The organism is Aeromonas sp. 19NY04SH05-1 (genome assembly GCF_040581895.1).
Classification (GTDB): domain Bacteria; phylum Pseudomonadota; class Gammaproteobacteria; order Enterobacterales; family Aeromonadaceae; genus Aeromonas; species Aeromonas enteropelogenes.
Window position 1 is genome coordinate 4527501 of sequence record NZ_CP095328.1, and the last position, 56503, is coordinate 4584003.

Genomic DNA, 56503 nt, shown 5'->3' on the forward strand with positions numbered 1-56503 from the left:
CCTTTTTTGCTTTCATTTACAAAAGGTCTTTTAAGATGAATTTATCCAAATTTCCCGTCTATGTGCAGGCCGCCATCCTTGCACTGGTATTGGCAGTTATCGGTTATCTGGTTGCTCAAGCCCTGCAGTTTTCTTTGAAGGCGGAAGTTATTTTTGCCGTGGGCCTGGCTATCGGCGGTTTTATCGTCCCGCTCTGCCTGAAGCGTTCCCCGGCCAATGCCGCTGAAGCGGTCGCCAATCAGGAGACATGCACCTTATATGTAGGCAACCTGCCATATCGGGCCAACGAGATCGCCGTGCGCGAATTGTTTGCCGAGCAAGGCCAGGTGATTTCCGTTCGCTTGATGAAAGACAAGGCGACCGGCAAGCGCAGAGGATTTGGCTTTGTGGAGATGCCCGCCGCCGATGCTGCCAAGGCGATTGCAGCCTTGAATGACAAGGAGTATCAACAGCGCACCCTGAAGGTACGCGAAGCCAACGACAAGCGGGATAAAGAAGAGAAGGAAGGTGGCGAGGCTGACGCCTGATCTGAGTGTCGGAATACCTCAGTAACGCACCTCTTCCAACGATGACAGCCCCCATGCTTGCAAGGGGGCTGTCAGTTTTTGAGCCTCCCCATCCAGCCGGGTGCAATAAGCCCGAGCAATCACCTCATTGCAGTGAATCTGGCCGGAAGCGGCATGGCCCCCGTTGGCCAGCAACCAGGCCACCCGTTTGGCCACCGCGCAACCCGAATCGACGAGCCGGCACCCTGGCATCAGTTGCTGGATCTCCTCATTCAATAACGGGAAGTGGGTACAACCCAGCACCAGCGTATCCGGCGTGCACTCCCCTTCCAGCCACTCAGCCAGGACTTCGCGCAGCAGCGGCATGTTGACCGGCAGTCCGGCCAGCTTGTGCTCGGCCTCGATAACCAGCTCTGTCGTGCCTTTGAGCAGCACCCGCTTGCCGGGGGCAAACTGGGCGATCAACTCCTGGGTATAGTGGCGGCTGACCGTGCCGGGCGTTGCCAGAAGACCGATGCAACCATTGCGGGTCAGGGCGGCTGCCGGCTTGATGGCGGGCACGACTCCCACGACCGGAATGGCCAGTGCGGCACGCAGCGCGGGCAACGCTATGGTGCTCGCTGTGTTGCAGGCGATCACCACCAGGTCGATGGCATGTACTGTCACCATGTGACTGACCAGACCGGTACAGACCGCGATCAGATCGGGTTCGCTCAGTTCGCCATAGGGGAAGTTGGCGTTGTCGAAACAGTAGAAATAGTTGTGGGCCGGCAGGACGCGGCGGATCTCGCGATAGATGGTGAGGCCACCCATACCGGAATCAAACACGAGAATATTGGCCACTTGAGCTCCCCCTTTGGTGCAAGGGGGCGATCATACTCCCGGCCGCGGCCAATAGAAAAGGCCCTGCCAATGGCAGGGCCCCGGTTTTTTTCCGATCAGACGGATAGGGCTTACAGGGAGTAATCCACGGTGATGTAGTAAGCGCGCTCATCAGCCGGATAGCCGACCGCGGTCTGATACTCCTTGTCCAGCAGGTTGTTGATCTTGCCGGAGACCTTCAGCGCCGGCGTCACTTTGTAACCCACCGCCAGATTCCACACGCTGTAACCACCCAGCTCGGTGGTGTTGGCCGCGTTGCCATAGCGCTCGCCCTGGTAAATCCAGCTCAGGGAGCCGTCAAACTGCTGCCACTGCGCCTCTGTCACCCACTTGGCGCCCTTGCGGGAGATCAGCTGCAGCTGTTTGTCGGTGATCCTGTCTTTGGGATCCTTGTATTCGGCAGAGACCCGATGGCTCAACCAGCCGGTAGCGAACTCCCCTTCCAGCTCGACCCCTTCGATCCGTGCCTTGCCCACGTTTTGCGGCGTCCACATCCCCTGGCTATCGGGGGCCCACTGGATCATCTGCTCGAAATCGTTGCGATAGCCGGTCAGGCGCCACTCCACCCCGGCGGTCTGACCATCCAGCATCAATTCGCTGCTCTTCGACTCTTCCGGCTTCAGCTTGCTGTTGCCGGAGCCCGGATAGTAGAGATCGTTGAAAGTCGGTGCACGGAAGCCGGTGCCGTAACGGGCACTGAGACGGTAATCCTCTGCGAAACGCCAGCCCGCTCCAGTCTGCCAGGTATTGTGACGGCCAAACTGCTCGTTGTCGTCGCTGCGTCCGCTCAACTCGGCCTGCCAGGTCTGGTTGTCAAACTGGGCGAGGGCATAGAGGCCGGTGTTGTCACGCTCTTTGGCGTCAGTCGGATAGGTGGCGCCGGAGGAGCGGGAGCGATCATCCAGCATGTCGCGCTGCCAGTCGGCCCCGCCACCCAGGGTCCAGAACTCGTTCACCTTGAAGCTGTTGACCCAGTTCAGGCTGTACTGGCGGGTATAGGTGCGGTTAACGGCCTGATCGCGACCGCTGTTGTCCGGATAGTCGTAGGCGTCCTGCTTGGAAAAGGCGCCGCGCAGCTCGCTCAGGTAACGATCATCGTGATAGCGGGAACCGAGCTGGTAGCTCTGGTTCTCGGTCCAGGTTTCATTGCGCTGATGATTCGCCGGCCCCCAGGCAGAAGCAGCGGACGAACTGTCGTACTGGGCAACGTTGCGGAACCAGCGGGTCGTCCCGAACAGATCCCAGTTGTCAGTGAGCGCCTGCTGATAGTCCAGCATGGCGTTATAACCGCGGTGGCCATGACGATCGCCATCATTGATACCGGGCAGAGGATGTACGTTGTAGCCGGACTCGTCGTCAAAGCCGCCAGCGACCTTGAGCTGACCCGCCTCGCCCACCTGGCTGGCGCTGCTGAACGCCGCCTGGCGCTGTTGATTGGAACCAGCCCCCAGGTTGAACTTGTGCTGGTTGGTACCCTGCTCGGGGCGCGTGATGATGTTGATCACCCCGCCGATGGCATCGGAGCCATAGATGGATGCACGCGGGCCGCGAATATATTCGATCCGCTCGACCTGATTGAGCGGCAGGTTGTTGAGTTCGGTCATGCCGGCGGTCAGAGAGGCGCTGCGCACGCCGTCCACCAGCACCAGCGTCTGGGAAGAGGTACCGCCGCGCACCCGCAGCGAGCTCAGTTGACCGCGGCCACCATTGCTGACCACTTCCACACCGGGCAGGGTCTTGACCACATCGGTCACGGTCTGGGCTTGCAGGCGATCGATCTCGTCCCGGCTGATCACATTGACGGGAGCCAGTACGCTGGAAGCAGGTTGGGCGACGCGAGTGGCGGTCACCACCATGGTGGGATTGACAGGAATGGTCAGCTGCTGGGCAAATGCCGCCGTCGGCAACAGGGCAGCCGCCAATAATTTCTTGGACATGAGAGATCCTTAAGTTCGCGTAAGCATCTACTTCGTGGCCGGTTTCTCTCGGCCCGAAATACGAACTCTGGCAGGTCTTCGGGCTGGGGGGCTGATGACCTACGGCGACGGCTTCCCACCTGACGGCAGTGCCCTGATGTCGCTTCGTTCCCCCTTACCGCTGCGCGCCAGCTCCGGATTTTCACCGGATTCCCTATTAAGCATGATGCGCCAAAGCGGGGGGATTATAGGCAGACGCATATCGGATGTATAGCCATCCAGATTTCTATTTTTTATTTTCCAGCGCAGCCAATCGCTGGCTGGCCCCCTCCATCACAGCCTTCACGCCGGGGTGGGAGAGATGACGACCAGCCGAGACCAGATAGTAGGAGAGGGTGACCTCGGGCAGGGTGGCAATCCGTTCGACACCATAGACGCGGGTTATCTCCTCCCCCATGGCGAGCGGAGCCGGAAAGATCCCCATCCCCGCCTTGCCAAACGACTTCATCAGGGCGGAGTCATCGAACTGGCCGACCAGGTGGGGATGGATACCCTGCTGGTGATACCAGGCCAGCAAGCGATCATGAGTCACCGACTTTTCACCCGGGATCAGCACAGGCAACCCCTCCAGCGCGGCGGGAAACCCCTTGCGGGCCTGCGCCGCCAGCGCCGGGCTGGCAAACAGGGCCAGCGGGCTGCGCCCCAGCTCGTGGTTATAGCCGCGGATGCCGCTGTCGGGGGGCAGCGGGCGGTCGGTCAGCACCATGTCCAATTTGTGTCTGGCCAGCTCGCTGAAGAGCTGGTCTGGCCGTTCCTCATGACAGATCAGCCGAAGCGGGGTCGCCAGTGCCATGGCCGGCGCCAGCAGTTCGAACGCCAGGGTGCGGGGGACTGACGCGGTAATCCCCACCTGCATGGTCAGCTCCTGGCTGGCGTGGCGCAAGGAGTGCTCCAGCTCGGCGCCGAGCGAGAAGATGGCCCCGGCCTGTTCGAGCGCCTGGCGGCCGGCCGCCGTCAGCACGAGCCGCCTGCCCACCCTGTTGAACAGCGCCACGCCGAGGGATTGCTCCAGCTCGGCCACCTGGCCGCTGATGGTCTGCGGGGTCAGATGCAGCTGCTGCGCCGCCCGCGTCACGCCACCGCTGCGGGCCACATGCCAGAAGTAGTAGAGCTGCTTGTAGTTGAGCATCGGACCCCTTATCAGTTTTTACCGAACAACCATCAATCAAAATCTGATTTTATCGAAACATCATGCACTCTAGCATGCAACCACCCTGTGGACTGCTCCCGCGAGTCATCATGTTGGATGTTGTTGTTCTCTTTTTCCTGTTTGGCCTGCTGGCCGGTTTGGTGCGCTCAGAGCTCAAACTACCGCCCGCCCTCTACGATACTCTCTCCCTCTTTTTGCTGCTGGCCATCGGCCTCAAGGGCGGCGTAGGTCTGGCCCTGCAATCCCTGCTCCCCCTGCTGCCCCAGCTGGCGCTGGTGATCCTGCTCGGCGTGGTGCAGACCCTGCTCGGCTTTGCCCTGCTGCGTATCAAGATGAACCGGATCGATGCCGCCGCCACCGCTGCCCACTACGGTTCGGTCAGCGTGGCCACCTTCGCGGTCGGGGTGAACTGGCTCACCGAGCGCGGCATCGACTTCGAATCCCAGCTCTCCATCTTCCTGGCAGTGATGGAGATCCCGGCCATCCTGGTCGGCATAGTGCTGGCGCGTGGTGTGAGTCGCCAGACCCGCTGGCGGATGCTGGCCCACGAGACCTTCCTCGGCAAGGGAGTCACATTGCTGCTCGGCGGCATGGCCATCGGCTATCTGGCCGGACCGGAAGGGGTCGCTCCCCTCAAACCGCTCTTTGTCGACCTGTTCAAGGGGGCACTGGCCCTGTTCCTGCTGGAAATGGGACTCATCGTCGCGCGTCAGTGCCAGGACCTGCGCCGCCATGGCCTGTTCCTGCTCGGCTTCGCCCTGCTGATGCCGCTCGCTTCGGCCGGACTGGGATTGGCCGTCGGCAAGCTGATGGGGCTCTCCCTCGGCGGATTGACCCTGCTTGCCATCCTGGCCGCCAGCGCTTCTTATATTGCCGTACCCGCCACCCTGCGCATCGCCCTGCCCCAGGCCAATCCCGGGCTGTCGCTGAGCGCCGTGCTGGGGGTCACCTTCCCGTTCAACATCATGCTGGGGATCCCGCTTTACCACAGCTGGGCCCGCCACTTCATGGAGTAGCCATATGCAGACCGAGACCCGCACCCTGTTGACCATAGTGACAGAGGCCACCCTGGAGCCCACCCTGCTGCGCACCCTGACCCGTGAAGGGCTGCGCGGCTACACCATCACGGACGCCCGGGGCCGGGGAGACCATGGTGAACGCAACGCCAGCTGGAGCGAAAGCGGCAATATCAGGCTGGAGGCGATCTGCACTCGCGAGCAGGCCGAGCGATTGATGAAACATATTAAGATCCGTTACTACCCCGATTACGCTATGATTGCGTTCCTGCAAACGGTCGAAATAGTGCGACCCGAGAAATTCTGAGCCGGCATGCCGGCTTGTTTTGCCAACCAGAGACAAACGTTTGACTGCAAGGAGTAGTAATGAGCACCCCTCCCCTGATCGGCCTGGTAATGGGCTCTGACTCTGACTGGCCCGTCATGCAAGCGGCCGCCCGCATCCTCAAGGAGCACGGGGTTCCCTACGAAGCGCGCGTGGTATCGGCCCACCGCACCCCGGATCTGCTGTTCGAATACGCCGCCAGCGCCCGCGAACGCGGCCTGCGCGCCATCATCGCCGGTGCCGGCGGTGCCGCCCATCTGCCGGGCATGCTGGCCGCCAAGACCACGATTCCTGTGCTGGGCGTGCCGATCCCGACCCGCCAGCTCAAGGGGATGGACTCCCTGCTCTCCATCGTGCAGATGCCCAAGGGCGTACCGGTCGCCACCTTCGCCATCGGCGAGGCGGGTGCCGCCAACGCCGGCCTGTTTGCAGTCTCCCTGCTCTCCGTCGCTCAGGACGGCGACGCTCCCCGTTATCATCAGCAGCTCGACGACTTTCGCGCCAAGGAGCGCGATCGGGTGCTGGCCCTCACCCTGGAGGAGCCGGCATGATACTGCCTCCCGCTACCCTGGGCATGCTCGGCGGCGGCCAGCTCGGCCGCTACTTCGTGATGTCTGCCCATCGCCTCGGCTATCAGGTCATCGTGCTGGATCCGGATCCCGCCAGCATCGCCGGCGCCGCTGCCGATGATCAGATCATCGCAGCCTATGACGACGCCGATGCCCTGGCCGAACTTGCCCGCCGCTGTGAGGCCATCACCTGCGAGTTCGAGAACGTGCCCGCCGCCTCCCTGGCCCTGCTGGAACAGCACAAGCCGGTGCGTCCGGCCGCCAGCGCGGTGCGCGTCTGTCAGGATCGCCGTGAAGAGAAAGCCTTCCTGGCCCGCGCCGGCGTGCCCGTCGCGCCGAACCTGACCCTGCTGCCCCACGAGCCGCTGCCCGAGCTGCCGGATCACCTCTTCCCCGCCATCCTCAAGACCGCCCGCGAGGGTTATGACGGCAAGGGGCAGTGGACCATTCACCAGGCCAGCGAGCTGCCGGCCGCCCTGGCCGCCAGCGGCGTACCCTGCGTGCTGGAAAAACGCCTGCCACTGGAAGGGGAGTTTGCCCTGACGCTGGCGCGCAGCCCGAGCGGTGCCATCAGCGCCCTGCCCCTGGTGCAGAACTGGCACAGCGGCGGCATCCTGGATCAGACCCGCTCTCCGGCCAACGTGCCTGCCCTGGAGGCCGAGGCTCAGCGCATCGCCGAGCACATCATCGCCGCCCTCGACTACGTGGGCGTGCTGACGGTGGAGTTCTTCCTGGTCGGCGGCCAGCTGCTGGTCAACGAGATGGCGCCCCGCCCCCACAACTCGGGTCATCCCAGCATCGACAACGCCGGCTGCAGCCAGTTTGAGCTGCAGGTACGCGCCCTGTGCGATCTGCCCCTGCCAGCAAAGGCCGAGGTGCAACCCGCCATCCTGCTCAACCTGCTCGGTGATCTGTGGCAAGACGGCACCCCGGACTGGGCCGGCGCCCTGGCCCTGCCCGGGGTGCACCTGCACCTCTACGGCAAGGGCGAGGCCCGTCCCGGTCGCAAGATGGGCCACGTCACCGTCACCGGCCGCGACTGGCCGACGGTCGAAGCCACCGCGCACCAGTTGCGTGCCCTGCTGGGCCTGCCGCCGCGCTAAGCGCCGCTTGCGCCAACGACAAGACCCGGGCCTTGGCCCGGGTCTTTTTTATGGTGCTGCCTTCAGACGAAGAGTCAGGCCCGTTCGGCAGAGACAGTGACGGGAGCCGGCAGGCGGATGGTGAGGGAGAGCACCAGCGCCACCACCAGCAACACCAGGATCAGGTTGAAGGTCGCCATGAAGCCGCCGAACAGGGAGGCCACGATGGAGCCGATGATGCTGCCCAAGCCGAAGCCCAGATAGATGACGCCGTAGTTCTTGGTCAGGTTGTTGAGGCCGAAGAAGTCGCTCACCAGCGAAGGGTAGACGGTGATGGTGCCACCGAAGCTGAACGCTACGCAGGCCACCGCCACGAAGAAGAGGTTGGCATTGAGCGGCACGAACAACAGCAGCGCCATGCCGGCCAGAGTAATCAGCTGGGCGATGGTGATGACACGGATGCGGGACATCTTGTCGGAGAGGACACCCAGCACCAGCCGGCCGCCCAGGTTGGCCATGGCGATGATGGCGACGGCGTTGGCGGCGACTACGGCCGGCAGGCCCACCATCTTCTCGCCGATGTCCTTGGCCACGCCGATGACGTAGAGACCGCTCATGCAGGCGGTGAGGAACATCAGCGCCAGCATCCAGTACTGCGGCTTGCGCATCGCCTCGGCCAGAGTGAAGTCGCGGCTCTCGCTCTGCTGCACGGCGGCCGCCTGCTTGGGCGCATCCTTCATCAGCATGCCACCCACCAGCACCATGGACATGGCGATCAGCCCCCACAGCTGGAAGGTGGTCTCCAGGCCGTTGCTGGAGAGCAGCAACAGGTTGATGTACTTGAAGCCCAGGCTGCCGAGGCCATAGGCACCGATGGAGCAGGCGGAGATGAGCCCCTTGCGCTCCGGGAACCACTTCACGCAGTTGGAGAGGGTCATCAGGTAACCGGTACCGTCGGCAAAACCGACCAGGATGCCGGCGCAGAGGTAGAGCATCGCCAGGTTGCTGGCGTGGGCGGTGAGGAAGAAGCCGATGCCGAGCAGCACGCCGGCCCCCAGGGTGACGTTGCGCACCCCGAACCGCTCCTGCAGCTTGCCCGCCAGGGAGGAGGCGACCGCAAGCGACAGGCTGAGCAGGCCGAAGGCGAAGGCAACCTGGCTGACCGGCTCGTCCAGCTTGTCTGAGAGCTGGGCGTTGAACAGGCTCCAGGTGTAAACGGATCCCAGCGCGAACTGGGTGATGATGGTCCCCAACAGGGTGAGGTAGCGGGTGCGATTCATCTCTTTGGTCATGATGCGTCTCGGTCAATGGCCTTAAGGAAACTGGGGCCACTATAGGCAAGACGCCACTCCCGCCGACCGATTAAGGCATGAAATGCAGATCGGCGGGAATGAATGACAATCAGAGGCGCATCAGCTGACGGAACGCCTTGATGTTGCTGCGGCTGACCGGCACCTCGAACGGCAGGTCATGGAGCCGGATGAGATAGGTGCTGTTGAACCAGGGCACTATCTCGCGGATCTTGTTGATGTTGACGCAGTAGGAGCGGTGGCAGCGGAAGAACCCTTCGGCAGGCAGCCGGCTGACGAACTCGCTGAGGGTCATGGTCATCACGTAACGGTCATCGCGGGTGTAGACATGAGTGAGCTTTTCGTCGGCTTCCGCGTAGTAGATCTGCTCGCAGGGGGTGACTATGATGCGCTCCCCCTTCACCAGGTTGACGGTGCGATTCTGTGGCGCCCTCGGCTCGACCACAAGATCCGCCTGAACCTTGTCAGCCAGCTCGAGCTTTTGCAGCAGGCTGATGAGACGCGGTTCGTTGTAGGGCTTGAGGATGTAGTCAAACGCCTCCAGCTCGAACGCCTCCACCGCAAACTCCTTGTAGGCGGTGACGAAGACGATGTGGGGCGGGTGGCTGGACTTGTGCAGATTCTTGGCCAGCAGCAGGCCATCGATGGCAGGGATCTGGATGTCGAGGAAGACCACGTCCACCTCGTGATCCTGCAGGTACTTGAACGCCTCCAGCCCGTCCTCGAAGCTCGCCACTATCTCGATGGTGCTGTGCTGCCCCACCAGATAGGCCAGCTCCTCGCGGGCGAGGTATTCGTCTTCCACTATGATGGCTTTCAGCATGGCATTGCCCCCTGAGGGAACGCAGGAGAGGCCAGCTCCTCCCGCATCAAATACTCATCCTCGACAATAATGGCTTTCAACATGACAACGCCTCACAAGTCAGACACTTATCTTCCACTATGATGGCCTTCAACATGGCATCGACTCCTGATCCGGCAGATAGAAACTCACTTCGGTACCCGGCTCCAGCCGCTTGAGGTGCAGGCCGTCCCCGTAGAGCAGCTTGACTCGCTGATGCACGTTCATCAGGCCGATGCTGCGGCTCTCCACCCGGCCAGCGGCGACCCCGTCGATCACCGCCTGGCTGATGCCGAACCCCGTGTCCCGCACCGCCACCCGGATGCCACCCGCCAGCTGTTTCACCTCGATGGTGACCCGACCCAGCGCGCTGCGGGGCTGGATGCCGTGCAGGATGGCGTTTTCCACCAGCGGCTGCAACAGCAGGCTCGGCACCTGGATGTGCACGTCGTCCACCTCGAACACCACCTCCAGCTTGTCGCCGAAGCGGGCCTGCTCGATGGCCACGTAGTCGCGCACCTGCTGCAGCTCCTCCTGGATATCGATGAGGGTGTCCCCCTTGTTGAGGTTGTAACGCAGGTAGTCCGCCAGGTTGGCGATGAGCTGGCGCGCCTGCTGGGGACGGATGCGGATCAGCGACGAGATGGCGTTGAGAGCGTTGAACAGGAAGTGCGGGTTGATCTTGCTCTGCAGCGCGGTGAACTCCGCCTTGCGGGTCATCTCTTTGAGTTGCTCGATGCGCGACACCTCCATCTGGGTGGAGATGAGCTGGGAGAGGCCCACCGCCATCTCCTTGAGAGAACTGGTGATGCTGTGGGTGCGGCGATAGTAGATCTTGAGAGTACCGCTGACGGCGCCGTTTTCTCGCAGCGGAATAATGATGACCGAGTGGAAATCGGAGAGGTGATACTGGCGCAGATCGTTGTTGATGATGATCTGGTCGAGCAGCACCGCCTTGCGGGTCATGCCGCTGATGGCGTGATGCTCGTCCAGCGCGTAGTAATCCTTGCCCACCCCCACATAAGCCAGCACGTCATGGGTATCGGTGATGGCCACCGCATCGGCGCTGATCTCGCGCCGGATGACGTCACACACCTGGCTCAGGGAGTGGCGGTCGATGTTCTGGAAAAACGGCAGGGTCTGGTTGGCGATATCCAGCGCCAGCTTGGCCTGCTTGGCGGCGATCAGCTCCTTCTCGTCATCCAGATCCTGCACCAGCTTGATGATGAGGCCGATGCATAGCGTCCCGGCGATCATCGGATAGGCGATGTGGTTGACGATCTCCACCCCCACCGCATGGGGCTCGGTCAGCTGCCAGATGAGCAGCATGGTCAGCCCCTCGCAGGCCATCCCCGCCAGAATGCCGTAGAGCCAGAGCCGCGACTTGCGGCATCTCAGGTGCAGCCAGGTGGCCAGCAGACCTGCGATGATGCTGGCGATAAGGCAGGGGATGGAAGTGTGACCATCCATGTCGATGAGGTAGCGGTGCAACCCCGAGATGACCCCGGCCGGAATGCCGACCCAGGGGCCGAACAGGATGCCGCCCGAAATGATGGCGATGATCCGCACGTTGATGAGCGCCCCCTCTATGGGGATGCCGGTATAGGTGCTGAACACCGCAAACAGGCAGAAGATGGCGGCGACCAGCACCAGTTCGGCCGGAGTGTGATCCCGCTTCTGAAACAGGCGCTGGAATGGCCGGGTACGGGTCAGGAAGAACAGGGTCATCAGCATCAGGGCGGCCCGTTCGAACACCGCCAGCAGCATCATCTGATTTTCAAGCATGGATACCTCAAGACCGCGACAAGTAGGAGCCCACTATAGGGATGGTGAGCTCGGCCACCGCTGACCGGGATCAAGGAGAGAGGGCGAGTCACCGCGCCAGAAACGAAAAAGCCCCGCGCCAGCACGCGGGGCCTGACAAACAATCCTCATCAGGAGAGGGTGGCCAACCTGGCCGCAAACCCCATAAAGAAGAGGCCGATGAGACCGTTGCCCAGCTTGGCGAGGCGCACCTTGCGCGCAAAGAAACGGGCCATCAGGGTACCGCCGAAGATCAGCAGGCTCAGATAGACGAAGCTCATCGCCTCCAGCATGCCCGCCAGCACCAGATAGGAGAGCCAGGTGTGGGCATAATTGAAGTCGATGAACTGCACGAAAAAGGAGACGTAGAACAGGATCGCCTTGGGGTTGGTGAGGCTTAAGGTCAGGGCCTTGCTGAAATAGCGCTCTCCCGCGTCTATCTCGGACTCCTCTCCTTCCCGTCTGGCGATGAAGTTGGCGTGCAGTATCTTCACCCCCAGATAGAGCAGATAGATGGCGCCGAGGTAACGCACCAGGGTGAACAGCAGGGGGGTGGTACGGATGAGGGAGGCGACCCCCAGATAGGCGCAGAAGATCAGGATGGCATCGCCGACGAATACCCCAAGAGCGGCGCGATATCCCGGCCCAATGCCACGGCTGGCGCCGGTGCGCAGCACGTAAAACGAGTTGGGGCCCGGCGCTATGATGATGAAGAAAAGACCCACCAGATAGGTCCAGACGTTGATGACCCCCAGGCTCTCAAACATCGGCCACCTCCGTTCTTGTCATCGACCAGGCCGCGACATCAATGCCATCCAAGCGTTCGTACATGTTGCCCCCGAGAGACGGAGGACACCTGTGCAGAGGCGCCCTCCCGGATGAAAGAGTGAACAACCACTCTATACCAATCTCTGGCAGGTCGGAAACCGTCGCATAAAAAAGCGGCAAACATGCCCTATTCCGTTAGTAAACCGGCGGCAATCACAACGCTGCCGGCGATCAGCAGTATTGACCGGCGACCCAGCCGGAGGACCAGGCCCACTGGAAGTTGTAGCCGCCGAGCCAACCGGTCACATCCACCACTTCGCCGACGAAGTAGAGGCCGGGCACCTTGCGCGCCTCCATGGTCTTGGAGGAGAGCTCATTGGTGTCGACGCCCCCCAGGGTTACCTCGGCGGTGCGATACCCCTCGGTGCCGTTGGGCAGGATCTGCCAGTCTCCCAGCAGGGTGGCAATAGCCTCCAGCTCCCGCTCGTTGTACTGGCGCATCGGCTTGCTGTCGAGCTGGCCCAGCTCCACCAGCTTGTCGACGAAGCGCTTGGGCAACTCGCGCCCCAGCACGGTTTTCAGCTCCTGGGCTGGATGGGCCTGGACCCACTCCCGCAGGGCGGCCGCAATGTCGAGCTCCGGCAGCAGGTTGATGTGGATCTTCTCGCCGGCGTGCCAGTAAGAGGAGATCTGCAGAATGACGGGGCCGGAGAGGCCACGGTGGGTGAACAGCATGGCCTCCTTGAAGCGGGTGCCATCCTCGGCGGTCACCGCCACCGGCAGGCTGATGCCCGCCAGATCGGCAAAGGCCTCTTTTTCGGCCTGATGCAGGGTGAAGGGCACCAGACCGGCACGGGTCGGCAGTACCTTGAGGCCAAACTGCTCCGCCAGCTTGAAGCCATAAGGGGTGGCGCCGAGCTTGGGCATGGAGAGGCCGCCGGTGGCCACCACCAGCGAGTGGCAACGCACCTCTCCCTTGCTGGTCGCCAGCACGAAGCCCTCGTCACCCTTGCTGACGGCGAGGATCTCGGTCTGGCACTGCAGGGTCACCCCGGCCCAGTCGCACTCGGTGAGCAGCACGTCGACGATATCCTTGGCGCTCTCGAGGCAGAACAGCTGCCCCAGGGTGCGCTCGTGATAGTTGACCCCGTGGCGATCCACCAGATCGATGAAATCCTGCTGGGTGTAACGGGCCAGCGCCGACTTGCTGAAGTGGGGATTGGCGGAGAGGTAGGCGTGGGCCCCCGCTTGATGGTTGGTGAAGTTGCAGCGGCCACCGCCGCTGATGAGGATCTTGCGGCCCGGTTTCTTGGCATTGTCGAGCACCAGCACGGAACGGCCCCGATAGCCCGCCTGCGCCGCACACATCAGCCCGGCCGCACCGGCCCCGATCACCACCACATCCACTTGCATCATCACAGCCTTACTCATCAAACGACCAACCAACACGGCCCAGGGAAATACAGCAGGGTCGCCATTGTGCCCGGCGGCCACCACCACTGCGGTTTTCGCCCCGAGACAATAGAAAACGGCCCGTAAAAGGGCCGTCATTGTACTGGCTGAACACTAAGTGTCCACGACTATCAGGCGTTGCCGTCCATGATGCTGGCCGGCGCGCCCTTGGCCAGCTCGGCCAGCTCCTTGTCGATGAAGTAGAGGCCCTTGCCATCCTCGCCCACCAGACCCAGGCGATCGACGATGCTCTTGAACAGCTTCTCCTCTTCGTGCTGCTCGGCCACATACCACTGCAGGAAGTTGAAGGTGGAGTAGTCTTGGGTGGTGAAGGCCACATGAGCCAGGCCGTTGATGCACTTGGTGATGTGGTATTCATGCTCCAGGGTGGTGCGGAACACGTCACCCAGCGACTTGAACTCGTGGGGAGGCGCATCGATGGCACCCAGCTTGGGCATGGCGCCGGTCTCGCTCACATAGGTGAACAGACGCTCCATATGCTGGCGCTCCTCGACCGCGTGCTGGCGCAGGAAGGTGGCGGCCCCTTCGAAGCCCTTGTCTTCGCACCAGGCGCTCATCTGCAGATAGAGATTGGAGGAGTAGAACTCCAGGTTAATCTGTTCGTTCAACTTTTCGATCATGGGTTGGGCCAACATACTGATTCTCCACTGTGATTTGGTATCGATTGTCGCCACACTCAGGTTGCGAATCAACCCGCCAACGGGAGGGAGATCCCATTTCCTGCTCGCTTAAGGGATCAGCTCGGTGAGCGAGGCGACATCCACGGGCGCACCATAATCCACGCCAGTCAGCTCGAAACCATTGAGCTGCATGAAATCCCGGCGCAGGCCGGCGAAATCCCCCAGGGCGTGGAAGTTGTCCGGCGTTACCTTGGGCCAGAGCGCCGAGACGGCGGCCTGAATGGCCGGATCCAGCTCGTGGTCATCCATCCGGATCAGCCGGTTGCCATCGGCCACCACCCCATTGGGCCCGTACATCTTGCCGGCAAACAGCCGCTGCATCTGCTCGATACAGCCTTCGTGCACCCCGCGCTCCTTCATCACCCCCATCAGCAGGCCGAGATAAACCGGCAGCACCGGAATATAGGCACTCGCCTTGGTCACCAGCGCCTTGCACACCGACACCCAGGCGTGGCCACCGATTTGTGCCAGTTGCAGGTTGATGGTCTCGGCGGTGGCATGCAGATGCTCCTTGGCATAACCGATGGTGCCGTCCCGATAGAGGGGATAGGTCGATTCGGGGCCGATATAGGAGTAGGCCACCGTCTGGGCGCCGGGCGCCAGGCAATCCGCCTGCTGCAGCGCCTGCAACCAGAGCTGCCAATCCTCGCCCCCCATCACGGTGACGGTATCGCGGATCTCCTCCGGGGTAGCCGGCGCCAGGGATTGCTGCACCAGGGCATCGCGCTCCAGATCCAGCCCCCAGCCGCTGAAGGGCTGGCCCGTGCTCTTGAGCACGGAACGCACCTGGCTACCATCGGCCAACACCCGGATGCCGCTCGCCAGCGAGTAGATCACCAGATCCACCTGCCCGAGCTGCTGGCGAATGGTCTCGATGGCCTGCTGGCGCATGGTGTCGGAAAAAGCGTCACCGATCAGGTTGATGGCGATGCGTCCGGCCTGCTCCGCCGCCTGCCGAAACCAGATGTTGTTGTACCAGCCGGCGCTGCCAAGCCCCTTGTCGGAGGGGCCGCGCTCGAACGAGATACCTATGGTGTCGGCACCAGCGCCGAAGGTGAGCGCGATGCGCGACGCCAGCCCGAAACCGGACGAAGCCCCCAGCACCAGCACCCGTTTGGGCCCGTTGAACGGGCCTGCGGCCCTGACACTGGCGATCTGCTGCTGCACGGCGGCCCGGCAGCCGATGGGGTGGCAGTTGCGGGCGACGCAGCCCTGGATCTGGGGAGTAATGATCATGACGGTGTCTCCAAGGGAATTGGCTACAGCATAACCAAGCGCAGGGAGATTACCTTGATACCGGACGGATTCCGGAGAAGAAAAACGGCAGAAAAACAAAAGGGAGCCGAGGCTCCCCAAAGCGGTATTCAAATGCTTTTTGTTGTTTTGTGTTCATTGCGAAGCACGGGCACATCCTATGCCTCTCCCTGCCGCCGAGCAAGCCGGGGGATGTGACCCGCTTCAAACTATTGTTTATTTAATGTACAAACAATGCTGTTGCTGCGAGCAAGCGCACGCTCCTGACAACCATTCAAGCCCGTTCAAATCCCTAAACTGTGCCCTCGGCACCATTTTAGTTTCAGCGGAGATTGGTATAGTGGGCTCAGGATCAGTGAGGAGATATCCCATGAGTGGAACCTATTACAAACACATTCTGGCCGCGATCGATCTGTCGGAAGACAACCGCAAGGTGATCGAGAAGGCGGTCGATCGGGCCCGTTCCAACGGCGCCAAGTTGTCGGTGATCCATGTCGATGTGGACCTCAAGGACCTCTACACCGAGATGATCGATATCGACATCGACAACGTGCAGGATCAGGTGATCGCCGAGGCGAAGGAGAAGCTGGAGACCTTCCTGGCCTCGGTGGACTACCCCATCGAGAAGAAGCTGGTGATCTGCGGCGACCTCAGCGAGCGGGTCAACCAGGCGGTCAAGGATTACCAGATCGACCTGCTGGTGTGCGGCCATCGCCAGAGCTTCTGGAGCCTGCTCACCTCCAGCGCCCGCCAGCTGATGAATACTGTGCCCTGCGATCTGCTGGTGGTGCCCTTGCAGAAGTGATCAAACAGGCGTAGCTTGATTTGCCATGAATATGACCATCTTCACTCACAACTACTGGTGGTGCTGCTTCTAAACAGGCGGCACTGCTTTTCTATGTGAAATTTTCCCGAAGAAAACACCGTGACCGCCGAGAGGCGGTCAACTGTTTTTACTCCCTTGTCGCCTCCCGGCCCACCCCCAACTGGAGAGAGTGACATGCAAAACCCCGTTATCCTGACCGGCGATCGCCCCACCGGCAAACTGCACATAGGCCACTATGTCGGCTCACTGCGCCAGCGCGTCGAGGCCCAGCACCATTACCGCCAGTTCGTGATGATCGCCGATCTGCAGGCGCTGACCGACAATGGCCACAACCCGGCCAAGGTGACCGATCACGTGCTGGAAGTGATGGCCGACTATCTGGCCGCCGGTCTCGACCCCGCCAGGACCACCTTCTGCCTGCAAAGTGCCCTGCCCGCCCTCGCCGAGCTCACCACCTATTACCTCAATCTGGTCAGCGTCGCCCGGCTGGAGCGCAACCCCACCGTCAAGGCGGAGATCCAGCAAAAAGGGTTCGAGCGCAGCCTGCCGGCCGGTTTTCTGGTCTACCCGGTCAGCCAGGCCGCCGACATCACCGCCTTTCGCGCCACCCATGTGCCAGTGGGCGAGGATCAGCTGCCGATGCTGGAGCAGACCAACGAGATAGTGCGCCGCTTCAACGGTCTGGTGGGCAGGGAGGTGCTGACCGAATGCCAGCCGATCCTCAGCGACACCGGCCGCCTGCCCGGCATAGACGGCAAGGCCAAGATGTCCAAGTCCCTCGGCAACACCATAGAGCTCGGCATGTCGAGCGACGAGATCAAACAGGCGGTGTTCGCCATGTATACCGACCCGGACCACCTCAGGGTGAGCGATCCGGGGCGGGTGGAGGGCAATATTGTGTTCGCCTATCTGGATGCCTTCCATCCCGACAAGACGCTGGTAGCCGAGATGAAGGCCCACTACCAGCGCGGCGGCTTGGGAGACATACGCTGCAAGCAGGTGCTCAACGACTGCCTGCAAACCCTGCTCGCCCCCATGCGGGAGCGGCGCCAGGCCGCCATCGCCGACAAAGATAGCCTGCTGGCGTTGCTCTATCAGGGCACGGAGCAAGCCCGCCTTCTCACCGGCGAGGTGCTGGCCGAGGTGAAGGGCTCCTTGGGACTCGACTACTTCACCAGGCTACGCTGAGCGGGAGAGCCCAGCGCATCGTCGCCATAGAGGTCGAAGGCGATCCGGTGCAGCAGACTCTTGAACCAGCCGATCGCCTCGTCGTGGGCGGTGAGCGGGTGGCCCGCCATCAGATAGACGATGGGGATGGCGGGATCCAGCTGATGGAGGCGCAGCGGATAGTAGCGGCAGAAGTGGCGCCCGATCATCTCGGGCACCACAACAAGATAGCGGCCGGTCGCCATCAGCGGCGGCACCGCCATAAAGCTCGGCAACCTGACCCCCAGTTCACGCTCCACCCCGAACCGGGCCAGCCAGAGCTCCACCATGGCCTGGCTGTGACCCCAGCTGGAGGTGTGAATATGGGGTCGGCTGACCAGCTCGTGCGGGCCCAGTGCATCGGGCAATTCGCTGCCCAGCGGTGACAGGCAGACCAGCGGGTTGTTGAACCAGTCCTCGCGCCACAGCCGGGGCGAGAGGTGGTTGGCGCCGGCAAACCCGATCACCAGATCCAGCTCTCCCTTCTCCAGCTCCCGTTCGTAGTCGCTGTCCGCCAGCTCGCACACCTCCAGCCGACAGTGAGGCGCCTGCCGGTACAGCCGGTCCACCAGCACGGGGACCAGACCATGCTCTACCGATCCCGGGGTGGCGATGCGAAAGATCCGTCGTGCGCTGGCGGGATCGAACCCCTTGGCCTGACGCAACCCCTGCTCCAGCATGGCGAGCGCCTGACGCACCGGCCCGGCCAGCGCCTTGGCCCGCTCGGTCGACATCATCTCGCGACGGCTCATGACAAACAGCGGATCGTCGAGCGCCGTTCGCAACCGCCCCAGGGCGTGGCTGACGGTGGACTGGGAGAGGTGCAGCCGCTCGGCGGCACGGGTGACGTTGCGCTCCTGCATCAGCATGTCGAACACGGTGAGCAGGTTAAGGTCGAGGCGGGAGAGGGAGGTTTCCATCGATAATGACCATAGTTGAATGCCAACAATTCATTTTTGACATAGTAACAGATTACCTAGAATGCGCAGGCTCAATACATCGGAGATTAAAATGCGTAGCTATTTGTTATTGCTGGCCATTGGCCTGCTGTGGGGTTCCCAGTTCATCTTCATGCACCAGGCCGTTGCCGAGTTGCCCCCCATCCTGGTGGCTGCCGGTCGTGCCCTGTGCGGCAGCCTGACCCTGGGTCTGCTCTGCCTGTTCATGCGTCTCAAGAGCGAGCACACCCCGTGGCGTACCTACATGCTGATCGCCCTGCTGGATGCCACCATCCCCTTCATCATGGTGGCCTGGGGTCAGCAGTATGTGGATAGCGCCATCGCCGCCGTGGTGATGGGTTGTATCCCGTTTGTCACCATCCTGATGGCACCGCTGTTTATTTCTGGTGAAAGAATCACCAAGAGCGGCCTGCTCTCCGTGGTCATCGGCTTTGCCGGTGTGCTCACCCTGTTCTGGCCGAAACTCTCCCAGGGCATGAACGCCGGCCTGCTCGGCTCCATGGCCATCCTGTTCGGCGCCAGCTGCTTCGCCATCGGCCTGCTGATGATCAAGCGCTTTGCCAAAGACCATCCGGTCGTGGTGGCCCGCAACATCCTGATCTCCTCTGCCACCCAGCTGCTGATTGCCGCACCCTTCGTCGCCGATCTGAGCAGCCTGGCCATGCCGAGCAGCCAGGCCATCAACGCCATCGCCGTACTGGGCATCTTCTGTACCGGTCTGGTCTACTTCCTCTACATGGCGCTGATCCAGAAGGCAGGCCCGACCTTCGCCTCCTTCAGCAACTATCTGGTGCCGCTGTTCGGCGTCATGCTGGGTGCCCTGTTCCTCGGCGAGCAGATCCAGTCCACCACGGGTGTCGCACTGGCGTTGATCCTGGGTTCCGTCGCCATGAACCAGTGGGCCCAGCAACGCCGGGTGCAGCGTGAGGCACAGCTATGTCAGGCATCCTGACAACCCTGTGCGGCGGCCTGGTGTTGATTGCCAGCTGGCAATATCGCCAGCGGCTGGCCGGGGTGGTGGGCCTCTTGATGGTGCTGCTGCCCTGGTTCTTCGACAGCAAGCTGCAGGCGATGCTGAGCTATGCGCTAAGTGCCTGAGCTGACCTGAATGTGTGACGAGAGTGTGTCTCTCCTGTTTGTGGGACCGTTTTAAATAAAAAACCTCCGATTTGTCCCCGCTACCGGCGCCTTGCGCCGGTTTTTTTATACCTCTTTTCTTGCCGTCGCCGGCACTCATATCCGGTAGCGATAGCTCAGCCCCTCGTTCTTGCGCGGGCCGGTGATCTGCCAAGTGAGCAGAAAGCCGTTGTCGGTCGGCGTCAGCTCGGCACGGTAGTGATCCTGACCGCACAGGTGGGGCTCGGCGGTGAACCAGCGGCCATCTGCCCCCGGCCTCAGCTCGAACAATTCGACCGGTTTCTCGTGACGCAGGTGGGAGAGACACACTCCCTGTTCGGTGCGCTGCCACCAGAAGCGATTGTGCATAGCCAAAACCCGGCCATGGGGCGTGGTATAGCGGCCCGTTTCGACAAACAACCAGCCATCATGATGATCGGTCACCTGCACCTCCCCCTCCCCGCGACCATTCCAGTCGGTCGCCGAGCCCACTCCGTTGTTCGCCGCAAAGGCAAATGCTCCGATCTGTGGCAACTGGCACCATAAACGCTGGATCACGGCTTCCATCTCGGCCATCATAGCCCCCTTTCAAATTGACAACTGACGACAAATCAACCACATGAACTACTTGATAGGAGTTACCCTGCTCTGGTCATTCTCCTTTAGCCTGATTGGGGTCTACCTCGCCGGCCAGGTGGATGCCTACTTCTCGGTGCTGACCCGCATCGCCCTCGCCAGCCTGGTGTTTCTCCCCTTCCTGCGCCGCCGCTGGCTGCGACCCGAACTGGTGCTAAAGCTGATGGCACTCGGCGCCATCCAGCTCGGCATCATGTATCTCTTCTATTACCACTCCTTCCTGCTGCTGACGGTGCCGGAAGTGCTGGTGTTCACCATCTTCACCCCCATCTACGTCACCCTGATCCACGATCTGCTGGAGCGGCGCTTCAAGCCTGCCTATCTGTGGGGTGCCCTGCTGGCAGTAGCCGGCGCTGCCATCATCCGTTTCGACGGGCTGACCGAAAGCTACATCCTGGGATTCCTGGTGGTACAGGGGGCCAACATCTGCTTCGCCCTGGGCCAGGTCGGCTACAAGGTCGTGCTGGCCCGGGAGGCGGAGCAGCCGCCGCAACAGGCGATCTTCGGCTGCTTCTATCTGGGGGCCCTGGCCGTCGCCCTGCCCGCCTGGTGGCTGCTGGGCAAACCCCAGTATCCGACCAGCGAACTGCAGTGGGGCATATTGCTGTGGCTGGGGATTGGCGCCTCGGGACTTGGCTACTTCCTGTGGAACAAGGGGGCAACCCTGGTCAGCAGCGGCGTGCTGGCGATCATGAACAACGCGCTGATCCCGGCGGGCCTGCTGGTCAACCTGCTGCTCTGGGGCAAGGATACCGATCTGGTGCGGCTGGCCCTTGGCGGCCTCTTGATGCTGGCCTCCCTCAAGGTGTGCCAGCGCCACGCAACCACCTCCTCCTGACGACCGTCAACCGACGACAGTGTTGTGTTCCCGTCTGGCCTGGCCATGGCAGCTCGCCAGACGGGCCAGCAGGTGATCGAGCATCTCGCCGGGCTGACTCTGCACCAATCCGACACTGACGGTAACCGGCCGCTGGGGTAGCAAACTGGCATCGGCTATCTCGAGGCGCAGCCGCTCGGCGATCTCCAGGCCGCTCGCCCGCTCGGTTTGGGAGAGCATCAGAATAAAGCCATCCTCGTCCCAACGGGCGAAGGGATCTTCCCGGCGCAACTCGTGACGCACGATGCGCGCCAGCTTGGCCAGCATGGCGTCGCAGGCCGCCTCGCCAAACAGCTGCTGGATCTTGGTCATGTGATCGACGGAAAACTGCATCAGGCAGAAACTGCCGCTATCGGTCGCCAAACGATCCTCCAGCAGCAATTCGAAGCTGTTGCGGCTTTCCAGCCCGGTGAGGGGATCCGTGCCGTGACGCTCTTCAACCGACTCCTCGACCGAATCAAGATGGCGCACCGCCCCCAGCAGATAGCCGCGCTCGTCACGACGAATGCGCTCTTCCAGCCGGATGTAGTGGCCGTGGTGATGAAGGATGCGGTACTCGAGGCGCAGAGTGGCGCTGCGGCCACTCTGGCAGGCGAGCAGCGCTTCCTCCAGCCGGGAGACATCGTCGGGATGCACCCGATCCAGCCAGCCCATGTCATCCGGCCAGCTATCCCCCAGCCCCAACAGATGCAGGCAGCTGGGGTCCCGGCGCAGTCCCTGCTGCACAGACCAGGTCCAGAGCCCCGCCTCCAGCAGATTCATGGCGTCAGACAAGAGACCCGGGTCAAGCCGGGTCGTCACATCCACCAAAGGTGTCTTGAGTGTTTCCATGGGGCACCTCGAAACCAGATCTAAATAGCAGCAGCTCAATAAGTAACATTGGCTCCAGCGGCGAGCAACAGGGTCAGAGCGCTTTTCCCTGGTAGCCCTTCATCAGGGTTTGCCAGTTCTCCGGTACGAAGTGGAAACTGGTATGCAATTGGGCCTCTTTATTGAAAGAGCGCAGCAGTCGCTCCAGATTGGCCTTCTGCCACTCCCCCGGTGCGCGGATGGCGCCCTTGTCAAAGTCGATCACCCACACCTTCCCCGCCTTGTCGATCAACAGGTTGTGGCTGTTGAGATCGGCGTGATAGACGCCGGCGTCGTGCAGCTGGCGCACCGTCTGGCCGGCTTTGTGCCAGAGCTCTGGCGCAATCGGTCCCTGTTTGAGCAGGGCCACCATGTCTTTGGCACCGCGGATGCGCTCGATCAGGATGTCGGCACGATAGAAGGGCCCCTGCTTGACCATGCGGGCACCAAACGGACGTGGCACCGGCAGCCCCAGCTCGCTCAACCTGGCGAGCAGAGTGTATTCGGCCATGGCGCGGCTCGATTCCACTCCTTCGAACCAGAAGCGATCCCGTACCACCTTGCCCACCATGCCGCCACGATAGTAGTGGCGCAGCACCAGATGGCGGGATTCATCCTTGACGAACCAGGTCACTCCGCGACCTAGAGAGGTCCCCACCACCTGTCGATTGCTCTGCCACCAGGCAGGATCGAATAACTGGGGAGAGGGGTCGCGAAAGGCCCCTTCGGCATACCAGCAAATTTGGTTGTGTTCGGTCTGTATTCGCATCATGAGCTCCCGCTCGGTGGGTCATTGCTCGCTAGGTTTGCAACTGCGATGAGGCTGTCGTGGCAACCACCTGCAATATGGTCAATATCCTGTGCCGGCACAGGTCAGCCACAACCGGGAGGTCATGGCGAAACCGGGCTGGCGATTGCGCGCAATTTTACAATCCACAGGGGAGTTTGCATAATGCCATCCACCCTTTTTGCCAGCCGTGCCGCACATCATGCCGCTATTTCAAACGCCTCCTTCCTCCATCTGCATCCTGCGGCTCTCCGCCATCGGCGATTGTTGCCACGCGCTGGCACTGGTTCGCGTTATTCAACGGGAGTGGCCGCAGACCCGCATCACCTGGATCACCGGTAAAATCGAGGCCACCCTGTTCGCCGATCTGCCTGGGGTGGAGGTCATTGCCTTCGACAAGAGCAAGGGTTGGCGTGGCTATCGCGATCTGTGGCACACCCTCAAGGGACGCAAGTTCGATGCCCTGCTGCACCTGCAGGCCGCCATGCGGGCCAGCATTGCCACCCTCGGCATCAGGGCAAACATCAAACTCGGTTTCGACAAGGAGCGGGCCAACGACGGCCAGTGGCTGTTCACCAATCACAGGGTGCCCTCTCCCGCTTCTCCCCATGTGCTGGACGGCTTTCTCGCCTTCGCCAGGGAACTCGGCATCCGGGATCTGACGCCGGACTGGCAGTTGCCCATCTGCGCCGAGCACCAGGCCTGGGCCCAGGAGAAGATTGCTGGCAAGCCGACCCTGCTCATCTGCGCCGCCGCCAGCAAGCCTTTCAAGAATTGGACCGCCGCAGGCTATGCTGCGCTGGCGGATCACGCTGCGAGCAAGGGATTCCAGGTCTATCTGTGCGGCGGCCCAGCCAAACTGGAGCGGGATCTGGCCGCCGACATCCAGCGACTGAGCCACAGCAAGCCGGTGGATCTGGTGGGTCAGACCAACCTCAAACAGCTACTGGCACTGATTGGTGAGGCCAGTCTGGTGCTGGCGCCCGATACCGGCCCCGCCCACATGGCCACCCTGGTGGGCACGCCGGTGATCGGTCTCTATGCCCATCACAACCCGGATCGCACCGGCCCCTATCTGTGCCGCGATTATGTGGTCAGCGTCTATCAGGAACTGATTGAGCAGGAGACCGGCAAGCCGCTGGCCGAACTGGGTTGGCGCACCCGCCTCAAGGATCCGGATGCCATGGGCAAGATCAGCAGCGAGCGGGTCATTGCCGCCTTTGACAAGCTGTGTGCCGATAAACATCTGCCCGGGCAATTCGAAAATCCCGAGCAATAAGGCAGGGATAACCTGATGGCCCCGCCCCAATAGCCACGGCAAAATGGCAACCAATGTGGGTTACGCTCCCGCAGCAAGCTACGAATCCTTTGATCGGCTGGAATATGATTCCGGCCGTTTTTTTATTCGCCACCTTCTGTTAAAATTCGCCGCCTTTACATCCCCCTGATTCTGAATTTTTCCGCGTTTTGCGTTGGGCTGTCTCCCTTTCGGGCACAAGACGGCGGCCTCTGCTACAACCAAAAACACGGTTATCGATTAAAGGTAATAACATGGCGCAACAAGGCACTCTCTACATCATCTCCTCCCCGAGCGGTGCGGGTAAATCCAGCCTGCTCAATGCCTTGCTGACTCACCATAACGCGGCTGGCAAGATGCAGCTGTCGGTCTCCCACACCACTCGTGCCACCCGCCCCGGTGAAGAAAATGGCGTTCACTACCATTTCGTCCCGGTGGAAGAGTTCAAGTCGCTGATCGAGCGCGGTGATTTTCTGGAGTGGGCCGAAGTGTTCGGCAACTACTACGGTACCTCTCGCGCCGCCATCGAGGCCTGCCTGGCCCAGGGCATCGACGTCTTCCTCGATATTGACTGGCAGGGTGCCCGCCAGATCCGTGAACTGATGCCGACCAAATCCATCTTCATCCTGCCTCCCAGCCGTGAAGAGCTGGAACGCCGCCTGATTGGCCGCGGCCAGGACAGCGCCGAGGTGATCAAGGGGCGGATGGAGAAAGCCATTGCCGAAATGGTGCACTATGACGAATATGACTATGTCATTATCAATGAAGACTTTGAGCTGGCACTGTTCCAGCTGAGGGCCATTATTGAGTGCCAACGGCTGGAAATGCGTCAGCAACAGCAGGCACAACAAAACTTGCTGCAACAGTTACTGGCAGAGTAAGCCAAAAACGAGTAAACTTTTGCGTCATTTTTAAACACCGCTTTTCTAAACACAGAAAGCCCACATACTGGAGTCCTGCATGGCACGCGTTACTGTAGAAGATGCTGTAAAACAGGTTGGTAACCGTTTTGACCTGGTGCTGGTCGCCGCACGCCGCGCCCGTCAAATCGCGGTTCAAGGCAAAGATCCCCTGGTTGAAGAAGAGAACGACAAGCCGACCGTGATCGCCCTGCGTGAGATCGAGCTGGGTCTGGTAAACAACCAGGTAATGGACACCCAGGACCGTTACGAGCAGCAAGAGCAGGAAGCCGCTGAGCTGGCTGCCGTTGCTGCCATCGCCGAAGGCCGCGGTTAAGTCATTCTTTCGGTTGGCACCCGCCCGGGTGCCGACTGTTCATCCCCATTTACAACCGCTCCAAAACCTCGCAAACTCAGGGCTATACCCTCGATTCCACGAATTGCCGTTTCACCGCAGCGGGGACTGTCTTGTATTTATTTGAAAATCTTAAAGAAATAGCCAGTTCCTACCTGCCGGCAGAGCAGGTCGAGAAGCTCAGGCAAGCCTATGTGGTGGCCCGTGATGCTCACCAGGGTCAGCTGCGTTCCAGTGGTGAACCCTATATCACCCACCCGGTCGCCGTGGCCCGCATTCTGGGCGACATGCGCCTCGATCATGAAACCCTGATGGCCGCCGTGCTGCACGACGTCATCGAAGATACCCCCGTTACCAAAGACGACCTGGCCGAGCAGTTTGGCGACGCCGTGGCCGAGCTGGTTTCCGGTGTCTCCAAGCTCGACAAGCTGAAATTTCGTGATCGCAAGGAAGCCCAGGCCGAAAACTTTCGCAAGATGGTGATGGCCATGACCCAGGATATCCGGGTCATCCTGATCAAGCTCGCCGACCGCACCCACAACATGCGTACCCTGGGTTCACTACGCCCCGACAAGCGCCGCCGCATCGCCCGCGAGACCCTCGAGATCTTCGCCCCCATCGCCAACCGCCTCGGTATTCACACCATGAAGAACGAGCTGGAAGAGCTGGGCTTTGAGGCGCTCTATCCCATGCGCTCTCGGGTGCTGCGCGAATCGGTGCGCCGTGCCCGTGGCAATCGCCGCGAGATCATCGACTCCATCCAGAGCGAAATCAGTGGCCGGTTGCGGGAGGCGGGTATCGAGGCCCAGGTGAGCGGCCGCGAGAAGAACCTCTTCTCCATCTACAACAAGATGGAAAAGAAGGAGCTGCAGTTTCATGAGGTAATGGATATCTACGCCTTCCGGGTCAAGGTGAAGGATATCGATACCTGCTACCGGGTACTTGGCCAGATGCACAGCCTCTACAAGCCGCGCCCCGGTCGCTTCAAGGATTACATCGCCATCCCCAAGACCAACGGCTACCAGTCCCTGCACACCTCCCTGGTGGGGCCGCACGGGGTGCCGGTGGAGGTGCAGATCCGCACCGAGTTCATGGACCAGATGGCCGACAAGGGGGTTGCCGCCCATTGGGCCTACAAGCAGGATGGCGACAGCTCGGGCACCACGGCCCAGATCCGCGCCCAGCGCTGGATGCAGAGCCTGCTTGAGCTGCAGCAGAGCGCCGGCAGCTCCTTTGAATTCATCGAGGGGGTCAAAACCGATCTCTTCCCGGACGAAATCTATGTCTTCACCCCGGAAGGGCGCATCATGGAGCTGCCCGCCGGCGCCACCCCGGTGGATTTCGCCTACACGGTACACACCGACATCGGCCACGCCTGCGTCGGCTCCCGGGTCGACCGCCATCCCTATCCCCTGAGCAGCCCGCTGCACTCGGGCCAGACGGTGGAAATTATCACGGCCCCCGGCGCCCGCCCGAACGCGGCCTGGCTCAACTTCGTGGTGACCACCAAGGCGCGCTCCAAGATCCGCCAGTTCCTCAAGAACCTGCGCACCGAAGAGTCGGTGGTGTTGGGCCGTCGCCTGCTCAACCATGCGCTGGGCGCCAAGAACATCGAAGACATCCCCGAGCCACGCATCAAGCAGGTGCTGGCCGATACCAAGCACGAGAACCTGCAGGGGCTGCTGGCCGACGTGGGTCTTGGCAACGCCATGAGCGTCATGGTGGCGCGCCGCATGCTGGGTGACGAACTGCCGCCGGAAGATCAACCCAAGTCCAGCAGCAAGAAGATGCCGATCAAGGGTGCCGACGGCATGCTGGTCACCTTCGCCAACTGCTGCCGCCCGATCCCCGGGGACGCCATCATCGCCCATATCAGCCCGGGCAAGGGGCTGGTGATCCACCAGGAAGCCTGCCGTAACATCAAGGGCTACAGCAAGGAACCGGACAAGTACCTGCCGGTCCAGTGGGAAGTGGACAAGGAGCAGGAACAGGAGTTCCGCACTGGCATCAGCATCGAGATCATCAACCATCAGGGTGCCCTGGCCGAGCTGGCCAACGTGATCGCCGCCACCGGCGCCAACATCCACGCCATCAGCACCGAAGAGAAGGATGGCCGGGTCTATCAGGTCAGCCTGCTCATCACCACCAAGAGCCGTATCCACCTGGCCAACATCATGCGCAAGATCCGCGTGATGCCCAACGTGCTCAAGGTGAGCCGACAGAAGAACTGAACACAGGCGGCGCAAGCCGCCTGCTGTTTTTACAGAGACAATGGAATGGCCCACTGCGCTGCCAGCGCGCCACCGGCATGCCAGCCCGATATGACCATCTGCAGCACCAGCCTCATCGCATAGAAACTGATATGACACCTGAACGCTTTAAACGGATTTCCGACATGCTGGCCCAGCGCCAACTCGATTTGACCGTCTGTATGGAAGAGGTGCACAAGCCTCACAATCTGGCCGCCATCGTGCGCACCGCCGATGCCATCGGCATCCATCGGGTACACGCCGTCTGGCCCAAGAGCTGGATCCATAAGCGCAAGGGCACCGCCCGCGGCAGCCAGAACTGGGTGGACGTGAAACTGCACCCGGACATCGACAGCGCAGTGGCCGAGCTCAAAGCCAGCGGCATGCAGATCCTGGCAACCCACCTCTCCGACAGCTCGGTGGACTTTCGCGCCATTGACTACACCAAACCCACCGCCATCCTGGTGGGCCAGGAGAAGCACGGCATCGGCGAAGAGGCGCTGGCCCTGGCCGATCACCATATCGTCATCCCCATGGTGGGCATGGTGCAGTCTCTCAACGTCTCGGTGGCGGCCGCCGCCATTCTCTACGAAGCCCAGCGCCAGCGCGAGCTGGCCGGCTGCTATCAACGCGGCTGCCCGCTCAGCCTGGAAGAGCAGAACAGCATACTGTTCGAGGGGGGTTACCCCGTCTATGCCCAGCTCTGCAAAGAGAAAGAGATGCCCTATCCCCAGCTCGGCCCGGCCGGCGAGATCCTGGCGGACGAGCGCTGGTGGCAGCAGATGCAGCTGACCCGCAAGGGGTGGGCTGCCCAGCAGGAAGAGGATGAATGGCAGGAGCAATGATGGAAAATCCATTCGGTAGCTGGCTGGAATCCCAAGTAATACGGGATCACCTGACCAATCCCAATATCGAGGCCGGGGAGTACAGCTACTACTCCGGCTACTACCACGGCAAATCATTCGAAGATCACTGTGTGCGCTACCTGCTCGGCGATGGGTCGACCCGCGCCACCTGGGAGAGCGGTATTTGGGGTGACGTAGATCGCCTCATCATCGGCAAGTTCTGCTCCATCGGCTCGGGGGCCACCTTCTTGCTGGCGGGCAACCAGGGTCATCGCATGGAGTGGGCCTCCACCTTCCCGTTCGATCCGGGCACCTTTGGTGAGGGGGTTCGCAACGGCTTCCAGCGCAAGGGCGACACCCGGGTTGGCAACGACGTCTGGATCGGCTCCGAGGCGATGATCATGCCGGGCATCACCATAGGGGATGGCGCCGTCATCGCCACCCGCGCCGTGGTCACCCGGGATGTTGCCCCCTACACCATAGTCGGCGGCAACCCGGCCCAGCCTATCCGCCGCCGCTTCGACGAGGAGCAGATCGCCATGCTGCAAGCCATGCAGTGGTGGGACTGGCCACTGCCCCGTTTGCAGGCCGCCATGCCCCTGATCTGCTCGAGCGACATAGCGGCGCTCTACCACCATTGGCGAGAGGAGCTTGCCCGATGACATATTTCTCTCTTCCCTTGCTGGCCCTGACCCTGTTTTCTGCCGGAGCCCTTGCCGTGAACAACCCCTATCAGCTGACCACTGAAGCCGACGTACCCACCCTCTATCAACAGACCCTGCCCGACTTCTGGCGCGAGCATGCGGTGGAAGGGGAGTTCAAGGGCAAGGACGGGATCAGCATCCGCTATGCGGCCCTGCGTCAGCTTAAGGTCGATCGCGCCATCCTCATCGTCAACGGCCGGGTAGAGAGCTACCTCAAGTATCAGGAGCTGGCCTGGGATCTGTGGCGCCAGGGCTACAGCCTCTACCTCATAGACCACCGCGGTCAGGGAATGTCGGATCGCATGCTGAGCGATCGGGAGAAGGGATATGTCGACCAGTTCGACGATTATGTGGTCGATCTCAAACAGTTTCATGATGAGGTGATCATGGCGGACAAGCCCGCCAAGCTGTTTCTGCTGGCCCACTCCATGGGCGGCGCCATCTCGGCCCGCTATCTGGAACGCTGGCCGGATGACATCAAGGCCGCCGTGCTCTCCTCCCCCATGATGGGCATCAACCTCGGCGGCCTGCCCAAGTGGCTGGCCAAGGGGCTGGCTGCCACCATGGGTACCGTCGGTGGCTGGTTTGGTGAGGCCCCTTACGGCCCGGGTCAGGGCCCCTATCAGGATCAAGGCTTCGCCGACAACGAGCTGACCCACAGCACGGCGCGCTATCAGGCCTTCCGCCAGATCTACGAGCAGCATCCCCAGGTCAAGCTGGGCGGGGCCACCGCCCACTGGATCCATCAGGGCATTACCGGGGCGGATGCGGCAATTGCCGATGCCGGCGCCATCAGGACGCCGCTGTTGCTGCTGCAGGCCGGTGAGGACAGCGTAGTGGACAACGCCGCCCAGGATGCCTTCTGCGCCATGGCCAACTGTGAAGGGGGCAAGCCGTTGCGTATCGAGGGCGCTTGGCACGAGCTCTTCATCGAGGCGGATCCCCAGCGTCAGGCCGCGCTCAATGCGACTCTGGCCTTCTTCGCGCGCTACTAAAACTGGTTATTTTTTGGATCCCAAAAGAAATGGGGTGACACACGACGCTGGGGTACACTGCGCCAGCGTTCAATAGATGGTGAGGTAATGATGTTCAAGGTAGTTGTATCCGATCTCGATGGCACCCTGCTCAACAAGCAGCACCAGATCTCCCCCCGCACCCGTGACACCCTGCACCGTCTGGTGGAACAGGGCGTGAAGTTCGTGGTGGCCACCGGCCGGCACCATGTGGATGTGCGCAGCATCCGCGATACCCTGGGGCTGGACATCTACCTCATCACCTCCAATGGCGCCGTCGTGCACGACAAGCAGGATCAGCTGGTCTACAACCAGGCGCTGCCGGATACGGTAGCGGCAGAGCTGATCGCGCTGGAGCGGGATCCCTCCATCCACCTCAATGTCTACTATGGCGACGAGTGGCTGGTGGAAGAGGAGCTGCCCTGGCTGCTGCAATTCCATCACGACTCCGGCTTCACCTACCGCCTGACCGATCTCGCCAGCCATCCCATGGACAAGATCAACAAGGTGTTCTACATCGGCGAGCACGAGAAGCTGCTGAAGATCGAGGCGCACCTGAACCAGCAATATGGTGATCGACTCAACGTCACCTTCTCCCTGCCGGATTGTCTCGAGGTGATGCACGCCGGGGTTCACAAGGGCAACGCCGTGCGCGCCGTGCTGGAACAGCACGGGCTGGAGATGTCCCAGGCCGTGGCCTTCGGCGATGGCATGAACGACTTCGAGATGCTGAGCATGGTGGGTCGCGGCGTGGTGATGGGCAACGCCCATGACCGTCTCAAGCTGGCACTGGCGAATCACGAGCAGACCCTGAGCTCCGATGAGGATGGCGTCGCCGTCTATCTGGAGCAGCTGTTCGCCCTCGAGAAGGTCAACGCGGCCTGATCCCTTAGCCATGGATGCCACACCGGGTGGTATCCATGGGCTCGCCTGTCAACGCTCGAAACTGTGACCGCACCCTTGGCAGCGGTATTGCCGGGAGATCTGGCGATCCAGGGTGCGGCCAAGCCACAACCCAGCTCCACCGCCGGTCGCCCCACCCAGCAGGGCGCCGCCCAGCGCACCGGCGATGGCGCCGAGAGGCACACCTATCCCCCCCAGAGCGGCCCCCATGCCGGCTCCCACCTTGGCGAAGCTGGCGGCACAGGCAAAGCCGCCTGCGGCGCCAAATCCCATGGCACAGGCCCGCCCCACCCGTTCATCCAATGCCTTATCAACCCCCTCTTTCAGACACCTCGGACATCTCATGATGCACCCCCCTGGCCGGCAGAATTGAATTCCCTGTTCATTCCCTGAACAGTTTCGCTCTAATTAACACTGACTGCACTCGATTATGTGCCGGTAATAACTCAATTTTTTCCTGATCCCACCCGATAGCGTGATCCTCGTCTGAACCCCTGGCACATCCGAAGCCCGATAATGGAACGTCATTCATCTCCCCTTGCGAGACTCACCGTCATGACACTTCTCAATCGCTTGTCCCTCACGATCAAAACCCGTCTTCCCGTGGTGATTGTGCTGACCATCATGTCCAGCGTGGTCGCCGTCGCCTACACCAGTTTCACCGAGCAGCAGCGGGTCAACCGCACCGTCGTCGAGCAGATACTGCCGGTGCAAAATTCACTGGAAGATGCCTATCGCGATCTCTATCAGGTCATTGCCGCAGGTCAGGGGCTCATCGTGGGTGGCCTCACCACCGACAACGTGGCGCACCAGAAGGCGGAGTTTCTTGATAATGGCAACAAGGCGAGAGACAGGATGAGCCAGGTGCAGACCCTGATCGATGCGGGCCTCATCGGCAAGCAGCACCAGGCCACGCTGGACCTGATGCTGGGAGAATTTGACGACTGGCTCGCCCACTATCAGGCCGTCTTTGCCGATCCCCACGAGAGCAGCCACCTGCTCTCCAGCCAGTTCCAGGCCTCGCAGCAGCAGTTCACTACCATCCGCCAGCAGCTCAACCAGCTCAAAGATGCCATCGAGCAGTCCCAGCAGGAGCTCAGACTGGAGGTTCAGGATTCGAGCCAGCACGCCCAGCAGGTTCTGAGCCTGGGCACCCTGATCGCCATTGCGCTGGCCCTGGCGCTCACCTGGGTTGTCACCCGACTCACCCTCAAGCCCCTCAACCAGATGCAACAGGCCCTTGAAGATATTGCCCAGGGCGAAGGTGATCTTACCCGTCGTATCACCATCACCTCCCGCGACGAGATTGGCACCCTCGGCGCCACCTTCAACCGCTTCATCGATCAGGTGCACAGGATCGTCAGCGACGTCAGCCAGACTGCCAGCACGGTGCAATCGGCATCACGCCAACTGTACTCCCTGATGGAGGGGATGGTGACCAACGCCGAGGAGCAGCAGCGCCAGAGCGATCAGATTGCCGCCGCCGTAGAGGAACAAAGTGCCACCAGCGCCCTCATGGTGGCGCACGCCAGCCAGACCGAGAACGCCTCGGCCGAGGCGGCCAGCCAGGTACAGAGCGCCACGACGGATCTGATGAATACGGTCACGGCGATGGAGGCACTGGCGCGGGACATTCACGTGTCGGAGCAGGGGATCCAGCGGCTGGAGCAGGATGTCGGGCACATCTCTTCCGTGCTGGAGGTGATCCGCGGCATCGCCGATCAGACCAACCTGCTGGCCCTCAACGCCGCCATCGAAGCGGCCCGGGCCGGAGAGCAGGGGCGCGGTTTCGCCGTGGTGGCCGACGAGGTGCGCACCCTGGCCAGCAAGACCCAGCACAGCACGGGTGAAATCCAGCAGATGATCGAGCGGTTGCAGCAGGGCAGCCAGGAGGCGGTGCAAAAGATGGGGGCCAGCAGCCACAGCGGCACCCAGGCTGTCGCCCAGGCCCACCAGACCCGGGAGAGCCTGGGTCAAATGACCCATGCGATCACCATCATCAACGAGATGAACGGCCAGATAAGGGACGCCGCCCATGAACAGAGCGGCGTCAGCACCGAAATCAACCACAACCTGAGCGTCGTCGCGGGCAATGGTCGCGCCATGCTGGAGAATCTGGAGAGCATTCGCCAGACCTGTGGCCAGCTGGAGTCTCAGAGCCGGCAACTGGCCACCCGGGTGCAGCAGTTCAAGCTCTGAGGGCTCAGCCGGCGGGCTTGAACTGATCCTTGTCGAGATTGTGCTTCTTCATGCGCAGATAGAGCTTCTTGCGCGGGATGCCGAGGTACTGGGCTGCCTCGGTCACCCGGCCGGAGAACAGGAACAGGGTATCCTCGATCACTCGCCGCTCAAACTCTTCCACCAGATCATCCAGCGGCTCCTTGGCATTGGCGAGCGGCATGGCCCGCTCTACCCCGGCCAGCTTGACGATGCCCACCGCATAGAGCTCGGCCACGTTGCGAAGCTCCCTCAGGTTGCCTGGCCACTGGTGACGCTTGAGGGTCTCCAGATAGGCGCGATCCACCGCCGGCACCGGCTTGCCAATCCGCTTGCATCCTTGGCGCAGGAAGGCGCGAAACAGGGGGATGATGTCACAGCTGCGCTCCACCAGGCGGGGCAGCTTGAGCCGCACCTGGGAGAGGAAGTAGTAGAGCTCGGGCATCAGTTGCTGCTGCTCCACCAGCCCTTCCGGTGACTCCTCGAACAGCGCTATGGTGCGCAGCGACTTGCCTCCTCTGCGCTCCTGCTCCAGCAGATGGTTGCCGAGCCAGCGCTGGCACTCGGCCGTCAGCCGGGCCGGCGATTGCAGTACCAGAGTCCCCTGTTCGGCCTGCGCCAGGCTCTCCTGCACTTCGGCCAGCGAGCTTGCCGACGCGCAGTCGTGCAGGTGGAAGGCCTGCTCCCTGCGGGCGCTGATCTTGTGCAGCAACAGCGCCAGGGTGTGGCGTCCCGAGCCGGCCGGCCCCTCCAGCATCAGATCTTTGTCGGTCTGCGCCAACTGGTTGATCTGGTTGCGGATGGCGACGATCTGTGGGCTGGTGCCGATCAGCTCGTCGTCGATCGTCTCCTGGATCTCGTTGCGCCGCGCCAGCACCTCGCTGCGCTGCTTGCAAGCCCGTTCCAGCAGCCCCAGCAGGGCCTGCGGGTTGAGCGGTTTCTCCAGGAAGTCGAATGCCCCCTGCTTCACCGCCTTCACCGCCAGGGGGATGTCGCCATGGCCGGTGATCATGATGACCGGGATCTCGGCATCTATCTCGTGAACCCGGGTCAACAGCTCCATGCCATTCATGGCGGGCATGTAAATATCGGAGACCACCACACCGGGCCACTGGCTGGCCAGCAGATCCAGCGCCTCGTGGGGGGAGGTGGTCGCCTTGGGCTGATAGCCGGAAAGCCTCAGCAGGTGACAATAAGACTCCAGCACGTCCTCATCGTCATCCACCAGCAACACGTTGGCCGGGCGGCTACGGGGTAACAACATCGACTGACTTCTCCTCATTCAAATACGCTTTGGATTCGGCGCCCTCCTGCGACCGGGCCGACGGGGGCTCGCCAAACTCCAGGATCACCATGGCCCCTCCCCCTAAGTCAGAGCCCAGCAAGATCCCGGCATCACAGCGGGCCAGCAGGGAGCGACAGATGGTCAGCCCCAGGCCCAGCCCCACCTCCTTGGAAGTGGTGAAGGGGGTAAACAGCCTGGGCAGTATGGCCTCGCCAAAACCGGCGCCGCTGTCGGCGATCCCGATCTTCAGCTGGCTGCCATTCTGCTCCAGCAGCAACAGACGGATTTCGCGGATATCCCGCCCGGCGATGGCATCCATGCCGTTGACCAGCAGATTGACCAACACCTGCTCCACCAGCACGGGATCGGCCTCGATCCAGAGCCCGGCGGGCAGCTCATTTTTCAGGGTACAACCCTCCCGCTTGGCCCGGGTCTCCAGTAGCAGGAGCGCCTGATCCGCCAGCTCCCCGAGATCGAGCCGAACCCGGGTCTCCTCGGTCGGCGACTTGCGGGCAAAGTTGCGCAAGGCATTGATGATGCGGCTCATGCGCTGGCCCAGCATTTCTATCTTGCCGAGATCCTTGTCCAGCAGCTGGAACTCTCCGGCCCCGAGGGCGGTACGGCTGGTGTAAAGATACGTCATCATGGCCGACAGGGGCTGGTTGAGCTCGTGAGCCAGGCTGGTCATCGCCTGCCCCACCACCGCCATCTTGGCCGCCTGGATCAGCTCATCCTGGGTCTGCAGCAGGTTGCGCTGGGCCTGCTGGCGCTGCACTACCTCCGCCGCCAGCAGGCGGTTGTTCTCGGTCAGCTCGCGGGTGCGCTCCTCCACCAGCTGGCCCAGCTCCCTGGCAGTCAGCTCCTGGCGGGTCACGTCCGTGACCGTGATGATGAAGCGATAGCCGCGTCCCTGCTCGAAGCGGCGCAGGTTGAAGTGCAGAAAACGCGGCTCGTCGTGGGGGCCGGTGGCGACGGTGCATTCACTGTGACCCAACCGGTGCAGCGGCTGATCAGGCTCAAACTGGCTGGCCAGCACGGCGCCAGCCTCCTCGGGGAAAACCTGCCACAACGGCAGATCCGGGCTGATGGTCGCCTGCCTGAACAGGGTCAAGGCGCTCGGGTTGACCGATTCTATGGTGCCGTCCGGATAACAGGTGATGAGGCAGGCCTGGGTGTTGTTGATGAGGTTCAGGGCGTTGGAGCGCTCCATCTGCTGCAATTGCTGGCAGAAGTGGCGCAGGTTCTCCCCCAGCTGGCCAATCTCATCCCGTCCGCTGGTCTGGATCGGCACATCCATCTTGCCAGCCGCCACCTGGGCCAGATCCTGGCCCAGCACATCGAGCCGCCCGATCAGCCGCCGCCCGATCAGCACCACCAGCACGAAGATGCTGAGCAGGATGGCGAGGGCCAGCACCACCAGGATCACCAGCTTGCCAGTCGCCACCATCTGGCTGCTGTTGTTGCCGAGCACGTGGAGAGAGCGGTTCGCCTCGCTCACCGTCTGGCTGACCTTCCGGTGATAACGCGAGACGGCATCATCCAGCTTGGGACGCAGGGCCATCAGTCGCTGATGGGTCAGGGCGTCGGCCTGCAACAGCCGGTGCAGCTGGCCATTCGGTTTCACCAGGGTGACTATGTCCTGCAGGATCTGGCGATAGCTGACGGTAGAGGGGTACTCGGCCAGCCGAGAGGTGAGTTCGTCCATCTCGTCGATCTTGTAGCCGATGAACAGAAAGGCACTCTCCAGATCCTGCTGGTAGCGCTGGTCGATCACCTCGTTGACCAGCGCCTGCAGCTCGTTCTCCTTGAAGGTGAGGTCCTGCAGGGCAGAAAACTCCTTGATGACATTGCCAAATTCGCTCATGTCGTCGGAACTGGTCACCATGCTGGTCAGGTGCCACTCCACCTCCTGCAGCAGGGGCGCCACGTCATCCACCAGATCCTGATGCAGCCAGTTGCTGCGCTTTTGTAGCTGCTGCAACGTCTCGGCATGGGCGATCTGTTGCTTCAGGTAGTTGGCATGATCCGCCACCAGGGCACTCAGCTCCTCGAACGCCTGTTGCTGGGAGAGCGCCTCGTCATCATCCTGCGACCCCAGCAGGTAGGCATTCTGGATATCCTGCAGTGTGGTGGAGACCGAGAGGGAGAGCCGCTTGTACTGCACCGGGTCCCGGGTATCCCGCAACTGCGCCAGCAGCAACAGCAGACGGGAACTGGCCCGCTCCAGCTGGTAGGCGCTGCCGATGGCGGGCAGGCTCTCCCTGACGATCTGGTTGACCTGCTGCCCCAGCCGATCCCACACCATGTAGGCCGCCATCCCCATGATCCCGGTCAGGGTCGTGATGGCCAGAAAGGCGAGGATCAGGCGCCGTCCCAGGCTGCTCGGCAGACGCAGGCTGCGCCCCAGGCGACTCATGGCTTGCTGGCCTGCTCGACCAGCCGCTGCGCTTCGTTCAGCCGCGCTTCCGTCGTCTGGCGCCACTGGTGCATCACGCGCTCGGCCTGTGGGTTGCTCTGATCCCGCTCGTACATGCCGTCAAACAGCGCCAGCAGCGCCGGATCCCTGGCCTCCTGCTCGCTCAGCGGCGGCGTGCTCGCCAGCACCTTCGCCTGCTCAACCAGCTTGATCCGTTCGGGATCGTTTCGGGTGTCCGCCCCGTTGATCCCCCGCCAGGTCATCTTCAGTTTGGGCAACTGCTGGGTGATGGTCTGTTCGAACAGGGCCTTGAGCAGACCCGCCCGCCGGTAAAGCAGCGCCTTGTCGGTCACGTAATGGGTCTGCCTGGCCAGCTCGGGCTGACTCAGGGTCGCCTTGGCCATGCCGGGGGTGCCGATGATCGCCTGCCCCTTGTCGGAGAGCAGGTACTGGATGAACAGGACACCGTTTTGCGGATTGTCCGTGCTGCGGGGCACCCCGAGGTAGGTCGGCAGGATCACCGAATCCGCCATGGTGCTGAAGCCGATGTGCTTGAAGAGTGCCTGGCTGTTGAGGGCATAGCTGTCGATCACCGGACCGGCTCCCGCCAGACCGCGGGCGATACCGTCACTCACTCCGAAGCTGCGCGCCGTGATGGCGGAGAGGTTGCTGCCAAGGCGCATCAGCAAGGCCCAGCCCCGATCCCAGCCATATTGTTGCAGTATGCTCTCCACCATCATGTGAGTGGTGCCGGACTGGGAGGGGGAACTCATCATGACATGACCCATGAACACCGGCGACGCCAGCTGCTGCCAGCTGCCGGGTTGTGGCAATTGATATTTGGCCAGATAGTGACGGTTATACATGATGCCGCTGCTGGAATATCCCACCACCGCCACCTTGTTGCTTAATCCCAGGGTATGGGGACTCAACCAATCCGGTGGAATGGTGGCCGTTGGCAAGGGAGCCAGTAAACCTTCTTTATCGAGGGTGTTAAAAAATGTCGGTGACGATGACATGATAATATCGACCGATGGCGCCTCTGCCTCCGTTAATAAGCGCAAAGAGGGGATAGTTCGCCGATAAATAACCTCGACCCGGATCCCGGGATATTGCTGAACGAATCCGTCTATCACCGATTTTACCGGCGTCTCCGAAAAAGAGGTGAGCACGGTCAGTGACCCGGCCTGAGGGGCGCCAAAGGGCAACAAAATAGCCACCAGACTCACAGGCAGCAGTCGAAAAAATAGAGACATGGGGGGCGTTCTGCTCACTATCAAAAACGGATTATGTGCGGTACATCTAATAATTGGTAGTTCACATTATTTTTATTAGAGAGGGGATGAGCCAATTCTGACTCATATCTCTCTGGTGATATGACTATTGTTATTCATCGCTTATCAATAGGACAGTCAGAATATGCCATTTCTGACTCATGGTTTTCCCTCGCTCGAGTCATAAGTGACTCATTTCCGACTTTTTGCCGCCTTAATTTCTCCCTTCATATCATGGCATCCGTGATCAGAGCTTCCTCTGAAACCATGCTGCCAAAATAGAAACGGAGAACACCATGTTCAACTTCTTCAAGACGCGAGCAGACCTACCGGTCATGGATGCCTCGCCAGATAAAATTCGCTCGATTTACCGCAAGTACCAATGGCAGGTCTTCCTGGGCCTGGTACTCGGTTACGCCATGTTCTACGTGGTTCGTATGAGCCTTAACGTAGTCAAGAAGCCCATGCTGGACTCCGGCGTGGTCACCCTGGAAGAGCTGGGCGTCATCGGTTCTGCCTTCCTGTTCACCTACGCCGTCGGCAAGTTCTCTAACGGCTTCCTGTCCGACTACGCCAACATCGGCCGCTTCATGTCGGTGGCCCTGGGCCTGTCGTCCATCTGTACCATCCTGATGGGCATGAACACCGCCACCTTCTTCCTGGTGCTGATGTGGGGTCTGAACGGCTGGTTCCAGTCCGTCGGCTCAGCGCCGTCCTGCGTCTCCATCTTCCAGTGGTTCTCGCCCAAGCAGCGGGGCTCTGTCTACTCGGTCTGGGGCGGCTCGCGCAACATCGGTGAAGGCATCTCCTGGATCCTGACCGCCACCATCGTCAGCTACTTCGGCTGGAAAGCCGGCTTCATCGGCGCCGGTATCGCCTCCCTGATTGCCGCCCTGTGCATGTACCTGGTGCTGAAGGATCGTCCGCAGACCTACGGCCTGCCGGAACCTGCAGTTGCCTTTGGTGAAGAGCCGGAGATCTCCAAGAAAGTGGAGCCGGCCGAAATTCGCCGTGCCCAGCTGTTCGTGCTCAAGCAGCCCACCGTGTGGCTCATCGCCGCCGCCTGTGCCTGCATGTACATGTCCCGCTACGCCATGAGCTCCTGGGCCGTGCTCTATCTGCAGGAGCAGAAGGGCTACAGCCTGATCGATGCCGGCTTCGCCATGTCGGCCTACCCCATCGCCGGTTTCCTCGGTGCCATCCTGGCCGGGATCATCTCCGACAAGGTGTTCAACGCCAACCGCCACATCCCTACCCTGCTGTACGGATTGGCCAACATCGCCGGTATGTGCCTGATGTTCTGGGGCCCGCAGAGCCGCATGATGGATGCCGTCGCCCTCGCCCTGATCGGTTATGCCATCGGTGGTCTGGTGGTGTTCCTGGCCGGTCTGACCGCCTGTGACCTGATGCCCAAGACTGCTGTCGGTGCGGTGAAAGGCTTCATCGGCCTGTGCTCCTACATCGCCGCCTCCATTCAGGAACTGGTCTCCTCCGCGCTGATCAAGACCGACGTGATCGACGGCGTGACCCGCTACGACTTCAGCAACGCCCAATACTTCTGGCTGGGTGCCTCCGTGGTCTCCATGCTGCTCGCCATGACGGTGTGGAACGCCAAGAAAGTCGTCAACTACTGATATTTGCCCATAAAAAGGGTGGTCCGGTGACCACCCTTTTTCACGTCGTCGCAACAGGAGTAACCCATGCGCAAGACCAAAATTGTTGCCACTCTGGGCCCCGCCAGCTCATCGGAAGCCATGGTGGAGAAGCTGATACTGGCGGGAGCCAACGTCTTTCGGCTGAACTTTTCCCACGGCACCGCAGAGCAGCACCTGGCGCTGGCCACGCGGATCCGCGCCACCGCCGCCCGCCTCAACACCCATGTCGGCATTCTGGCCGACCTGCAAGGCCCCAAGATCCGCATCGCCTGCTTTGCCGATGACAGCATCCGGCTGCAGATCGGTGATTCCTTCGTGATCGATGCCGGCCTCGGCAGCCATCAGGGCGACCAATATCGGGTCGGTACCGACTACCCGGCGCTGGTCCATGAAGTGCAGGCAGGCAACACCCTGCTGCTGGACGATGGCCGCATCCAGCTGCATGTCGAACGGGTGGAAGGGGAACAGGTCGTGACCCGCGTGCTGGTAGGCGGCATCCTCTCCAACCGCAAGGGCATCAACGTACTGGGTGGTGGCCTGAGCGCCCCGGCCCTGACCACCAAGGACAAGGAAGATATCCTTACCGCGCGCCAGCTGGAAGCGGACTTCGTGGCCGTCTCCTTCCCCCGCAGCGCCGCTGACCTCGAAGAGGCAAGAACCCTCATTCGCGCCACCGGCAGCAAGGCGGCCATCGTCGCCAAGGTGGAACGGGCCGAGGTAGTGGCATCCGTCGAAGCCATGGACGAGATCATCCAGGCTTCCGACATCATCATGGTCGCCCGTGGCGATCTGGGGGTGGAGATAGGAGATGCCCGCCTGCCAGGGGTACAGAAGAAGCTGATCAAGCGCTGCCGCGCCCTGGGTCGCCCCGTCATCACCGCTACCCAGATGATGGAGTCCATGATCGGCAACCCCATGCCGACCCGCGCCGAGGTGCTGGACGTGGCCAATGCGGTCATGGATGGTACCGATGCCGTGATGCTGTCGGCCGAATCGGCGGCGGGACTCTACCCGGTCGAGGCGGTCGAGGCCATGGCGCGCATCGCGCTGGGTGCCGAGCAGGAGATGGAACCCATACAGCCACGCTGGCGCCGGGAGAGCAGCCAGGCCGACCACTCGGGCCGCTGCATGGCGCTGGCGGCCATGACCTCCGCCTTCAGTCAGGATCGCTCCTGCGGCATCGCCGTGCTGACCAATCAGGGAGAGGCGGTGATCGCTATCTCGCGCGGGGGTCTTCACAACCCGATCTGGGCGCTGTCGGACAATCCGCAGCTGCTCAACCAGATGACCATACTGCGCGGGGTCACACCGATTTTCTTTCAGGAAAATGCTCCCCAGCCCCATCACGAGCACCTGATCGCGGCCCTGCAACAGGCCGATCAGCTGGATGGCATCCACTCCCTGCTGATTAGCCGCCTCGACTCCCTTGAAGGGGCAGGCCATGAGGATGTCTGCCGTCTGGTCTCCCTGAGCGGCGTCGCCCATCAACCCGTACCGGCGGCCCCCGCCACGGTCGCTGTCAGCCACTCACACTGAGTTCAAGTCACCCCGAATGGACGAAAAGCCTCAACGGATGAGGCTTTTCAACTCCAGCTGCTCCAGCAGACTCTCTTCACGCTGCCACTCGAAACTCTGGTTGGCCCCGCCAAAGCACTCCGCCAAGCGAAGCGGGGTACCCGGCTTGTGGCGACGTCCCGCCACATCCAGACAGAGCGCGGCCTGCCGGTTGAACAGGCGATCCCCCTGCCACTGCCACTGATAGCTCGTCTCCTGGCACTCGGCCACGGCCAGTTCGCTCCGGCCGCTGGCGACCAGACAGCCCCGGGCCAACTCCAGCGCACCTGCATCCCAGCTGAACTGCTGATTGGCGCTCTCGTCACAGGGTTGGGTAAGCAGCTGCTGGCCACTCAGGGTCACGCAGAAGCCTGCGCTGGTCACCAAAGCGGATGTGATATCGGTGCGCTGCATAGGTGCAGAGCCCATCAGGAGCTCGTCTGGCGTGGGCTTGTACGAACAGCCGCTGATCACCACGACAACCAGCGCCAGCATACTGACGCGAACGGAATTAGGGTGCATATGAGATATCTGCCTGAAATGTGATCCATGATGCCCGCTTGCTGCGGATCTGCGCCCAGCATACGCGAAGCCGGATTGGGAGGAACCAGCAAAAATGTAAACAGACGTGACGAGGACACGGCAGGAAATGGCTATGCCGGAAAGCAAAAAACCTCGCCGAAGCGAGGTTTTTCAGAAATTGGTCGGTGATAAAGGATTCGAACCTTTGACCCTCTGGTCCCAAACCAGATGCGCTACCGGGCTGCGCTAATCACCGAGACTATTTTAAAAATAGTGTTTTTCAAAAAACAAAGACGACCAAAAGGTCATCCTCGTTATACAGCAAGTATGGTGCGAAGAGAGGGACTCGAACCCTCACACCCGGGGGGCACTAACACCTGAAGCTAGCGCGTCTACCAATTCCGCCACCTTCGCGTACCTGACAAGCTGTAAAATGGGGTGGCTGATGGGGCTCGAACCCACGACAACCGGAATCACAATCCGGGACTCTACCAACTGAGCTACAGCCACCACAGCTGTTTTCGTTCCACAACACCGCCCGTTTAACCGGCGCACTTTTGATGGTGCGCCCGACAGGATTCGAACCTGTGACCTCTGCCTCCGGAGGGCAGCGCTCTATCCAGCTGAGCTACGGGCGCTACGCTGTCGAACGGGGCACGATATTAATGATGGGGGGCATGCTTGTCTACACTTTTTTTCTTTTGCTGAATCAACCGTTGTTTTTTCAAACACATTGAGCGCTTTTTTAGCGTCTGTGACGAGATATTCCACCGGGCAGGGATATTTTTCGGCTTCAACCCCCGTGTAGCCAATACGAATCGGTTTGCTGCCTTGACTTGGTTTAAGGCCCATCTAGAATGAATGAACGTTCATTCACAAGGTGATGCCGATGAGTCAGGATAAAAACCAGGACAAAAAAGAGAGCATCTTCAACGCAGCCCATGAAGTGCTGGGTGAACGGGGTTTTCACGGCCTGTCGATCGCCGAGGTAGCCAAAAAAGCCAATGTGGCGACCGGCACCATCTACCGCTACTTCAGCGACAAGGATGACCTGATCCGGCAACTGTATCAGCACACCATATTGCAGTGCGTCCCCATGGTGATGGCCGATGTGGATGTTGAAAAGGTTTCATTTGAGCAGTTTCAAAAGATATGGCGAAATATCCACGCCATCTTTGTCAACGACCCCAACGCCATCAAATGCAAATTGCAGTATGAAAGCTCTCCTTTGGGAGCCGCGCTGGAAACCGAGCCGGTCATGCTGGCTGCATGGGGGCCACTGGACAGCTTTTTTGCCCGGGGCGTTGAGCAGAAGCTGTTTGTGGATTTACCCATACGGGCACTGCAGGTGTTGAGCCTGGATTGTGTCATGCATCTGGCCCTGCAATGCAGGGTTCACCACTTTACGCTGACCGAGGCGCAGTTGGAGACTGCCATTCGTGCCAGCTGGAATGCCATTTTATCCCCCCACATTTCCACCTCAGGAGCCTGTTCATGAAAAAATGGATGGCCATTATGTTGCTGATCGCAATTGCCCTGTTTGGCAGCGTGATCGGCTTCAATGTGTTCAAGCAGAAGATGATTGCCGACTATCTGGCCAACCGGCCGGAGCCCGAGTTCCCGGTGACTTCCATGGTCACCAAGGCACAGGACTGGGTGCCCACTATCGAAGCCATCGGCTTCATCGAGCCCAATCAGGGGGTCACTCTCTCCACCGAGCTGGCGGGCACCATAGATGCCATCAGCTTCGAATCGGGCAAGCCGGTCAAGGCAGACCAGCTGCTGCTGAGCCTGGACTCCAGTGTGGAAAAAGCCAATCTGCGCGCCTCCCAGGCCAAGCTGCCGGCTGCGAAGGCCAAGTTCGATCGTTTCCAGAACCTCTACAAGACCAGCTCCATCTCCAAGGAGCAGCTGGATGAGGCTGAAGCAGCCTATCGCTCGCTGGAGGCCGACATCGAGAGCCTGAAGGCCACCATAGCCCGGCGCGAGGTGCGTGCCCCCTTCAGCGGCATGGTCGGCCTGCGCAACGTCTTCCTCGGCCAGTATCTGCAACCGGGCACAGATATCGTGCGGCTGGAAGATACCAGCGTGATGCGCCTGCGCTTCACCGTGCCCCAGACTGACATCTCCAAGATCACCCTGGGCCAGCCCATCGAAATCAAGGTGGATGCCTACCCCCAGACCCGGTTTGATGGCCATATCTCCGCCATCGAGCCCGCCGTCAACTTCCAGAGCGGCCTGATCCAGGTCCAGGCGGACATCCCGAACAACGATGGTCAGCTGCGCTCCGGCATGTTTGCCCGCGCCAGCATCATTCTGCCCACGGTGAAAGATCAGATCGTGATCCCGCAGACCGCCATCTCCTTCACCCTCTACGGTCAGAACATCTACGTGATCAAGGAGAGCGAGGAGACCGACAAGGATGGCAACAAGGTGAAGGTCAAACGAGCCAAGCAGGTAGTGGTCAAGGCGGGCGAGCGTCGCGGCAACGACGTGCACGTGCTCTCCGGCATCCAGGCTGGCGACGAGATAGTGCTCTCCGGCCAGGTACGCCTGAGCAACGACACCAGGGTGCGCGTGGTCCAAAACGATGCCCTGGCCGTCCCCGCACAAACCCCGATGCTGTAAGCGCGGAGATCAGCGATGCGATTTACTGACATTTTCATCAAACGGCCTGTGCTGGCGATCTCGCTCAGCTTTCTGATCGCCCTGCTGGGCTTTCAGGCCATCTTCAAGATGCAGGTACGAGAATACCCCGAGGTGACCAATACGGTGATCACCGTCAGCACCAGCTACTATGGCGCCGGTGCCGACCTGATCCAGGGGTTCATCACCCAGCCGCTCGAACAGGCGGTCGCGCAAGCCGACAACATCGACTTCATGACCTCCTCCAGCCAGCTGGGCAGCTCCACCATCACCGCCTACATGAAGCTCAACACCGACCCCAACGCCGCGCTGTCCGACATCCTGGCCAAGGTCAACTCGGTGCGATCCCAGTTACCGAAAGAGGCGGAAGACCCCTCGGTCACCTCCTCCACCGGCTCCACCACGGCAGTGCTCTACCTCGGCTTCACCAGCCCGGAGCTCAACTCCAGCCAGATCACCGACTATCTGGAGCGGGTTATCAAGCCGCAGCTGTTTACCGTGGGAGGCGTCTCCAAGGTGGATCTGTATGGCGGCGTCGAGTTTGCCCTGCGGGTGTGGCTGGATCCGGCCAAGATGGCGGCCTTCAACCTGACCGCCAGCGACGTGATGACGGTACTCAACAGCAACAACTATCAGTCCGCCACCGGCCAGGCCACCGGCTACTTCACCCTGTTCAACGGCAATGCCGAGACCCAGGTGAGCGACACGGACGAGCTCAAGCGGCTGGTGGTTGCGACTCGCGACAGCAAGGTGATCCGCCTCTCCGACATCGCCAAGGTGACCCTGGAGAAGAGCCACGACATCTACCGCGCCAGCGCCAACGGCCGCGAGGCTGTGGTCATGGCGGTCAACGCCGCCCCGACAGCCAACCCCATCAACATCGCCCACGATGTGCTGGAGCTGCTGCCGAGCCTGAAGCGCAACATGCCGAGCACCCTGCAGGCCGACGTGCTGTATGACTCCACCATCGCCATCAACGAATCCATCAGCGAGGTGATCAAGACCATCCTCGAGGCGGCCGCCATCGTACTGGTGGTGATCACCCTGTTCCTCGGTTCGTTCCGGGCGGTCATCATCCCCATCATCACCATCCCCCTGAGTCTCATCGGCGTGGTGATGGTGATGGACATGTTCGGTTTCTCCATCAACCTGATGACCCTGCTGGCCATGGTGCTGGCCATCGGCCTGGTGGTGGACGATGCCATCGTGGTGCTGGAGAACGTGGATCGCCACATCAAGGAGGGTGAGGAGCCGTTCCGTGCCGCCATCATAGGTACCCGCGAGATCGCCGTGCCCGTCATCGCCATGACGGTCACCCTGGCGGCCGTGTATGCGCCGATCGCCCTGATGGGGGGCATTACCGGCTCCCTGTTCAAGGAGTTTGCCCTGACCCTGGCGGGCGCCGTGTTCGTCTCGGGCATCATAGCCCTGACCCTGTCACCCATGATGTGTGCCAAGATGCTCAAGGCCAACGAGCAGCCGGGCAAGTTCGAGAGCAAGGTGCACCACCTGCTCGACCGCATGACCGACCGTTACGACAGCATGCTGCACGCCGTGATGCAAAAGCGTCTCGTGGTGGTGGTATTCGCCGTCATCGTGTTCGCCAGCCTGCCTCTGCTGTTCAAGTTCATCCCGAGCGAGCTGGCCCCATCGGAGGACAAGGGGGTCATGGCGGTGCTGGGCACGGCGCCTTCCAACGCCAACCTGGACTACATCGAAAACACCATGGCGGACGTGAACAAGATCCTGGACGACCAGCCGGAGATCGCCTTCTCCCAGGTCTTCTCCGGGGTGTTCAACTCCAATCAGGCGTTCGGTATCGCCTCCATGGTGCCCTGGAGCCAGCGTGAAGCAAGCCAGAAAGAGGTGCTGGACCGGGTCGCCGGCCTGGTGAAGGACATCCCCGGCATGGCCATCACCACCTTCCAGTTCCCGGAACTGCCGGGTGCCTCCAGCGGCCTGCCGATCCAGTTCGTCATCACCACGCCGAACAGCTTCGAGAGCTTGTTCCTGATCGCCGGCGAGATGCTGGCGGCGACCCAGGCCAACGGCCAGTTCGTCTATTCGGATCTCGATCTGAACTACGACTCCGCCACCATGAAGATCCGCATCGACAAGGACAAGGCCGGCGCTTACGGCATTACCATGCAGGACATCGGCATCACCATGGGCACCATGATGGCGGATGGCTACGTCAACCGGATCGACCTGGATGGCCGCTCCTATGAGGTGATCCCGCAGGTCGAGCGCAAATATCGTCTCAACCCCGAGTCCATCAAGGGGTATTACGTGCGCGCCGCCGATGGCAAGTCGATCCCGCTCGGCAGCCTCATCAGCATCGAAGTGGTCGGCGAGCCCCGCGCCCTGCCCCACTTCAACCAGCTGAACTCGGCCACCATTGGTGCCGTACCCGCTCCGGGCGTCGCCATGGGGGATGCGATCAACTGGTTCAAGGCCACCGCCGAAGAGAAGCTGCCCCAGGGCTACCGCTACGACTTCATGGGGGAAGCCCGCCAGTTCGTGACCGAGGGTAACGCGCTCTATGCCACCTTCGCCCTGGCCCTGGCCATCATCTTCCTGGTGCTGGCGATCCAGTTCGAATCGGTCCGCGACCCGCTGGTGATCATGGTGTCGGTGCCGCTCGCCATCAGCGGCGCCCTAATCGCCCTGGCATGGGGACTGGCCACCATGAACATCTACTCCCAGGTGGGCCTCATCACGCTCGTGGGTCTGATTACCAAGCACGGCATCCTGATCTGCGAAGTGGCGAAGGAGCAGCAGCTGCTGCGCGGCGTGAACCGGATGGAGGCCGTCATGCAGGCCGCCAAAGTACGTCTGCGTCCGATCCTGATGACTACGGCCGCCATGATTGCGGGCTTGATCCCGCTGCTCTACGCCACCGGCGCAGGGGCGGCCCAGCGCTTCAGCATCGGCATCGTGATCGTGGCGGGGCTGGCCATCGGTACCCTGTTCACCCTGTTCGTGCTGCCGGTGATCTACACCTTCCTGGCTTCCACCCACAAGCCGCTGCCGGTATTCGACGAGACCATTCCGCCCAAGGCCAACGGCGGACACTGATCGCGTCCATCACCAAGGGGCCCACTGCGGCCCCCAGCAACAAAACACCCCGCCAAAAGCGGGGTGTTTTTTTATCGAGGCTTGAGTAAGGCCACGCCGTAGTTCATGAGTGGCGGCAGTGAACTAACGGGGAAGGCCCCCGATATCAGATGAACTCGTAGGCATCGCCGAAGATGCGCTCCGGCTCGGCGCCGAGGATCTTGAACTCCTCTCGCGCGGCCCCCGCCATCTCGAAGCGACCCGCCACATAGATGTCGTAGTCGTGCAGGCTGACGAAGTCATCCATGATGGCCTTGTGCACCAGCCCGGTCTTGCCGGTCCAGTCGCTTGCCGGCTCCTGCACCACGGGGATGTAGGTGAGCGGCGCATAGTCGCGCTCCCACTGCTGCATCTGCTCCTGCTCGTAGAGCCAGTGTGCCTGACGCACGCCCCAGTAGAAGAACACAGGACGCTTGCTGCCGGTCGCGATCAGGTATTCCAGAATGGATTTGGCGTAGGAGAAACCGGTGCCGCCAGCCATCAGGATCAGCGGGCGGGGGGATTCGTCGCGCAGGAAGGCCTTGCCAGCCGGCAGTTCAACCTCGATCTCGCCCTGCTCGCGCATGCGAGCCAGCACCTGGCCGGCGTAGGCGTTCTCGGGGGTGGCACCGATCTGCAGCTCCAGCACGCCGGAACGGGTTGGCGAGTTGGCGATGGAGAAGGGACGCTTGTCCGAATCGCTCATCACCACCAGCAGATACTGGCCCGGCTTGAAACTGACCTCTTGCAGCGGCGTCAGGGCCACGTGCCAGATGGTGTCGACATATTCGCGCAGTTCCTCTACGCGGCACTTGATACGTTGCATTCTTGTCCTTGTAACGGGCTCGCTCGGCCCGTTTTCGCTCATTGATTCACTGTGAACGGGTGACCAGCGACCTGGTCTTGCCCGTCGAGAATACCCAATTCAGGCGAAATGGCATCTCTCTTTTGCGGCGCGGTGGCCGGTCAGGCCACCGCTCACTCTTCTCAAAGGATATTCAGCTCATCCCAGATGGCATCGATCTTCTGTTTCACCGCCTCGTCCTGGACGATGGGCTGACCCCACTCACGGTTGGTCTCGCCAGGCCACTTGTTGGTGGCGTCGAGCCCCATCTTGGAGCCGAGCCCGGAGACCGGGGAGGCGAAGTCCAGGTAGTCGATCGGCGTGTGCTCGATCAGGGTGGTGTCGCGGGCCGGGTCCATCCGGGTGGTGATGGCCCAGATCACGTCTTTCCAGTCGCGGGCGTTGACATCGTCGTCGCACACCACCACGAACTTGGTATACATAAACTGGCGCAGGAAAGACCAGACCCCCAGCATCACCCGCTTGGCGTGGCCCGGGTAGCGCTTCTTGATCGTCACCACCGCCATCCGGTAGGAACAGCCCTCCGGCGGCAGGTAGAAGTCGACGATTTCGGGGAACTGCTTTTGCAACAGCGGCACGAACACCTCGTTGAGCGCCAGACCCAGCACCGCCGGTTCATCGGGCGGGCGGCCGGTGTAGGTGCTGTGATAGATGGCATCACGGCGCTTGGTGATGTGGGTGATGGTGAACACGGGGAACTCGTCCACCTCGTTGTAGTAACCGGTGTGATCCCCGTACGGCCCTTCCGGTGCCATCTCGCCTGGCTCCAGATAACCCTCCAGCACGATCTCGGCACTGGCGGGCACCTCCAGATCGCAGCTGATGGCCTTGACCACCTCGGTACGGCTGCCCCGCAGCAGCCCCGCGAAGGCGTATTCGGAGAGGGTATCCGGCACCGGCGTCACGGCGCCGAGTATGGTCGCCGGATCGGCACCGAGGGCCACCACCACCGGGAAACGCTCGCCCGGGTGGGCCTCCTGCCACTCGCGAAAATCGATGGCACCGCCGCGATGGTCGAGCCAGCGCATGATCAGCTTGTTCTTGCCGATCTTCTGCTGGCGGTAGATGCCGAGGTTCTGGCGCTTCTTGTAGGGGCCGCGAGTGATGGTCAGACCCCAGGTCACCAGGGGTGCCACGTCCCCCGGCCAGCAGTGCTGGATCGGGATCTGGTCCAGGTCGACCGCATCCCCCTCCAGCACCACCTGCTGGCAGGGGGCGGACGAGAGACGCTTGGTCGGCATGTTGAGCACCTGCTTGAAGATCGGCAGCTTCTCCATCAGCTCCTTGAGGCCGCGGGGCGGCTCGGGCTCCTTCAGGTAGGAGAGCCACACCCCGACCTGACGCAGGGCGCTCACATCCGGTTGTCCCATGCCCATGGCGACCCGATCCGGCGTACCGAACAGGTTGGTCAGCACCGGCATGGTGTGGCCTTTGGGGTTTTCGAACAGCAGGGCCGGGCCCCCCGCACGCAGGGTGCGATCGCTGATTTCGGTCATCTCCAGATAGGGATCTATCTCGCGCGTGATGCGCCTGAGTTGTCCGTTTTGTTCCAGCTGCGCGATAAAATCACGCAAGTCCTTGTATTTCATGCGGGTTCCCAACCGGATTCAGGGTGTGCTGCATTATAACCCTGGTGTCACACCGGGTGTACCCGAATCGGGCAACAGGCTAGGTGCAATGGGGGGCATATCACGGCGCCCCAGGTGTTTCGCCAACGCCGAGAGCATCAGGGGCTCGTCCACCTCCAGCAATAGGGCAACCACCTGAGCGCCATACTGGCGATTGGTGAGTTCGGCCAGCAGATAGCTCCTCGCCTGCTCCGGCAAGGGGGAGAGGGTACCCAGCTGATGCAGGGCGGCTCCTTTCAGCTGAGGGTTGGCGCTGGCCTCGATCAGCAGCCTGCTCGCCACCACGCCCTGATGGAAACGGTTGATGGTGGGCAGCGCAGCCAGGGCATCCTGATCCACCGGCTGGCGCCACAATCTGGCATAGAGCCCGGGCTCACCGGTGCGCTGCAATAGCTGCAACAACAGACGGTTGTCGGGCAGGTAGATGTTCTGGGAGGCCAGCTGACGCGCCTCTCGCAGCCAGACTGGCAACGGCAGTTGCTCGAAGGCCTGCAGCAGCGCCTGTTGCTGCTGGGCCAATTCGGGGTTGGCCCGGTAATAGATGGATTTGAACTGGAAGCGGCCGAGGGCCAGTTGCTGGCGATACTCTTCCTGCCAGGCCTGCTGCTGCCAGCGCGACAACAACAGGCGCGCCTGGGCGGCAAAATCATAGGCAGGCTGCTGCACCAGAAAACCGTTCTTCTCCTTTTCGACCAACCAGCCGGGCACTCTGGCCGACTGGGCTCGCACCCAGACCAACTGGTCCGCACTGGCGGGAGCCGGTTGTTGCTCGAGGGTCGCCAGCAGCTTACTCAGCAGGTACTCCCGTTGACCGAGGGCCAACGAGTCCAGCAGCGCATCGATGGCTGCATACTGCTCCTGTTGCAAGCGATCCGTGAGATAGGTGAGATGCTCGGCCACCCCTTCGTCGGCCACCAGCACAGGAGCCGTGGCAGCGGTCAGCTGGGGCGGTGCGCCGGCCAGGGCTGCGAGCAACAAGATGATGCGGATTGTCATGACGTCTCCATCCTTGTGACATCGAAAATAGGGGTGCCGTCTCTGGCATATGGCCGGCATTCCTGCGCCCGGCCATGCATGCTCAACGCCTCAATGGTCTTTCATAGTACTCAGACGAGCGGTCAATCCATAAACAAAAACCGCGACCTGGGCCGCGGTTTCGTCATTTCTTGACCGGATTACTTCTGCTGGCGCCGCATGGCGTCGAAGAACTCGTCGTTGGTCTTGGTCATCGCCAGCTTGTCAATGAGGAACTCGATGCCGTCAATCTCGCCCATCGGGTGGACGATCTTGCGCAGGATCCACATCTTCTGCAGCTCGTCGCCGGTGGTCAGCAGCTCTTCCTTGCGAGTACCGGAGCGGGTGATGTCGATGGCCGGGTAAACACGCTTCTCGGCGATCTTGCGCGAGAGGTGCAGTTCCATGTTGCCGGTGCCCTTGAACTCTTCGTAGATGACTTCATCCATTTTGGAGCCGGTATCGATCAGCGCGGTGGCGATGATGGTCAGGCTGCCGCCCTCCTCGACATTGCGGGCCGCACCGAAGAAGCGCTTCGGACGGTGCAGGGCGTTGGCATCCACACCACCGGTCAGCACCTTGCCGGATGACGGGATGACGGTGTTGTAAGCACGGGCCAGACGGGTGATGGAGTCCAGCAGGATCACCACGTCCTTCTTGTGCTCGACCAGACGCTTGGCCTTCTCGATCACCATCTCGGCGACCTGGACGTGACGGGAGGCCGGCTCGTCGAAGGTGGAGGCGATCACTTCACCCTTCACCATCCGCTGCATCTCGGTCACTTCTTCCGGACGCTCGTCGATCAGCAGGACGATCAGTTCACAATCCGGGTGGTTGTAGGCGATGCTCTGGGCGATGTTCTGCAGCAGCATGGTCTTACCGGCCTTGGGCGGTGCGACGATGAGGCCACGCTGGCCCTTACCGATGGGGGACGCCAGATCCAGCACGCGAGCGGTGATGTCTTCAGTCGAACCGTTGCCACGCTCCATGCGCAGACGCTCGTTGGCGTGCAGCGGAGTGAGGTTTTCAAACAGGATCTTGTTGCGGGAGTTTTCCGGACGGTCGTAGTTGACCTCGTTGACCTTGAGCAGTGCGAAGTAGCGTTCGCCCTCTTTCGGTGGCCGGATCTTGCCGGAGATGGTATCGCCGGTGCGCAGGTTGAAGCGGCGGATCTGGCTCGGGGAGACATAGATGTCATCAGGGCCCGCCAGGTAGGAGCCGTCTGCACTGCGCAGGAAGCCAAAACCATCGGTCAGGATTTCCAGCACACCGTCGCCAAAGATATCTTCACCACCCTTGGCGTGCGCCTTGAGGATGGCAAAAATAATGTCTTTCTTGTGCGCCCGAGCCAGATTTTCCAACCCCATGGATTCGCCGAGCTTGACCAGCTCAGACACAGGAGTGTTCTTTAATTCAGTCAGATTCATAGTGGTGAAAGTCTGTAAGCAAGGATTGAAATGAGGAGACAGTCTGCTGGATTGATGCTGATCGGATTTGATTTGCCGGGCTGATGTGTGAGCAAAGAGTCAGGCAAAAAGGTTAGCAAACGAGCGATAAATTAGCACCAATCGGGGTGAGCGTCTAGGTGATAAAACACAAGGAGCGCATTATTGCAATGCGCTCCTCTTGGATTATTACAGGTTGCCGTCCAGGAACTCTTTCAATTGAGTTTTGGACAGTGCACCGACCTTGGTCGCTGCCACTTCGCCATTCTTGAACAGCAAGAGGGTCGGAATACCACGAATGCCGTACTTGGGCGGAGTATCAGAATTATGGTCGATGTTCAGTTTGGCAACGGTCACGCGACCGGCGTACTCTTGGGCAACTTCTTCCAGGATCGGGGCAATCATTTTGCACGGACCACACCATTCGGCCCAGAAGTCTACCAGAACGGCACCATCGGCTTTGATTACATCTGCCTCGAAGCTGGCATCGCTCAGCTGAACAATCTTGTCACTCATCTCCAACTCCAGTCAGTAAATAAGACTTTATTGACATGTCAATAAAGGCAATAGTTGCCCTATTTGAAATGATCCTGTTTATTATTGCAAGCCTAACCTGATAACCTACCGCCATGAGCAAAACACACTTAACGACCGACAAATTCGCCCAAATGGGCCTCGAACCCGAAGTTCTGGCTGGTCTGGAAGCAAAGGGATTTCATTATTGTACGCCTATCCAGGCACTGTCTCTGCCACTGCTGGTAGAAGGTCATGATCTCGCCGGTCAGGCCCAGACAGGTACCGGCAAGACCATTGCCTTCCTGGCGGCGACATTCAACTATCTATTGACTCATCCACTGACCAAGCCCCGCCTGGTAAACCAACCCAGAGCCATCATCATGGCCCCCACCCGGGAGCTGGCAGTACAGATTTACAACGATGCCGACAGCATGGCTGCGAGCACCGGCCTGAAACTCGGCCTCGCCTACGGTGGCGAAGGATACGACAAGCAGCTGGCCGTGCTGGAGCAGGGCGTCGACATCCTGATCGGCACCACAGGCCGCATCATCGACTACTTCAAGTCCAAGGTGATCGATCTGAGCAACATTCAGGTCGTGGTACTGGACGAAGCGGATCGCATGTTCGATCTCGGCTTCATCAAGGACATCCGTTTCCTGTTCCGCCGCATGCCGCCCGCCACCGAGCGTCTGAGCATGCTGTTCTCCGCCACCCTCTCCCTGCGCGTGCAGGAGCTGGCCTACGAGCACATGAACCATCCGGAGCACGTGCAGGTCGAGCCGGAGCAGATGACTGGCGTGCGGATCAAGGAGGAGCTGTTCTACCCCTCCAACGAAGACAAGATGTTGCTGCTGCTCTCCCTGATGGAAGAGGAGTGGCCGGAGAAAGCCATCGTCTTCGCCAACACCAAGCATGTCTGTGAAGACGTCCACGCCTGGCTGGAAAACGACGGCCACCGTGTCGGCCTGCTGACCGGTGACGTGCCGCAGAAGAAGCGGATGAAGATCCTGGAAGAGTTCACCAAGGGCTCCCTCGACATTCTGGTCGCCACCGACGTGGCCGCCCGTGGTCTGCACATCCCCGACGTGACCCACGTCTTCAACTACGACCTGCCCGACGACTGCGAGGACTATGTTCACCGCATCGGTCGTACCGGCCGTGCCGGCAAGAGCGGTCACTCCATCAGCCTGGCCTGTGAAGACTATGCCTTCAACCTGCCGGCCATCGAGGAGTACATCCATCACCCCATCCCGGTCAGCAAGTATGATCGCGAGGCGCTGCTGGATGACGTGACTCCGCCGAAGCGGGTGTTCCGCAACCGTCAGCCGGTGAACCGCAACATGCGGGATCGCCAGGGTAGTGGCAACAGCAACAATCGCCGTCGTCCGCCCCGCAAGAGCTGAAGGATCGGCCCAGTTGCACAACTCGCCTCTCTATGCGGCCATCGACCTCGGCTCCAACAGCTTTCACATGCTGGTGGTGCGCGAGGTCGCTGGCGCTCTGCGCACCGTCACCAAGGTCAAACGCAAGGTACGCCTCGCCGCCGGACTCGATGCCGAATTTCGTCTCAGCCGTGCCGCCATGGAGCGGGGCTGGGACTGTCTGCGCCTGTTTGCCGAACAGCTGCAAGACATTCCGGCCGACAACATCCGGGTAGTGGGTACCGCCACCCTGCGTCTGGCCACCAACGTCGATGAATTCCTTAGCGAAGCGGAACGGGTACTCAACCACAACATCGAGATCATCTCGGGTGAGGAAGAGGCCAAGACCATCTATGAGGGGGTCTCCTGGACCTCGGCGGGGGAAGGCAACCGGCTGGTGATCGACATCGGCGGCGCCAGCACCGAGCTGGTGATCGGCGAGCACAGCGAGGCGAAACTGCTCAACAGCCTGCACATGGGCTGCGTCACCTGGCTCAACAACCACTTCGGTGACGGCGAGCTCTCCGAAACCCGCTTCAACCAGGCCATCGCAGCCGCCAAAACGGTGCTGGAGAGAGTGGCTGACGAATATCGCACTCTCGGCTGGCGTACATGCGTCGGCGCCTCCGGCACTGTCCAGGCGCTGCAGGAGATCATGATGGCCCAGGGCAAGAGTGAACGGGTCACCCTGCCTAAACTGCAGGAGCTGATGGCACAGGCCATCGCCTGCGGCCGGCTGGATCAGCTGCGGCTGGAAGGGTTGGCGGCCGAACGGCTGACCGTGTTCCCCTCCGGCCTCGCCATCCTGATCGCCATCTTCGAAACCCTCGGCGTCGAGAGCATGACACTGGCCGGCGGCGCCCTGCGCGAAGGCTTGATCTACGGCCTGCTCGGCAACAATCACGACTGTGACGCACGGGATCGCACCGCAGACAGCCTGATCAACCGCTACCAGCTGGACAAGGAGCACGCAGAGCGGGTGCGCGATACCGCCATCGAGGCGTTCACCCAGCTGCAACCGGCCTGGCGCCTCTCCAAGCGCTATGGTCGGCCGATCCTGCGCTATGCGGCCCTGCTGCACGAGATCGGTTTGTGCATCGAGTACAAGAAGGCACCCCAGCACGCCGCCTACATCATCGACAACATCGACATGCCGGGCTTCACTCCTGCGCAAAAGAAGCTGTTATCGGCCCTGCTGTTCAACCAGCGGGACGAGTTCAAGCTGGAGCCACTGGAGAAGCAGGGGGCCGTCACCGCCCGCCAGGCGATCCGGCTGGCCCGCATCCTGCGCATCGCCCTGATCCTCTGCATGCGCCGCACCCAGGGCACTGTGCCCCACTTCACCCTTGAAGCCGAAGAGGATGCCCTGACCCTGACTCTGCCCAAGGGTTGGCTGGAAGAGCATTATCTGCGCGCCAGCGAGCTGCGCCTCGAGGTAGAGCGCCAGCAGAAGATGGGCTGGCCCACCCGCCTGCAGGAAGCCTGAGCCCCTCTCCCATCAAGGAGCAGACCATGACCGACTACCAACCCATCAGTTGCGACCTCTACGACTGGCTCGAGATCGCCGCCAGCTGGCAATTGCCGGTGACGCTGACCTGCCGGGACGGGCGTCAGTGGGCAGACAGGATCCGTACCATAGAGGCCAGGGACGGCGTCGAGTACCTGTTGCTGGAGAGTGGGGAGCGACTCTGTCTGGCCGAGCTGGCCACCCTCGACCTGCTATGGCAGGGCGAGCAAAAACAGATCCGTTTCACTCCCGAATCTTGATAACTCCCAAACCTTGAGCGCCGGAT

Annotated in this window: 51 protein-coding genes, 4 tRNA genes and 1 riboswitch; of the genes, 27 read left to right on the top strand and 28 right to left on the bottom strand. The window is 61.3% G+C overall.

Annotation, left to right across the window (positions count from 1 at the left end; translation table 11 throughout):
• Positions 1 to 35 precede the first annotated feature (35 nt).
• The gene (locus tag MRK42_RS20955) at positions 36 to 527 is read left to right on the top strand and encodes an RNA-binding protein (RefSeq protein WP_216993317.1); all 492 of its coding nucleotides are present in this window, start codon (positions 36 to 38) and stop codon (positions 525 to 527) included.
• Positions 528 to 545: 18 nt separating this feature from the next.
• On the opposite strand, the gene murI is transcribed toward MRK42_RS20955, so the two are convergent.
• The 3 genes from murI to MRK42_RS20970 form a co-directional block, all read right to left on the bottom strand.
• Complete coding sequence (gene murI / locus MRK42_RS20960; RefSeq protein ID WP_354688650.1) at positions 546 to 1349, bottom strand: glutamate racemase; 804 nt, start codon at positions 1347 to 1349, stop codon at positions 546 to 548.
• A gap of 110 nt (positions 1350 to 1459) precedes the next feature.
• Positions 1460 to 3325 carry a TonB-dependent receptor gene (locus MRK42_RS20965; protein WP_354688651.1) on the bottom strand — a complete coding sequence of 622 codons (1866 nt, stop codon included), beginning with the start codon at positions 3323 to 3325 and terminating at the stop codon, positions 1460 to 1462.
• A gap of 51 nt (positions 3326 to 3376) precedes the next feature.
• A riboswitch (cobalamin riboswitch) is annotated at positions 3377 to 3555 on the bottom strand.
• Positions 3556 to 3590: 35 nt separating this feature from the next.
• Positions 3591 to 4493 (bottom strand): LysR family transcriptional regulator, encoded by a 903-nt coding sequence (locus MRK42_RS20970; RefSeq protein WP_043153769.1) that lies wholly within the window; start codon positions 4491 to 4493, stop codon positions 3591 to 3593.
• Between the two features lie 110 nt (positions 4494 to 4603).
• On the opposite strand from MRK42_RS20970, the gene MRK42_RS20975 reads away from it, so the two are divergent.
• The 4 genes from MRK42_RS20975 to MRK42_RS20990 are packed head-to-tail and all read left to right on the top strand — an operon-like array spanning position 4604 to position 7527.
• Complete coding sequence (locus MRK42_RS20975) at positions 4604 to 5530, top strand: sodium-dependent bicarbonate transport family permease (protein WP_354688652.1); 927 nt, start codon at positions 4604 to 4606, stop codon at positions 5528 to 5530.
• Between the two features lie 4 nt (positions 5531 to 5534).
• Positions 5535 to 5837: a transcriptional regulator gene (locus tag MRK42_RS20980; protein ID WP_201942809.1), complete on the top strand. Its 303-nt coding sequence runs from the start codon at positions 5535 to 5537 to the stop codon at positions 5835 to 5837.
• 59 nt (positions 5838 to 5896) lie between these two features.
• Positions 5897 to 6406, top strand: a complete 510-nt coding sequence (purE, locus tag MRK42_RS20985) for a 5-(carboxyamino)imidazole ribonucleotide mutase (RefSeq protein ID WP_354688653.1) — start codon at positions 5897 to 5899, stop codon at positions 6404 to 6406.
• Positions 6403 to 7527, top strand: a complete 1125-nt coding sequence (locus MRK42_RS20990; protein WP_201942813.1) for a 5-(carboxyamino)imidazole ribonucleotide synthase — start codon at positions 6403 to 6405, stop codon at positions 7525 to 7527. The genes purE and MRK42_RS20990 overlap by 4 nt, the downstream gene beginning before the upstream one ends.
• A gap of 74 nt (positions 7528 to 7601) precedes the next feature.
• On the opposite strand, the gene MRK42_RS20995 is transcribed toward MRK42_RS20990, so the two are convergent.
• The 7 genes from MRK42_RS20995 to fabV form a co-directional block, all read right to left on the bottom strand.
• The gene (locus MRK42_RS20995) at positions 7602 to 8798 is read right to left on the bottom strand and encodes an MFS transporter (RefSeq protein WP_354688654.1); all 1197 of its coding nucleotides are present in this window, start codon (positions 8796 to 8798) and stop codon (positions 7602 to 7604) included.
• 109 nt (positions 8799 to 8907) lie between these two features.
• Complete coding sequence (locus MRK42_RS21000; RefSeq protein ID WP_354688655.1) at positions 8908 to 9639, bottom strand: LytTR family DNA-binding domain-containing protein; 732 nt, start codon at positions 9637 to 9639, stop codon at positions 8908 to 8910.
• 129 nt (positions 9640 to 9768) lie between these two features.
• Positions 9769 to 11442 carry a sensor histidine kinase gene (locus MRK42_RS21005; protein ID WP_354688656.1) on the bottom strand — a complete coding sequence of 558 codons (1674 nt, stop codon included), beginning with the start codon at positions 11440 to 11442 and terminating at the stop codon, positions 9769 to 9771.
• Between the two features lie 149 nt (positions 11443 to 11591).
• Positions 11592 to 12227: a leucine efflux protein LeuE gene (gene leuE / locus MRK42_RS21010; protein WP_026456335.1), complete on the bottom strand. Its 636-nt coding sequence runs from the start codon at positions 12225 to 12227 to the stop codon at positions 11592 to 11594.
• 232 nt (positions 12228 to 12459) lie between these two features.
• Positions 12460 to 13644 carry an NAD(P)/FAD-dependent oxidoreductase gene (locus MRK42_RS21015; RefSeq protein ID WP_201942887.1) on the bottom strand — a complete coding sequence of 395 codons (1185 nt, stop codon included), beginning with the start codon at positions 13642 to 13644 and terminating at the stop codon, positions 12460 to 12462.
• Between the two features lie 167 nt (positions 13645 to 13811).
• A complete protein-coding gene (ftnA, locus tag MRK42_RS21020) occupies positions 13812 to 14336 on the bottom strand; it encodes a non-heme ferritin (RefSeq protein WP_201942820.1) in 525 nt (174 codons plus the stop codon).
• 93 nt (positions 14337 to 14429) lie between these two features.
• Entirely contained in the window at positions 14430 to 15617 is a 1188-nt protein-coding gene (gene fabV, locus MRK42_RS21025) for an enoyl-ACP reductase FabV (RefSeq protein ID WP_354688657.1), read from the bottom strand.
• A 388-nt stretch (positions 15618 to 16005) separates the two neighbouring features.
• Between fabV and MRK42_RS21030 the strand changes: the two genes are divergently transcribed.
• Together MRK42_RS21030 and trpS are read left to right on the top strand one after the other, a co-directional pair.
• The gene (locus MRK42_RS21030; protein ID WP_026456230.1) at positions 16006 to 16440 is read left to right on the top strand and encodes a universal stress protein; all 435 of its coding nucleotides are present in this window, start codon (positions 16006 to 16008) and stop codon (positions 16438 to 16440) included.
• A 195-nt stretch (positions 16441 to 16635) separates the two neighbouring features.
• Complete coding sequence (gene trpS, locus MRK42_RS21035; protein WP_354688658.1) at positions 16636 to 17649, top strand: tryptophan--tRNA ligase; 1014 nt, start codon at positions 16636 to 16638, stop codon at positions 17647 to 17649.
• Here the strand turns inward: trpS and MRK42_RS21040 are convergent.
• The gene (locus tag MRK42_RS21040) at positions 17628 to 18587 is read right to left on the bottom strand and encodes a LysR family transcriptional regulator (protein WP_354688659.1); all 960 of its coding nucleotides are present in this window, start codon (positions 18585 to 18587) and stop codon (positions 17628 to 17630) included. The two genes, trpS and MRK42_RS21040, sit on opposite strands and share 22 nt — an antisense overlap.
• 91 nt (positions 18588 to 18678) lie before the next feature.
• On the opposite strand from MRK42_RS21040, the gene MRK42_RS21045 reads away from it, so the two are divergent.
• Complete coding sequence (locus tag MRK42_RS21045) at positions 18679 to 19578, top strand: EamA family transporter (RefSeq protein ID WP_042026798.1); 900 nt, start codon at positions 18679 to 18681, stop codon at positions 19576 to 19578.
• Positions 19563 to 19724 carry a hypothetical protein gene (locus tag MRK42_RS21050; protein ID WP_124238287.1) on the top strand — a complete coding sequence of 54 codons (162 nt, stop codon included), beginning with the start codon at positions 19563 to 19565 and terminating at the stop codon, positions 19722 to 19724. The genes MRK42_RS21045 and MRK42_RS21050 overlap by 16 nt, the downstream gene beginning before the upstream one ends.
• A gap of 135 nt (positions 19725 to 19859) precedes the next feature.
• Here MRK42_RS21050 and MRK42_RS21055 read toward each other — a convergent pair whose 3' ends face one another.
• Positions 19860 to 20318, bottom strand: a complete 459-nt coding sequence (locus tag MRK42_RS21055; protein ID WP_354689070.1) for a DUF6314 family protein — start codon at positions 20316 to 20318, stop codon at positions 19860 to 19862.
• Positions 20319 to 20361: 43 nt separating this feature from the next.
• On the opposite strand from MRK42_RS21055, the gene MRK42_RS21060 reads away from it, so the two are divergent.
• Positions 20362 to 21216, top strand: a complete 855-nt coding sequence (locus MRK42_RS21060; RefSeq protein ID WP_201942832.1) for a carboxylate/amino acid/amine transporter — start codon at positions 20362 to 20364, stop codon at positions 21214 to 21216.
• A gap of 6 nt (positions 21217 to 21222) precedes the next feature.
• Here the strand turns inward: MRK42_RS21060 and MRK42_RS21065 are convergent, their stop codons facing one another.
• Both MRK42_RS21065 and MRK42_RS21070 read right to left on the bottom strand, forming a co-directional pair.
• Positions 21223 to 22086 carry a sensor domain-containing diguanylate cyclase gene (locus MRK42_RS21065; protein WP_354688660.1) on the bottom strand — a complete coding sequence of 288 codons (864 nt, stop codon included), beginning with the start codon at positions 22084 to 22086 and terminating at the stop codon, positions 21223 to 21225.
• A 73-nt stretch (positions 22087 to 22159) separates the two neighbouring features.
• On the bottom strand, positions 22160 to 22873 hold the full coding sequence (locus MRK42_RS21070; protein ID WP_201942893.1) for a 3-deoxy-D-manno-octulosonic acid kinase: 714 nt from the start codon (positions 22871 to 22873) through the stop codon (positions 22160 to 22162).
• Positions 22874 to 23093: 220 nt separating this feature from the next.
• Here MRK42_RS21070 and MRK42_RS21075 point away from each other — a divergent pair, with 220 nt between their 5' ends.
• The 8 genes from MRK42_RS21075 to MRK42_RS21110 all read left to right on the top strand — a co-directional run bounded on the left by MRK42_RS21075 (position 23094) and on the right by MRK42_RS21110 (position 31138).
• Complete coding sequence (locus MRK42_RS21075) at positions 23094 to 24170, top strand: glycosyltransferase family 9 protein (RefSeq protein ID WP_354688661.1); 1077 nt, start codon at positions 23094 to 23096, stop codon at positions 24168 to 24170.
• A gap of 272 nt (positions 24171 to 24442) precedes the next feature.
• Positions 24443 to 25069, top strand: a complete 627-nt coding sequence (gene gmk / locus MRK42_RS21080) for a guanylate kinase (protein WP_124238291.1) — start codon at positions 24443 to 24445, stop codon at positions 25067 to 25069.
• A gap of 79 nt (positions 25070 to 25148) precedes the next feature.
• Positions 25149 to 25424, top strand: coding sequence for a DNA-directed RNA polymerase subunit omega (rpoZ, locus tag MRK42_RS21085; protein WP_026456240.1), 276 nt, complete (start codon positions 25149 to 25151; stop codon positions 25422 to 25424).
• Positions 25425 to 25555: 131 nt separating this feature from the next.
• Complete coding sequence (gene spoT, locus MRK42_RS21090; RefSeq protein ID WP_042026803.1) at positions 25556 to 27673, top strand: bifunctional GTP diphosphokinase/guanosine-3',5'-bis pyrophosphate 3'-pyrophosphohydrolase; 2118 nt, start codon at positions 25556 to 25558, stop codon at positions 27671 to 27673.
• Between the two features lie 131 nt (positions 27674 to 27804).
• Complete coding sequence (gene trmH, locus MRK42_RS21095) at positions 27805 to 28536, top strand: tRNA (guanosine(18)-2'-O)-methyltransferase TrmH (protein ID WP_201942841.1); 732 nt, start codon at positions 27805 to 27807, stop codon at positions 28534 to 28536.
• Positions 28536 to 29198, top strand: a complete 663-nt coding sequence (locus MRK42_RS21100; RefSeq protein ID WP_042026806.1) for a CatB-related O-acetyltransferase — start codon at positions 28536 to 28538, stop codon at positions 29196 to 29198. Before trmH ends, MRK42_RS21100 begins: the two co-directional genes overlap by 1 nt.
• On the top strand, positions 29195 to 30235 hold the full coding sequence (locus tag MRK42_RS21105; protein WP_042026808.1) for an alpha/beta fold hydrolase: 1041 nt from the start codon (positions 29195 to 29197) through the stop codon (positions 30233 to 30235). The genes MRK42_RS21100 and MRK42_RS21105 overlap by 4 nt, the downstream gene beginning before the upstream one ends.
• 90 nt (positions 30236 to 30325) lie before the next feature.
• A complete protein-coding gene (locus MRK42_RS21110) occupies positions 30326 to 31138 on the top strand; it encodes a Cof-type HAD-IIB family hydrolase (protein WP_026455751.1) in 813 nt (270 codons plus the stop codon).
• A gap of 48 nt (positions 31139 to 31186) precedes the next feature.
• Here MRK42_RS21110 and MRK42_RS21115 read toward each other — a convergent pair whose 3' ends face one another.
• Positions 31187 to 31501: a hypothetical protein gene (locus tag MRK42_RS21115; RefSeq protein ID WP_026455752.1), complete on the bottom strand. Its 315-nt coding sequence runs from the start codon at positions 31499 to 31501 to the stop codon at positions 31187 to 31189.
• 210 nt (positions 31502 to 31711) lie between these two features.
• On the opposite strand from MRK42_RS21115, the gene MRK42_RS21120 reads away from it, so the two are divergent.
• Positions 31712 to 33355 (top strand): methyl-accepting chemotaxis protein, encoded by a 1644-nt coding sequence (locus MRK42_RS21120; protein WP_354688662.1) that lies wholly within the window; start codon positions 31712 to 31714, stop codon positions 33353 to 33355.
• A 4-nt stretch (positions 33356 to 33359) separates the two neighbouring features.
• On the opposite strand, the gene MRK42_RS21125 is transcribed toward MRK42_RS21120, so the two are convergent.
• Genes MRK42_RS21125 through MRK42_RS21135 form a run of 3 tightly spaced genes read right to left on the bottom strand, consistent with a single transcriptional unit; the run spans position 33360 to position 38330 of the window.
• Positions 33360 to 34637 carry a sigma-54 dependent transcriptional regulator gene (locus MRK42_RS21125; protein WP_026455754.1) on the bottom strand — a complete coding sequence of 426 codons (1278 nt, stop codon included), beginning with the start codon at positions 34635 to 34637 and terminating at the stop codon, positions 33360 to 33362.
• Entirely contained in the window at positions 34621 to 37074 is a 2454-nt protein-coding gene (locus MRK42_RS21130; protein WP_354688663.1) for an ATP-binding protein, read from the bottom strand. Before MRK42_RS21130 ends, MRK42_RS21125 begins: the two co-directional genes overlap by 17 nt.
• The gene (locus tag MRK42_RS21135; protein WP_354688664.1) at positions 37071 to 38330 is read right to left on the bottom strand and encodes an ABC transporter substrate-binding protein; all 1260 of its coding nucleotides are present in this window, start codon (positions 38328 to 38330) and stop codon (positions 37071 to 37073) included. The genes MRK42_RS21130 and MRK42_RS21135 overlap by 4 nt, the downstream gene beginning before the upstream one ends.
• A gap of 314 nt (positions 38331 to 38644) precedes the next feature.
• Between MRK42_RS21135 and MRK42_RS21140 the strand changes: the two genes are divergently transcribed.
• A complete protein-coding gene (locus MRK42_RS21140) occupies positions 38645 to 39982 on the top strand; it encodes an MFS transporter (RefSeq protein ID WP_026455756.1) in 1338 nt (445 codons plus the stop codon).
• A gap of 66 nt (positions 39983 to 40048) precedes the next feature.
• A complete protein-coding gene (gene pyk / locus MRK42_RS21145) occupies positions 40049 to 41539 on the top strand; it encodes a pyruvate kinase (protein WP_354688665.1) in 1491 nt (496 codons plus the stop codon).
• 30 nt (positions 41540 to 41569) lie between these two features.
• Here pyk and MRK42_RS21150 read toward each other — a convergent pair whose 3' ends face one another.
• The 5 genes from MRK42_RS21150 to MRK42_RS21170 form a co-directional block, all read right to left on the bottom strand.
• Entirely contained in the window at positions 41570 to 42079 is a 510-nt protein-coding gene (locus MRK42_RS21150; protein ID WP_354688666.1) for a ricin-type beta-trefoil lectin domain protein, read from the bottom strand.
• Between the two features lie 179 nt (positions 42080 to 42258).
• Positions 42259 to 42335: transfer RNA gene (locus MRK42_RS21155), tRNA-Pro, on the bottom strand.
• Between the two features lie 72 nt (positions 42336 to 42407).
• A tRNA-Leu gene (locus MRK42_RS21160) sits at positions 42408 to 42493 on the bottom strand.
• Between the two features lie 20 nt (positions 42494 to 42513).
• A tRNA-His gene (locus MRK42_RS21165) sits at positions 42514 to 42589 on the bottom strand.
• A gap of 51 nt (positions 42590 to 42640) precedes the next feature.
• A tRNA-Arg gene (locus tag MRK42_RS21170) sits at positions 42641 to 42717 on the bottom strand.
• Positions 42718 to 42968: 251 nt separating this feature from the next.
• On the opposite strand from MRK42_RS21170, the gene MRK42_RS21175 reads away from it, so the two are divergent.
• The 3 genes from MRK42_RS21175 to MRK42_RS21185 are packed head-to-tail and all read left to right on the top strand — an operon-like array spanning position 42969 to position 47803.
• Positions 42969 to 43577, top strand: coding sequence for a TetR/AcrR family transcriptional regulator (locus tag MRK42_RS21175; protein ID WP_354688667.1), 609 nt, complete (start codon positions 42969 to 42971; stop codon positions 43575 to 43577).
• Entirely contained in the window at positions 43574 to 44707 is a 1134-nt protein-coding gene (locus tag MRK42_RS21180) for an efflux RND transporter periplasmic adaptor subunit (protein ID WP_042026818.1), read from the top strand. Before MRK42_RS21175 ends, MRK42_RS21180 begins: the two co-directional genes overlap by 4 nt.
• Positions 44708 to 44722: 15 nt before the next feature.
• Entirely contained in the window at positions 44723 to 47803 is a 3081-nt protein-coding gene (locus MRK42_RS21185) for a multidrug efflux RND transporter permease subunit (RefSeq protein WP_042026819.1), read from the top strand.
• A 145-nt stretch (positions 47804 to 47948) separates the two neighbouring features.
• Here the strand turns inward: MRK42_RS21185 and fre are convergent, their stop codons facing one another.
• The 5 genes from fre to trxA form a co-directional block, all read right to left on the bottom strand.
• Positions 47949 to 48647 carry an NAD(P)H-flavin reductase gene (gene fre, locus MRK42_RS21190; protein WP_354688668.1) on the bottom strand — a complete coding sequence of 233 codons (699 nt, stop codon included), beginning with the start codon at positions 48645 to 48647 and terminating at the stop codon, positions 47949 to 47951.
• A gap of 161 nt (positions 48648 to 48808) precedes the next feature.
• The gene (gene ubiD, locus MRK42_RS21195) at positions 48809 to 50275 is read right to left on the bottom strand and encodes a 4-hydroxy-3-polyprenylbenzoate decarboxylase (RefSeq protein ID WP_026455763.1); all 1467 of its coding nucleotides are present in this window, start codon (positions 50273 to 50275) and stop codon (positions 48809 to 48811) included.
• Between the two features lie 33 nt (positions 50276 to 50308).
• The gene (locus tag MRK42_RS21200; protein ID WP_225633736.1) at positions 50309 to 51310 is read right to left on the bottom strand and encodes a hypothetical protein; all 1002 of its coding nucleotides are present in this window, start codon (positions 51308 to 51310) and stop codon (positions 50309 to 50311) included.
• Between the two features lie 179 nt (positions 51311 to 51489).
• Positions 51490 to 52755 carry a transcription termination factor Rho gene (rho, locus tag MRK42_RS21205; protein ID WP_005342418.1) on the bottom strand — a complete coding sequence of 422 codons (1266 nt, stop codon included), beginning with the start codon at positions 52753 to 52755 and terminating at the stop codon, positions 51490 to 51492.
• Positions 52756 to 52962: 207 nt separating this feature from the next.
• On the bottom strand, positions 52963 to 53289 hold the full coding sequence (trxA, locus tag MRK42_RS21210) for a thioredoxin TrxA (RefSeq protein ID WP_026455765.1): 327 nt from the start codon (positions 53287 to 53289) through the stop codon (positions 52963 to 52965).
• Positions 53290 to 53402: 113 nt separating this feature from the next.
• Here trxA and rhlB point away from each other — a divergent pair, with 113 nt between their 5' ends.
• Genes rhlB through MRK42_RS21225 form a run of 3 tightly spaced genes read left to right on the top strand, consistent with a single transcriptional unit; the run spans position 53403 to position 56477 of the window.
• Positions 53403 to 54692: an ATP-dependent RNA helicase RhlB gene (gene rhlB / locus MRK42_RS21215; RefSeq protein ID WP_026455766.1), complete on the top strand. Its 1290-nt coding sequence runs from the start codon at positions 53403 to 53405 to the stop codon at positions 54690 to 54692.
• Between the two features lie 13 nt (positions 54693 to 54705).
• The gene (gene gppA, locus MRK42_RS21220; protein WP_354688669.1) at positions 54706 to 56196 is read left to right on the top strand and encodes a guanosine-5'-triphosphate,3'-diphosphate diphosphatase; all 1491 of its coding nucleotides are present in this window, start codon (positions 54706 to 54708) and stop codon (positions 56194 to 56196) included.
• 26 nt (positions 56197 to 56222) lie between these two features.
• Entirely contained in the window at positions 56223 to 56477 is a 255-nt protein-coding gene (locus MRK42_RS21225; protein WP_061476985.1) for a Rho-binding antiterminator, read from the top strand.
• Positions 56478 to 56503: the final 26 nt, after the last annotated feature.

Bases quoted from the DNA above. Each gene is read 5' to 3' on its own strand.
- MRK42_RS21055 (WP_354689070.1), bottom strand. From the start codon at position 20,318: ATGGCCGAGATGGAAGCCGTGATCCAGCGTTTATGGTGCCAGTTGCCA.
- MRK42_RS21130 (WP_354688663.1), bottom strand. From the start codon at position 37,074: ATGAGTCGCCTGGGGCGCAGCCTGCGTCTGCCGAGCAGCCTGGGACGG.
- MRK42_RS21200 (WP_225633736.1), bottom strand. From the start codon at position 51,310: ATGACAATCCGCATCATCTTGTTGCTCGCAGCCCTGGCCGGCGCACCG.
- MRK42_RS21000 (WP_354688655.1), bottom strand. From the start codon at position 9,639: ATGCTGAAAGCCATCATAGTGGAAGACGAATACCTCGCCCGCGAGGAG.
- purE (WP_354688653.1), top strand. From the start codon at position 5,897: ATGAGCACCCCTCCCCTGATCGGCCTGGTAATGGGCTCTGACTCTGAC.
- MRK42_RS21135 (WP_354688664.1), bottom strand. From the start codon at position 38,330: ATGTCTCTATTTTTTCGACTGCTGCCTGTGAGTCTGGTGGCTATTTTG.
- MRK42_RS20995 (WP_354688654.1), bottom strand. From the start codon at position 8,798: ATGACCAAAGAGATGAATCGCACCCGCTACCTCACCCTGTTGGGGACC.
- MRK42_RS21120 (WP_354688662.1), top strand. From the start codon at position 31,712: ATGACACTTCTCAATCGCTTGTCCCTCACGATCAAAACCCGTCTTCCC.
- MRK42_RS21040 (WP_354688659.1), bottom strand. From the start codon at position 18,587: ATGGAAACCTCCCTCTCCCGCCTCGACCTTAACCTGCTCACCGTGTTC.
- pyk (WP_354688665.1), top strand. From the start codon at position 40,049: ATGCGCAAGACCAAAATTGTTGCCACTCTGGGCCCCGCCAGCTCATCG.
- rhlB (WP_026455766.1), top strand. From the start codon at position 53,403: ATGAGCAAAACACACTTAACGACCGACAAATTCGCCCAAATGGGCCTC.
- MRK42_RS21070 (WP_201942893.1), bottom strand. From the start codon at position 22,873: ATGCGAATACAGACCGAACACAACCAAATTTGCTGGTATGCCGAAGGG.
- MRK42_RS21030 (WP_026456230.1), top strand. From the start codon at position 16,006: ATGAGTGGAACCTATTACAAACACATTCTGGCCGCGATCGATCTGTCG.
- MRK42_RS21005 (WP_354688656.1), bottom strand. From the start codon at position 11,442: ATGCTTGAAAATCAGATGATGCTGCTGGCGGTGTTCGAACGGGCCGCC.
- MRK42_RS21175 (WP_354688667.1), top strand. From the start codon at position 42,969: ATGAGTCAGGATAAAAACCAGGACAAAAAAGAGAGCATCTTCAACGCA.
- MRK42_RS21100 (WP_042026806.1), top strand. From the start codon at position 28,536: ATGGAAAATCCATTCGGTAGCTGGCTGGAATCCCAAGTAATACGGGAT.
- MRK42_RS21060 (WP_201942832.1), top strand. From the start codon at position 20,362: ATGAACTACTTGATAGGAGTTACCCTGCTCTGGTCATTCTCCTTTAGC.
- MRK42_RS21180 (WP_042026818.1), top strand. From the start codon at position 43,574: ATGAAAAAATGGATGGCCATTATGTTGCTGATCGCAATTGCCCTGTTT.
- trmH (WP_201942841.1), top strand. From the start codon at position 27,805: ATGACACCTGAACGCTTTAAACGGATTTCCGACATGCTGGCCCAGCGC.
- ubiD (WP_026455763.1), bottom strand. From the start codon at position 50,275: ATGAAATACAAGGACTTGCGTGATTTTATCGCGCAGCTGGAACAAAAC.
- MRK42_RS20975 (WP_354688652.1), top strand. From the start codon at position 4,604: ATGTTGGATGTTGTTGTTCTCTTTTTCCTGTTTGGCCTGCTGGCCGGT.
- MRK42_RS21050 (WP_124238287.1), top strand. From the start codon at position 19,563: ATGTCAGGCATCCTGACAACCCTGTGCGGCGGCCTGGTGTTGATTGCC.
- MRK42_RS20990 (WP_201942813.1), top strand. From the start codon at position 6,403: ATGATACTGCCTCCCGCTACCCTGGGCATGCTCGGCGGCGGCCAGCTC.
- rpoZ (WP_026456240.1), top strand. From the start codon at position 25,149: ATGGCACGCGTTACTGTAGAAGATGCTGTAAAACAGGTTGGTAACCGT.
- MRK42_RS20970 (WP_043153769.1), bottom strand. From the start codon at position 4,493: ATGCTCAACTACAAGCAGCTCTACTACTTCTGGCATGTGGCCCGCAGC.
- MRK42_RS21105 (WP_042026808.1), top strand. From the start codon at position 29,195: ATGACATATTTCTCTCTTCCCTTGCTGGCCCTGACCCTGTTTTCTGCC.
- rho (WP_005342418.1), bottom strand. From the start codon at position 52,755: ATGAATCTGACTGAATTAAAGAACACTCCTGTGTCTGAGCTGGTCAAG.
- MRK42_RS21045 (WP_042026798.1), top strand. From the start codon at position 18,679: ATGCGTAGCTATTTGTTATTGCTGGCCATTGGCCTGCTGTGGGGTTCC.
- MRK42_RS21115 (WP_026455752.1), bottom strand. From the start codon at position 31,501: ATGAGATGTCCGAGGTGTCTGAAAGAGGGGGTTGATAAGGCATTGGAT.
- leuE (WP_026456335.1), bottom strand. From the start codon at position 12,227: ATGTTTGAGAGCCTGGGGGTCATCAACGTCTGGACCTATCTGGTGGGT.
- MRK42_RS21075 (WP_354688661.1), top strand. From the start codon at position 23,094: ATGCCGCTATTTCAAACGCCTCCTTCCTCCATCTGCATCCTGCGGCTC.
- MRK42_RS21150 (WP_354688666.1), bottom strand. From the start codon at position 42,079: ATGCACCCTAATTCCGTTCGCGTCAGTATGCTGGCGCTGGTTGTCGTG.
- gmk (WP_124238291.1), top strand. From the start codon at position 24,443: ATGGCGCAACAAGGCACTCTCTACATCATCTCCTCCCCGAGCGGTGCG.
- MRK42_RS21140 (WP_026455756.1), top strand. From the start codon at position 38,645: ATGTTCAACTTCTTCAAGACGCGAGCAGACCTACCGGTCATGGATGCC.
- MRK42_RS21225 (WP_061476985.1), top strand. From the start codon at position 56,223: ATGACCGACTACCAACCCATCAGTTGCGACCTCTACGACTGGCTCGAG.
- ftnA (WP_201942820.1), bottom strand. From the start codon at position 14,336: ATGTTGGCCCAACCCATGATCGAAAAGTTGAACGAACAGATTAACCTG.
- MRK42_RS20980 (WP_201942809.1), top strand. From the start codon at position 5,535: ATGCAGACCGAGACCCGCACCCTGTTGACCATAGTGACAGAGGCCACC.
- MRK42_RS20965 (WP_354688651.1), bottom strand. From the start codon at position 3,325: ATGTCCAAGAAATTATTGGCGGCTGCCCTGTTGCCGACGGCGGCATTT.
- MRK42_RS21125 (WP_026455754.1), bottom strand. From the start codon at position 34,637: ATGTTGTTACCCCGTAGCCGCCCGGCCAACGTGTTGCTGGTGGATGAC.
- trxA (WP_026455765.1), bottom strand. From the start codon at position 53,289: ATGAGTGACAAGATTGTTCAGCTGAGCGATGCCAGCTTCGAGGCAGAT.
- fabV (WP_354688657.1), bottom strand. From the start codon at position 15,617: ATGATCATTACTCCCCAGATCCAGGGCTGCGTCGCCCGCAACTGCCAC.
- MRK42_RS21110 (WP_026455751.1), top strand. From the start codon at position 30,326: ATGTTCAAGGTAGTTGTATCCGATCTCGATGGCACCCTGCTCAACAAG.
- MRK42_RS21015 (WP_201942887.1), bottom strand. From the start codon at position 13,644: ATGATGCAAGTGGATGTGGTGGTGATCGGGGCCGGTGCGGCCGGGCTG.
- MRK42_RS20955 (WP_216993317.1), top strand. From the start codon at position 36: ATGAATTTATCCAAATTTCCCGTCTATGTGCAGGCCGCCATCCTTGCA.
- trpS (WP_354688658.1), top strand. From the start codon at position 16,636: ATGCAAAACCCCGTTATCCTGACCGGCGATCGCCCCACCGGCAAACTG.
- fre (WP_354688668.1), bottom strand. From the start codon at position 48,647: ATGCAACGTATCAAGTGCCGCGTAGAGGAACTGCGCGAATATGTCGAC.
- MRK42_RS21065 (WP_354688660.1), bottom strand. From the start codon at position 22,086: ATGGAAACACTCAAGACACCTTTGGTGGATGTGACGACCCGGCTTGAC.
- MRK42_RS21185 (WP_042026819.1), top strand. From the start codon at position 44,723: ATGCGATTTACTGACATTTTCATCAAACGGCCTGTGCTGGCGATCTCG.